This is a genomic window from Aureitalea sp. L0-47 (assembly GCF_026126405.1).
Lineage (GTDB): Bacteria > Bacteroidota > Bacteroidia > Flavobacteriales > Flavobacteriaceae > Pukyongia.
Window position 1 is genome coordinate 57672 of sequence record NZ_JAFMTQ010000013.1, and the last position, 50465, is coordinate 108136.

Here is a 50465-nt window from a genome sequence, read left to right on the forward strand (position 1 = left end):
GGTTCAGGCGGTAGTAGCCGTTGGAGTCACTATCGCCGGATTCTATTTCAACATTTCTTCTACGGAATGGATCGCCCAGACCCTGGCCATAGGATTGGTAATGAGTATAGAAGGGCTGAATACAGCCGCCGAGGAAATTGCCAATTTCGTCCATCCCGACTTCCATGATAAGATAGGTTACATCAAAGATGTGGCCGCGGGCGCTGTTTTCTTTGCAGCAATTGCCGCCCTGGTCATCGCCTGCATAATCTATATCCCGAAATTTTAAAAATCTCCGATTCGTTGGTTTAAAAAATATAGAGTTACTGGTAGATTTTTCTTACGTGTTAGAAAAAATGGGATTCAATGGGAAAAGAACGATCAATCACTTATTACTTATAATTTACTGAGCTAGTATATTCTTCAGGAGAAAAAATTTTAATTAGTTTGGGACGTTGTATATTTGCTGAACGACAACCCAAAGCTTCATGGCGAAGAGAAGAACTTCCAAAACCAAAAAAAAGAAAACCTCACGCAAAAAAGTATCCTTTGCCCTCTCCAAGCAGCAGAAGATTTTGCTGGGGAGTTTTTTGTTTTTCCTGGGCCTCGCGCTATTATTTTCATTCATTTCCTACTTCTTTTCGTGGCAGGCAGACCAAAGTGCCGTTGGTGTGCTGAATGAACGGGAATTGCAAGCAGAGAACTGGCTGAATAAATTTGGAAATAACGTAGCCCATTTCTTTGTCTACAACGGTTTTGGGATCGCTGCCTTTATCATCGGTTTCCTGGTAACACTTACAGGTGTCTATTTCTTTTTCGATTACGCCAAAAAACAGCTACTCCGATTCTGGTTCTGGGGTCTGCTGGTTATGCTCTGGCTCTCAGTTTTCTTCGGATTCTTCGACAAGACCCGAAACCTCTTCAGCGGTGTGATGGGATACGAGATCAATGATTTCCTTCAGGATTATCTCGGACTTATCGGGTCCATTCTCCTTATGGCTTTCCTGGCGATCGTTTACCTGGTTATCCGACTTAAAATGACTCCTGAAAAAGTGGGAGACGCTTTAAAAAGGACTAAGGCAGATATCGCCTCAGATTTCGCCAATGAGACCGATTCCGAAGGACAAGAAGTTGAACAAACCGATTATGAAAAGGCGGTAGTTGAAGAAGTGATCAATACTTCTCCGGAATCAACCATTCAATTGGAAACTGTTGCCGAAGAAGAAGTTATTGAAGAACCCTATCTGAAAACTTCAACCGAAGATAAGCCTCAAACCAAACCTGAAGTGGAAGTTGCCATGGAGGTTGAAGAAGCAGTTGAAGAGGAAACAATGGAGGAAAACCTAAGCAAGAAACTGGTGGAGGATTTTGGGGAGTTCGATCCTACCCTGGAGCTGAGCAATTACAAATACCCAACCATCGAATTACTCAAAGACTACACGGGTGGAAAAGGTATCACCATCAACCAGGAAGAACTGGAAGAGAACAAAAACAGGATCGTCAATACACTTAGTAACTATAAGATCGGCATCGCCAACATAAAAGCCACGGTGGGACCTACAGTTACGCTATACGAGATCGTACCGGAAGCGGGTGTTCGAATATCAAAAATAAAAAACCTCGAGGACGATATCGCCCTTTCACTATCTGCATTAGGTATTCGTATCATTGCCCCCATACCGGGACGAGGTACCATTGGAATCGAAGTTCCGAATAAAAAACCACGCATCGTATCCATGCGCTCCGTGATCGCTTCGCCGAAATTCCAGAACGCCGAAATGGAACTTCCCCTATCCCTGGGTAAGACCATCAGTAACGAAACTTTTGTGGTAGATCTGGCGAAAATGCCTCACTTGCTTATGGCAGGGGCTACAGGACAGGGTAAGTCGGTTGGACTCAACGCCATCCTCACTTCCCTACTCTACAAAAAACACCCGGCCGAAGTAAAATTCGTGCTGGTCGATCCGAAAAAAGTAGAGCTTACGCTCTTCAACAAGATCGAACGACATTATCTCGCCAAGCTCCCCGACTCGGAAGAAGCTATCATCACAGACACTCACAAGGTGATCAACACCCTGAACTCTTTATGTATCGAAATGGACGAGCGATACGATCTGCTTAAAGATGCCCTGTGCCGAAACTTAAAAGAGTACAACGTCAAGTTCAAGCAGCGCAAGCTCAATCCTAACGACGGACATCGTTTCCTTCCCTATATTGTATTGGTGATCGATGAATTTGCCGACCTCATTATGACGGCCGGAAAGGAAGTAGAAACCCCTATCGCCCGACTGGCGCAATTGGCACGTGCCATTGGTATCCACCTTATCATTGCTACCCAAAGGCCTTCTGTAAATGTAATCACAGGATTGATCAAGGCGAATTTCCCCGCCAGGGTCGCTTTCAGGGTAACGAGTAAGATCGATTCGCGAACTATACTGGATAGCGCCGGTGCAGATCAGCTCATCGGACGAGGAGACATGCTGTACACACAAGGAAATGATCTTACACGTTTGCAGTGTGCCTTTGTAGATACACCGGAAGTAGCTGATATTGTAGACTACATTGGATCCCAGAAGGCGTATGCAAGTGCTCATATGTTACCTGAGTACGTTGGTGAAGAGGGTGGCACAAATCTTGATATTGATATAGAAGAACGGGACAAGTTATTCCGTGAAGCTGCCGAAGTTTTGGTCATCGCACAGCAGGGATCTGCATCCTTGTTACAACGAAAACTAAAATTAGGCTATAACCGTGCCGGCCGAATTATCGATCAGTTAGAAGCTGCTGGCATCGTTGGTCCTTTTGAAGGAAGCAAAGCACGGCAGGTACTTGTACCAACCATAGACGCATTGAATCAATTACTCGATAACGAAAGTAACGAACCTATATGATGAAAAAGCTGGCTTTAATATTTGTAATGGCACTTGGCGTATACACAGTGCAGGCGCAGAGCGCGAAAAGTTTGCTGAACGAAGTTTCTTCCAAGGTGAAGAGCTATAACAATATCTCGATCGACTTCAAGTATAACTTGAACAATACAAAAGAGAATGTGAACCAGGATACTCGAGGAGATGTGATCCTCCAGGGTGATAGGTACTTGTTGAATATGATGGGAACCACCCGCATGTTTGATGGCAAGACTATTTATTCAATAATTCCGGAAGACGAAGAAGTCACTATTTCTTCCTATGATGCCGGGGATGATAAAGAGATCACACCTTCAAAAATGCTCACCTTTTACGAAAAGGGATATACCTACAAAATGGATATCACGCAAAATGTGAAAGGGCGAAAGGTCCAGTATGTGCGACTCATCCCTATCGACAGCCGTGCGGAGATCAAGGATATACTTTTGGGGATCGACGTTCAGACTAAGCATATATACAAACTGATCCAGACGGATTCGAATGGCACCAAGTACACCATCACTGTTAATTCTTTTAAAACCAATCAGCCGTTATCCAAAACTCTTTTTACCTTTGATGAGGCTAAGTACAAAAGGGACGGCTACTACATCAATAAGTTGGACTAACAACGATTGAAAATACTGGATCGCTACATATTGATCTCCTTTTTGAAGACGTTTTTTAGCGTCTTCATTATTTTAATGTTCATTTTCGTTCTACAGACCATTTGGCTGTACATTTCAGAACTGGCAGGGAAAGACCTTGATGTATGGGTGGTTCTGAAATTTCTCTGGTATGTCTCACCAAGACTTATACCCCTGGTACTTCCTCTAACCATCCTGGTTGCATCCTTGATGGTTTTCGGGAACCTTTCTGAAAAATACGAGTTCGCAGCCATGAAATCCACAGGGATCTCATTGCAGCGAGCCATGCGAAGCCTCACCATATTCATCCTACTATTGGCTGTAACCGCTTTTTTCTTCGCCAACAATGTAATTCCCTATTCTGAATACAAATGGCAGAACCTGCGAAGAAACATCGCACAGGTTAGCCCGTCCATGGTGATCGCCGAAGGACAGTTTAGTCAGATAGGTGATGACTACAGCATCAAGGTAGCCGAAAAAAGTGGAGACCGGGATCAATACCTGAAAGACATCATCATTCACAAGAAAACCCCATCACGTCCCAATGGGAATTATACTGTAATGATCGCCGATAACGGAGAACTTGCGAGCTCTTTGAACAGCAACACGCTTTCACTTATTCTGAATGATGGCTACTACTACGAGGAGATCCAATCCAAGGATCCCAAGAAACAGCGTACAGAACCTTTTGTGAAGAGTTATTTCGAACAGTTTACCATCAATATCGACCTCACCGAATTCAACAACACCGACGTTGACAAAGAGAACGAACTGAGCAATCACAATATGTACAAGATGAGCGAACTCTTTGTGGAGATCGACTCCTTGTCGGTAAGTTATACAGAAGACGTAAGTACTTTTGCCGATAATATGTACTACCGGAGTGGTATTTCGAATTTCAGTGATGAAAAGGTACGCCAGGTTGAAGGCTCAGATACCCTGGATAAGATCATTGATGCTTATCAGCCACAGCTTCAGATCAATATTGTGAACATGGCGCTGAACAATGTTCGAGGAACAATCCAGTCTACTCGGTCTAAAAAGATCGAGTTCCAGATCAAGACCAAACGACTCAACAAGCACGAGATCGCCTTGCATGAAAAATACGTTTTAGCTTTTGCCTGTATCATTCTATTTTTTGTGGGAGCACCCCTTGGAGCAATTATTCGCAAAGGAGGAATGGGGCTGCCCATGGTAGTGGCAATCCTTTTGTTCCTGACCTATCACTTTATTGGAATATTCGCTAAGAATAGTGCGGAAGATGGAACTATGCATCCCTTTATCGCTTCGTGGTTAAGTACTGCTATTATGCTGCCTCTGGGTGTCTGGCTCACATACAGGGCCACGACAGACCAGGGAATTTTCGACATCGACTCCTTCCTTCAGCGATTCAGAAAATCTCCTGCGTCGGAAGCAGAGATCATTTACGAAAATCTCAACCAGGATATTAGCATTTCAGCAGAAGAAAAAGCACAGCTCGAAAAACTCTCGATAGACCAGCTTAAGGATTCAGTAAAGAACCACAAACAATACGGTTACTCTCATGACTACCGTATCGCAGCATTGAGGTGTTTAGATGCACAAGGCATTAGCCAGGAACATATGCACGTCGCCGGTGATCTTTTCAATAAAAAATATCAAATGGCCGAAAAACTGGTGAAGAAATTCAAAAAGCTTTCCACTTATACTTTCATCTTCTATGCTCTCGTTATAATACTACCAATCATCGTCGCAGTAGCCTTAGTGAATACGAAGGATGAAACTGCAACGGTTATTGTTTCAGGCGTGTCCCTTATCAGTCTGATCTTGTTCTATGTGCTTCTGTTTCGTACTCAAAACACCGTAACACAGCTATCAAAACTTACAAAAGATGAAACTGTATTTGCCGCTGCATGGCTCATAGGAATGCCTTTCTATATTTTCCTTTACTTCTATTACCGTAAGCATATACAACGCAGTATGAAGAACGTCTTTTAATAGCAGCATAAGAAAGTCTGATGCGATGTTCATCTTCAATTAATATGCCTTTCAGTATCTTTGTACCACAAAACGCTCAACAATGATCACTTCGGAAAAACCCGCCCACATTCAGCTCAATACCATAGAGGAAGCCATTGAAGATATCAAGAAGGGTAAGATAATTATCGTAGTGGATGATGAGAACCGAGAGAATGAAGGTGACTTTATCGCGGCGGCCGAAATGGTGACTCCCGAAATGATCAATTTCATGGCACGTCACGGTCGCGGACTCATTTGTGCCCCACTTACCGAAGAGCGCTGCAAGGAACTGGACCTTACCATGATGGTGGAAAACAATACAGTGTTGCACCACACTCAGTTTACGGTTTCTGTAGACCTTATCGGACATGGGTGTACAACGGGTATTTCCGTTCACGATCGGGCCAAAACCATGAAGGCCCTCGTTAGTGAAGACACCAAACCCAGTGACCTGGGTCGTCCGGGACATATTTTCCCACTACGTGCTAAAAAAGGCGGCGTACTGAGAAGAACCGGGCATACGGAAGCTGCTATTGACTTCGCACGACTGGCTGGTTTAAATCCGGCTGGAATTCTCGTAGAGATACTGAACGAAGATGGTACTATGGCGAGGTTACCTCAATTGGCCGAAGTTGCTAAGAAATTCGACCTGAAACTGGTTTCCATAGAAGATTTGGTCGCTTATAGGATGGAGCACGATTCCCTGATTGAAAAAATGGAGGATTTTGCCATTAATACCAAATTTGGAAGCTACCGTTTGCGAGCCTATAAACAAACCACCAACGATCAGGTGCATATCGCAGTTTCCAAAGGAGAGTGGCAAAAAGATGAGCCTGTTCTGGTTCGTGTGAATTCCACATTGGTTAACAACGATATACTGGGAACGCTTACCAATGATGCCGACAAGAAACTGGACGACATGTTCCGGGTGATCAATAAGGAAGGTAAAGGTGCCGTGGTGTTTATCAACCAGCAGGCACAATCCCTGAATTTACTGAATAGATTGTCTGAGCTCAAAGAACTCCAGACCGAAGATAGTGTAGCTAAAGCACCGGGTATCAAAATGGATAATCGGGACTTTGGTATAGGCGCACAAATCCTTCACGACCTCGGAATTTCCAAGATCAAGTTGATCTCCAATAGCGTACAGACCAAGCGTGTTGGAATGATCGGTTATGGATTGGAGATAATCGATTATGTAGAGTACTAGATGCTGGATAGTGCTTCCTTCATAGAAGCAGCTCTTTTCTGAACTTCCTCTTCACTCCACCCTACTTTCACAAGACAGGATATAGTGCGACTCATCCAGTGATCGCTTTGTGAGAAATCTGTAGTATTGAGATCCTGCATCTGCTCTTTTATTTCCGCAGGCAGACTTCCCATAGACTTCAATTCCCGCAGATGTTCCCAACCATTGATATAGTGCCAGTTATTGGTAAACCAGTAAAAACTTCCATCCACTCCGGCTTCCAGCAACGCTTTGTGTGCCTTTTGTGCGGTCTCACCATCGGGCAGGAAGAAATTAAGGAAGGAATAGTTCTCCACACCTGTTTCCGGTACTCTTCTGAAGGTAACTCCCTCAACGCCTGAGATGGCATTTCGCATGATGGTATAATGCTTCTTCTGAATATCCAGTATGGTATCGATCTTGCCTAATTGGGCCACGCCCACAGCCGCATTCAATTCCGAAATTCTGAAGTTGTATCCCAAATGTGGATGAGTTTCCGCCCCTCGATCGTTACCATCGTGATCATGGCCATGATCCTGGTACTGATCCGCATTTGTGATGTAATGTTCGAAGTTACTAATAACAGCTCCGCCTTCGCCACAGGTAATGGTCTTTACAAAGTCGAAAGAGAAACAGCCCAGGTCACCATAGCTTCCAAGGGGTTTTCCTTCGAAAGTCCCACCAATAGCCTGGCAGGCGTCTTCGAGAAGTAACAAATTATATTTTTCGCAGATATTTTTCAACGCTTTGAGATCGGCCATAGATCCACACATATGGACCGGCATTATGCAACGTGTTCGTGGCGTGATAGCAGCCTCAACTGCCGCTGGGTCGAGCGTTAGGGTATCGTCTATATCAACAAGCACAGGAACCGCGCCCAGCATCATGATCGATTCAAAACTAGCCACAAAGGTAAAGGTAGGCATGATCACCTCATCACCTGCTCCTATTCCCGCCGATGCGAGCGCAACTGTAAGTGCGGAAGTACCGCTGGAGACTAGCTGACAATGATTCACCTGCATGCGTTCGGCGAAGGCCTCTTCGAATTCTTTGGCCTTCCAGTGACCATTTCGCATGGCATCGAAGCCGTAGCGCATTAAGATTCCTGATTCTAGAACATCATTTACCTGTTTGCGCTCTTCGGCGCCAAAAACTTCAAATCCTGGCATAGTTGAATTGTTATCAATTTAAAGATGGATGGCAAAGGTAAGGGTTGCGCAGTTAAATTGAAATAACAACCTCTTCAACTCCTCTTCTCACCTTTTTCATCCCTGCGAACATGTCGTCTTCTGCACGATAGCCAACAGGCATTACCAATACCGACCGTAGTCCTTTTTCCTTTAGCTGAAGTAATTCATCGTATTTTTCAGGTTCGAAACCTTCCATGGGGCAGGCGTCTATGCCTTCCACCGCGCAAACCGTAAGCAGATTTCCCATCGCCAGGTAGGCTTGTTTGGTCATCCAGTTTCGGATCTCATCCTGATCTTTCTTGGAAAATGAATCAATAAGGAAATCCTCATAATCGTTAAGAATCTCTCTGTCCGTATTCCTGGTTGCCTCTACCCTGTTGAAGTGTGCCTTGATATATTCCGAAGAAATAGTAGACTCAATACAAAAAACCAGCAAATGGGAGGCATCCTTTACCTGTGCCTGGTTCATACTGGCCGGGACCAGTGTTTCCTTGATCTCCTGGTCACCTATTACAAGCATTTTAAGCGGTTGTAAACCGTAGGAAGTAGCTGTAAGGTTAAAGGCTTCCTTTAAGATATTCACTTGCGCCTCTGAAAGTTTTTTATTGGAGTCGAATTTCTTCGTGGCGTATCGCCATTGGAGTTTCTCTATAATTTTTGAATTCATCGTCTATATTCTTTAAGATGCAAAAATAAGTAGTTATGCATCTATTCATATGTTAACGGAATTGCAATTTCTTACTTTACAATAGCCATTCACTATTCAGGATTAGTTAATTCACTATGCAAAACTAATTACGCTTCTTCTGTAGTAGACTTTTCATCCTTCGGCTTATCGGGTCGTATTAAGCTTACAATAATAACAGCCAGACAACTCACAGGTGTTCCGATCAATGTAGGATCAATGGCCGTTTCAAAAAGATAACATACAAACCAGCAGACTCCTCCACATATAATAGCAGCCCATGCACCTGATAGGGATGTTCTTTTCCAAAATAGTCCGAAGGTCAATGGTGCAAATACACAAACCATTATAAGACTTAACGAAGCGATGACCAAGGCTACAATATCGGCATCGCTCATGGCGAAATAGCAGGAAACTCCGGCAACAAGTACTACGCTCATTCTAGTCCATAGTAGTAACCTTGCATCGGTTAAATGAGGAAAGTAGGGACGGATAAGATTTTCCCCTATAACCGTAGCTGGAGCAAGCATTGCCCCACTGGAGGTACTGAGGATGGCCGATATGAGCGCTCCGTAAAACAGAATTTGTATCGGCATACTTGAGATCTGGTCGACCATATAGGGAATGAGGTTCTGTCCATCACCTTCGGCAAGCAAATGTGGATAAAGGTGGTCTGCTCCTAACCCGAGTAGTAAGGGAATGATTGGTATCATTAGTAACAATAGTCCTGCAAAGAAAATACCTTGGACCGCAGATCGTGTCGATTTTGCCGAAAAAACTCTTTGATATATTTCCTGTACCGGAATGGCCCCAATTGTAAAGGCAGCAAATGCCGCCAGGTATTCATTCCAACTATCGAAGTCATTTTTGGGAAACGGAGAGAAAAAGGAATCCGGTTTGTTTTCGAATAATGGCGCAATTCCATCGGTCTTATCAAGCATGGTGAAGAGTAAGATTATGAGACCAACAATGATTATGATCCCCTGTAACATATCGGTATAAGACACCGCCCACATCCCACCTACGTAGGTATAAATGATAACAATGCCTGCGCCAAGGAGAATCCCATAATCTAAAGGAATTCCCAGGATCGACTGAAACAGATAGGCAAGGGCGACAAATTGTGCGGCGATCCAGTGAGGGTACGAGAACACCATTATAATAGAAACGACCATGTCCATTTTCTTACCAAAACGGATCTGGAAGAAATCACCTATGGTGACGATATTCATTTCGTAGAGCTTTTTAGCGTAAAAAGAGCCTACAACCACCAGACAGATAAAACTAGTAAGAGTGAGAGTTATAAAAGATGAAAAACCATCTTCAGCAATGTATCCGGGATTCCCCATGATAGAGCTGGATCCAAACCAGGTGGCAAATAGCGTGAAGCCTACGAGAAACGTACCTAATCCACGGCCTGCAAGTGTAAAGTCAGTAGATGTCTTTATACGGCGGGAAACCCAAAAACCAATAATTAGGGTAAGAGCGAGATAGCCCAGTATAAAAAATGCGAGCATATGCTCTAAGTTGGTTGGTTAGTGTTTCTAAATATAAGGAAATTAATTAGTGGTTCACTCAATTGGTCGATGATCAATGGAAAGACTAGTCAAAACTAATCCGATCCCTAATAGTCCCATCTTCTCGATGAATAATAACATCTGCCTTGCGTTTCCTGGCGATGCTCTTCGCTTTCCTAATGGCTGTAACCTGCTTTCTGTGCTTGGAAGTGATGCGCTTATTGCCTTCCCTTCGAACCGCCCAACCGTCCTTATAAGGCACGACGTGCTGATGCCAGGTTCTGGGTCGAGAGCTTTTTCGAGAGCTCTCAAAGATGGCCTTCACGATCTCAAGCAGGCTGCGTAGAATAGATTTTGCTTTAGACATTCTTAATTTGTAAGCTATGAAGATATGATTTTTTTAGGGCGCCTCCCCCTTCGCTAAGGCTACGGAGGACCGCGCTCTTCGCTGTATCCCTGGAGTTGTATTCTCAACTCCCGGGGATGCCGCTGCGATCGCTGGCGTATTAATTCTGTAACAGATAATTCTCCTATTGGACAATTACCTTAAAGGTCTTCTTTTTGAATAGCCTGTCAGTAACCGTTACCAGGTAGATACCCGCCTGAAAATTCGTAAATTCAAGTCTGACCATAGAATTTCCACTGTTGGTAACGCTATTCACCCTCTTCCCGGTAAGGCCGTATATATCAATGAACATCACATTTTCAGTATTGATTATATGGCAATAGTCATGTGAATCGGAATTGATGACCTGGACTTCGGACAGATCATCCCGAAATTCATCAATTTCCAGTATAATTGAGGGTTCACAAACATCTATGGAATCTAAATTTGAATAGAACAGTTCACCATTTTTGAAAAAACAGCTAAGATGGCCTACTTCATTAATATCCGGTAAACCGCTAGGTGCTGTAATTGTCGACAAAGAACCAGCTCCTTCAACCCAAACGGCATTGTTGGTACTAACCGTATTTGACGGCGTCGGTGATAGATAAAAATGGTTGTAATCATTACCGTCAAACAAAGGCCTTGGCACAATCGAATCGAGACGATAATATCCGGCATCTTCAACGAACGGGGTAATGGGATTCTTCATATCAATGGAATCGCCTACATCCATTGAGAAATCATACAACAAAAATTCCTCGTTGGAATAGTTTAAGATCCTCAGGTATATTTTTTTGTCCTGAAGGTCTTCTCGCAGTAAGAATGTGCGAGAAATATAGTGATACCCGTCTAAGATCTTGTATTCTGTATTATTTACAACGGTATCACCATCTGTATAGTATAGATCGGTTAGGCACCCAAAAAAGCAGGTGGTGAATTTCCATTCGTTATAATTATCAAGCAGAGGCGTATAGCTTTGCGCACATACCAATTGGCTTAAAGAAAATAGAATTATGAATATCGATCTTTTCATTCCGGCGTATTAATTTTGCTTTAAATTATTAAATTTTAGCATCAATATAAAATCACAATCGAATTGCCACGAGACTCTATCATGCTATAAGCTACATTAATCGTTGAAAATTTAACCTTTAGCTTATTCACAACGAATAAATGCGAATATCGTTCTTTCAACCAATAATCGGTATTATGCCAGGTGTAAAAATGAAAAGTAATAAATGTGATAGGGACAATTGAATGCCATCCTAAATGATTTAATAATCTTTTATATTTGCTTTTACAGATTAAAAAAGGCTTGTATATTTGCAGCCGCATCGGAGGAATGGCAGAGTGGTCGAATGCGGCAGTCTTGAAAACTGTTGAGGGTCACACCTCCGGGGGTTCGAATCCCTCTTCCTCCGCAAAAGGAAACCCGCAACCTAGGTTGCGGGTTTTGTATTTTACGAAATGAGTCAAACTTGTTTGAGCGTAATGGAGTAAAATTCAAAATCCAACAAACAAAGTTTGTTGAGGGTTTTATGATTGTACTGGTATCCCTTTTTGGGATCATGAAATAATCCCTCTTCCTCCGCAAAAGGAAACCCGCAACTTAGGTTGCGGGTTTTTTGTTTTCAGAAACGAACCAAGTTTACTTGAGTGAAGTTGAAGAAAACATAAAACCTAAACAAGTGAAGCTTATTTAGGTTTCTATGCTTGCCCAGGATTGCCTACATGGGATCACAAGCGACTCTGATCACCGAAGTTTTAACGAAGGTGATAGCGAGTAATCCTTGAGACTCCGCAAAAACCCTTGTAAATATTTGATTTACAGGGTTTTATTTTTAGTTGACAGTATCGTTGACAGAGCTATCGTATTTAAACTACGTTTGTCGCACCAAGAATATTATTGGTCATGGTTCTCATGGCCATTAGTATGCTCGACCTCCTTTAAGCCCATACCGCATACCGGACACTTTGTATCTTTATCAGAATATGTTTTTTCGCCCTCACATTTCATAGGGCATTGGTATTCGGCTACCGCTACTTCTTCTGAATTTTCAACTTTCTTGTTTTCATTTTTACAGCTTATAACTGTAAAGGCAGCTATTAACGCTAACCCTAACATTAGTTTTTTCATCTTTAAATTATTTATAGTTACTACTCGATTACTTGTTTTACTTCTCCACAGGTTAGCATTGCTTCGCCAAAATATGGATTGATTACTTTTTCTTCTTTGCTCAACCAATATGCACCTTTATTGTTATCTGCCATCGGACAATATTCAACAAAGACTTTTTCATTAACACCAAACAGTTGAACAGCATTGATTAGGTTTGATGATAAATGTTTGAAATGGTCTCTCTGTACTTTTATAACTGACGTATTAGAAATAGAAGTCGCTGACGATTTGAGTTCTTTTTCTAATGACATCCAATGGCTATGAGCCATATTATCTGACAAAAGCTTCATATCTATTTTATTCAAATTGTTTAGTAAACTTGTTGCGATTTCAGATGTGCTTTTTGAATCTTCTTTAACTAAAGCATCTTTTAAACCGATATAATCGTTGAAAACAGCTTTTAATTGCTCCTGGAAATTTTCCGGAACAACAATTCTTTCATTCTGATCGGTGGAGTCACTTTGTTTTATCGATGTATTCTTGTCTATTCCTAAATGGCCTTCGTGACCTGTTGAAATTTTGCCGCCTTCTTTATTCATCATTGACTTTTTACCCTTTAATTGAGCTGCTGCATCTACCGTAAATGTTCCATTGGTTACAATTTCATTTCCAACAAATAAGCCCTCTAAAACTTCATATTCATTCCCAATTAGATTGCCTATTTTAACTTCACGCATTTCAAAAACTGGTTGGTCTGGAATTATTTTCAAATAGACCACAGAACGCTCACCCGTCCATAAAACAGCAGATTCAGGAATGGTTAATACTTCGTCATTGTTAGTTGTACTGCCTTCAACATTAGCGGTTACAAACATTCCTGGTTTAAATACATCATCCTTATTGTTTAGAACTACACGCAAGGTTACCGTTCTTGTATTCGTGTTTAAAACTGGGTTTATAAAATCGACTGTGCCGTTAAACTCTTTGTTAGGATAGGCATTGGTTGTAATCATCACATCTTGTCCTTTTCTAAAGTGGTCAATCTGATTTTCATAGACATCAAAATTTCCCCAAACTGTGGCGAGATTAGCAATTTTCAATAGGGGTTGACCTTGTTTGATATAATCGCCTTGCTCTACCAGTTTTTCTGTGACTGTTCCCGAAACGGTTGCATATACAGGAAAGTTTTCTTTCACTTTTCCAGTTTCTTCAATCTGATTGATTTGATTTTCTGTTAGCTTCCATAATTTCAATTTACTGCGAACCGCTTTGTACAAAGCAGGTTGCGATTCTTTTAAAGATGCTGCCGTAATCAATTCTTGCTGTGCCGCATAGAGCTCTGGAGAATAAATGGTTGCTAATAGCTGACCTTTTCCAACTTCTTCCCCTGTAAAACTCACATTCAAACGTTCAATTCTACCCGAAAAGTAACTTACCTGTACTGCATTGGCTTCTTCGTTTTCAGCAATTAAACCAGACAGTTTTATGGTATTGCCTTCTACATTGCCTTTACCCACAACGGTTGTTTGGATATTGGCTAAAGCCATTGCGTTATCTGTGAGCTTGAATTGGTCTGCCAATAAGCCATCACTTCCACCTTCAGCAGGAATTAAATCCATCCCACAAATCGGACAATCGCCTGGTTCTGGTTGCATAATTTGAGGATGCATTGAACAGGTCCACATTTGAGTGGTTTCCACTATCTCGTCATGATCATGTTCTGTTTCCTTATTTGACGAATAACCAAACAAAACCCAGCCTAATAATAGACCAATTGTGAGCAAGCCGATGTAAATTATATACTTTTTCATTTTTCTATATTTCAATTGTTCTTAATCGTAATGCGTTACCTATAACCGAAACAGAGCTAAAACTCATTGCTAACGCTGCTATCATTGGCGAGAGTAATATTCCAAAAAATGGGAACAATACACCTGCTGCAATAGGCACACCCAACGTGTTGTAGATAAGTGCAAAAAATAGGTTTTGCTTGATGTTTTTCATTACTGAATCACTTAAATTCCTTGCTTTTACAATACCTTGTAGATCGCCTTTAACCAATGTAATCATTGCACTTTCAATTGCTACATCTGTTCCTGTTCCCATAGCAATACCAACATCGCTTTTAGCTAAAGCTGGCGCATCGTTAATACCATCACCTGCCATAGCAACCACTTTTCCATTTTCTTGTAGTTTCTCTACTTCTTTGAGTTTGTCCTCGGGTAGCATACTGGCTTTGAAATCTGCCAGATTTAATTCTGATGCGACTGCTTGGGCTGTATCGTGATTATCACCTGTAAGCATTATTACATTGATACCTTTATCTTGAAGAACTTTTATAGCCTTGGTACTTGTTTTCTTTATCTTGTCGCCAATAACCACATAGCCAACAACAACATTATCTAATGCTAAATAAGAAACCGTTTTACCCTGTTTTTGGTAGGTTATCGCTTCCTCTTTCATTTTAGATGTAATGTCTGCTTTGGTGTAATCCATCATTTTAGGATTACCCAATGCTACATTTTTGCCATCTATTTTCGCTTCAACCCCTTTTCCAGTAACAGCACTAAAATTTTCGGACTTAAGTATTTCAGCTTTATGCTCTTTTCCATATTTAACGGTAGCTTCAGCTAAAGGATGTTCGCTATTTGTATTTAATGAAACGATGTATTGTAGCAACTCTTTTTCGCTTAAAACCTCATTAAAAGCGCCTACGGTTTCAACTGTTGGTTTTCCTTCGGTAATTGTACCAGTTTTGTCAACTATGAGTACATCTACTTTATTCATTTTTTCAAGTGCTTCGGCATTTTTAATCAACACACCATTTTGAGCACCTTTACCCACACCAACCATTACAGACATTGGTGTTGCTAAACCTAATGCACAAGGACACGCAATAATTAAAACTGCAATGGCATTGACCAACGCAAAGACGTAAGCAGGTTCTGGTCCCCAAATTGACCATACAATGAAGGTTATGACCGATATGATAACTACAATTGGTACAAAGTAACCCGAAACTTTATCGGCTAAATTTTGAATAGGTGCACGACTTCTACTGGCATCATTCACCATATGAATAATTTGAGATAGCAAGGTGTCACTTCCTACCTTTTCCGCTTTCATTAAAAAGGATTGATTCCCATTGATTGTTCCGCTACTTACTTTATCATTTTCAGCTTTGTTTACTGGAATAGGCTCACCTGTAATCATTGATTCGTCAATACTAGTATTGCCTTTTGTAATCACACCATCTACAGGAATTTTATCTCCTGGTTTTACTTTAATAATATCATTAAGTTCAATCTCGTCAATACTGACTTCAATTTCCTCACCATCTACAATTTTTAAAGCTTTATTTGGTGCTAATTTCAACAGTTCCTTAACTGCCGAATTTGTTTTACTATGTGCACGAGCTTCTAACAGTTGACCTAAAAGCACCAATGTCAAAATAACCGTTGCTGCTTCAAAATATACGTGAACAGCACCTGATTCCGTTTTGAATTGTTCAGGGAATACATCTGGAAATAACAATCCCACGACACTAAACAACCAAGCTACCCCTGCACCAATACCAATAAGCGTAAACATATTGAGATTCCACGTTTTAATGCTTCTATATGCACGTTCAAAAAACATCCAAGTGGCATAAAATACTACTGGAATAGACAACGCAAACTGAATCCAGTTCCAATATTGCTGTTTCATTATGTCGTATAACGGATTGTTATGAACCATTTCACTCATTGCGATTAAGAAAATTGGCAAGGTAAATGCTGTGGCAACCCAAAACTTTTTTAATAGCTTTTTATAGGTTTTTTCTTCTGCTGAAAGGTCAGGTTGCATTGGCACTAAATCCATTCCACAAATTGGACACGAACCTGCTTCGTCTTTGATTATTTCTGGATGCATAGGACACGTCCATTGTTCTGTTGAAGAAGTTGATAGATTTTGTTCTTCGACCAAATCCATTCCGCAAACAGGACAGTCACCAGGTTGGTCATAGGTTTTATCATCTTCACAATGCATAGGACAATAAAATGTCCCAGTACCCCTCCCTTTGGATTGAATATCATTTTTATCTTCTGAATGATAATGCTCACCCGGTTTATGAATGCTGTATCTGCCACCATCATTTTTCAATACGTCTTGAAATGTTTCTATCTCAATATGTGAATCCGTTTCTATTTGAGCTTCAGCCTTTTGTAAATCGACGATTACCTTAGAAACACCTTTAACCTTTGAAAGTGATTCCTCAATATGATTTCGGCATCCGTTGCAAGTCATTCCGTGAATGTGATAGGTATGTTTCATCATTGGTGTGTTAAATAATTGACTATTGTGGTTTGCATATAGTAATTCTTCACTGACTCAATCTGATTCATTTGGAACTTCAATTGCAATTCTTGAATGTCCAATACATCATTGAAATCAATCGTTCCTGTTTCATAACTTTTAATTAAGATTTGTTCAGCATCTTTGGCCTGCCTTAAGTTTTTGGTTTGAGTCACATTGCTTATTCTTGCTGAATGACGATCATATACAGCCTTATCCAAAAGAATTTCCAAGCGATTAAGACGTTCTTGCTTTTGAGATTGAATTTCCTGTTGTTGCAACTCATTTTGCCTGGAACGGGAATTATACTTTTTATTAAAAATTGGAATCGAAACCGAAAGCATTGGCATCAAAATATCCTTGCCATTATCGATAAAACTCATATCCGGACGCCTGTCAACATTGACATAATCTATTCCGAAACCAATCATTGGACTGCTTTCTTTTTGGTTTAATAATTCGGATTGTTCTACTGATTGGTAGAGTTTGTCGAATTTAAGCAGTTCGGGATGCAATGTTAAATTTCCAGAATTGAGTTCAATATCTTCTGGAGGGATCACTAATTCATCAACCACATTAACTGGAATATCATTTGCCCTGTTTAATAGATTATTGAACTTGGTTTGTTCCGCTAAAAATTGTTGCTGTAACACCTGTTTCAGTTGTTGTATTTCGTTCTGTCGCATTTGCAACCGTAATACATCCACTGCAGAAGCTTTTCCTACCTCAACTGAAGTTAGTGCCAAGGTTTCATAAGTGTTAAGTAACCTGATGTTTTCAGTTAATACCTCTTGCTTGGCCTTGTTCGCATATAAGTTGTAATACGATTGTGATACAGATGCTATTAATTTTCGCTTTGCGATAACAATGTCTTCGTATTCAGCATCTGCTAATGAACTCACATAATTTTCTCTCGCAGTAATGGTCCCAAACCACGGTAACATTTGTTTAGCCGAAACCTTAAAGCGTTGTGCGCCTGTTCGGGTTTCTGGTTCACTTACAAAATAGCCAACACCTAATTCGGTATTAGCTAGGGTATTTACCTCATTAACCTTTTCCGAAGCTATTTTATATTGTAACTCGAATTTTTGAATTTCCGGGTTTTTCTCGATGGCTTCATTTATGAACTCTTCCAAACGCTGAGCACTTAGGTTTAGACCAAAGAGTAAAGAACAAAGAATGAAGACTATTTTTTTATGTGATTTTATGAATTTCATTTGGCTGTTCTTTTAAGTTGAACTTCTGCTTTCCAACTGTACAATACTGGTACAACAAATAGGGTAATCAATGCTATGAGCATCCCACCAAAACTTGGTATTGCCATAGGAATCATAATATCACTTCCTCGTCCAGTTGAGGTTAATACTGGCAGTAATGCCAATATGGTAGTAGCTGTCGTCATTAAACAAGGTCTGATACGCTTTTCACCTGCTTCAACAACTGATGATCTAACCTGTTTTTTGTTCTCCGGTGCATTTCTGTCAAATGTTTGCGTTAAATAGGTTGCCATTACTACGCCATCATCGGTGGCAATTCCGAAAAGGGCAATAAACCCAACCCAAACCGCTACACTTAAATTTATCGGGTGCATTTGGAACAAATCGCGCAAATTTTCACCAAAGAAATTGAAGTTTAGAAACCATCCTTGACCATAGAGCCATATCATTAGAAAACCACCTGCAAATGCTACTGCAATGCCAGTGAATACCATTAGTGATGTGCCAACCGAACGGAACTGGAAATACAGAATCAAAAAGATTATTAGCAGTGCCAATGGCACAACAACCGATAAGGTTTTCTCTGCTCTCAATTGATTTTCATATGTTCCCGTGAATTGATAGTTAATGCCTTTTGGTACTATTAATTCGCCACTATCTATCTTTTGTTGAATTAAGGTTTGTGCATTTTCAACCACATTTACTTCCGCAAATCCATCCATTTTATCAAATAACACATAACCAACTAAAAATGTGTCTTCGCTCTTGATCACTTGTGGACCTTGTTCGTATCGTATTGTTGCTAATTCGCTTAAAGGAATTGGACTGCCTTTTTCGACTGGCACATAGATTTGTTTTAAATCGGTCGGGTTAGCTCGTAATTCCCTGGGGTAGCGCACACGAACACCATATCGTTCGCGACCTTCAACGGTTTGGGTTAATACCATTCCACCTACGGCGACCTTTAATACGTTCTGTACGTCATTAATGGATATACCATAACGTGCTATTTTCTCTCTATTAATATCAATTAGCAGGTAAGGCTTACCAACAATCCGATCTGCGAATACCGCCTCTTGTTTGACTCCTTCAGCCTGTTTTAAGATGTTTTCTAATTGGACACCAAATGCCTCTATTTTTTTTAAATCCTGACCTTTAACTTTGATTCCCATAGGTGCTCGCATTCCTGTTTGAAGCATCACCAATCGGGTTTCAATGGGTTGTAGTTTTGGTGCTGAGGTGACGCCTGGAAGTTTAGTGACTTTTACGATTGCGTTCCATATATCGTCTGGTGACTGTATTTCTGGTCGCCAATTACGGTAGAACTTACCATTGTTATCTTCGATCAATTGAAACCTTTTTACCGTGTTTAAAGTGACATTTTCAGAATTATTTGGGTTTGCAATAAAACGACCATCTTTCAACTCAAATAAACCATCATCATTCACTTTAAAGCGTTGACGCTGACCGTTTTCATTCAGCATATACTCTGGTTTGTACTGAATTACATTTTCATACATTGATAATGGTGCCGGATCTAAAGCTGATTCTGTTCGACCTGCTTTACCTACCACTGTTTCAATCTCTGGAATACTGGCTACTGCCATATCCAATTGCTGTAAAACACGTTTATTTTCTTCTATGCCAGAATGTGGCATTGAGGTTGGCATTAGTAAAAAAGAGCCTTCATTTAATGATGGCATAAACTCTTTACCGGTGTTTTTCATAATGAAAAAACCTGCAATTACAATCGCAGTTGGGACAGACAAAAAGAGCAACTTGTTATCTAAACACCACTTTAAAATTCGTGTGTAGTATTTGATGAATAATGAGAAAATGCCTAATAAGCCAAAGCAAATAATACTAACAAAAATGAGATTCCAGAAAATGCTTTTATCAACGCCTAATGGTCTCCAATATTGAGCTAACAGGAATACTATTGCTGATGCGGAAATAATGATATTAGTAAGGTTTGATTCCTTTTCGGTTATCTTTTCTTGTAGATTAAGTAGTGCTGTAATTCCAAAAGCTATCAATATCAATCCTAACCAATACCCATAGACTATGACAACCATACCTAACGCAATTAAAACGCTATTTAAACCATATTTAAAATTGGATTTAATGCTCTTCTTTCTGAATAAAAATGCTGCAAACGGTGGAATAAAGAACAACGCTACTATGATTGATGCTGTAAGCGCAAATGTTTTGGTAAATGCTAATGGCCTGAATAGTTTTCCTTCTGCTCCAATCATTGTAAATACAGGAATAAAACTGATGATCGTTGTCATTACTGCGGTAACGATTGCACCAGACACTTCGGTCGTGGCGTAATAAACTACTTTATTTATTGGAAGTCCATTATTGTTTTCGTCTAAATGCCTGATAATATTTTCTGAAAGAATAACACCAACATCGACCATTGTACCAATGGCGATCGCAATTCCTGATAAAGCGACAATATTTGCATCCACTCCAAAGAGTTTCATTGCAATAAAGACCATTAAAACTGCTACGGGTAATAAGCCTGAGATTAATACTGAAGCCCGAAGATTAAATACCATAATGATAATGACCAGAATGGTGATTAGTATTTCTAAAGTCAATGCTTCGTTAAGAGTGCCTAATGTTTCCTGTATAAGTTCTGTTCTGTCATAGAATGGTACTATGGTTAATTGCGACGTTCTTCCGTCTGCCAAAACTTTTGAAGGTAGTCCTGTACTTAATTCGTTGATTTTCTCTTTTACATTATTAATAACTTCCATTGGGTTTGCACCATAACGCGCAACTACCACAGCTCCGACAACTTCTGCACCTTCTTTATCCAATATTCCTCTTCTGGTTGCCGGACCCAATGAGACTTTTCCAATATCTTTTATCCTAATAGCTGTAAACTCCTCGGAGGCCACCACGGCATTTTCTATGTCTGCAATAGACTTCACATAACCCAGGCCACGTACCAAATATTCAGCTTGGTTGATCTCCAGTGTTTGTGCCCCAATATCTTTATTACTTTCCTTAACCGCTTTTACAACATGATGTAAACCAATATTATACTGACGCAATAATTCCGGATTAACATCAACTTGATATTCCTGAACATACCCGCCAATAGAAGCTACCTCGGATACACCACTCGCTGACGATAGTGCATATTTTACATAGTAGTCCTGGATGCTCCGCAGTTCCTGTAAATCCCAGCCACCGGTAACATTTCCGTTTTCATCACGGCCTTCCAGTGTATACCAAAATATTTGACCTAATCCCGTTGCATCCGGACCCAAGGCAGGATTCACCCCTTCGGGTAACAATCCACTTGGTAAAGAGTTGAGTTTTTCGAGAATACGACTTCGACTCCAATAGAACTCTATGTCTTCTTCAAAAATGATGTAGATACTTGAAAAGCCAAACATCGAAGAACTACGAATGGTTTTTACTCCTGGTATTCCTAAAAGCGATGTGGTTAATGGATAGGTAATTTGATCCTCAATATCCTGTGGTGAACGACCATCCCATTTTGTAAATACGATTTGTTGATTCTCGCCAATATCGGGAATGGCGTCTACTGCCACTGGGTCATTTGGTAGAAATCCAATGTCCCAGTTAAAAGGAGCATTTATTGTTCCCCAACCTACAAAAAGGACAAGCAGTAATAGAGCTACGAGTTTATTTTCTATTAAAAATTTGATGCTTTTATTTAGCATTGACTTTGATAATTAAGCAATTAGACTTTGGTGTTAGGAAAACACCGAATACTACAAATTATCCTTACGACAGAAAGTCAAAGGATAAAACAGTCTATTGTTTAAAATCAAATTAAATAGGTCTCGTCAATCTTGTAGATTTGCCTTATAACGAGTGGTGGCCTGTATTCTTCGTAAGAACTTACGTTTTGATCTAAACCTTCAAAAAGGTTGATGTAGGAATAAGCGAAGGAAGCTATAAATACTTGTTGCTCAAATGAAATTTTATCAATTTGTAATTCATCTTGACCTTCAACAACTAACTGCTTATCATCACAACAGTTCTTTTTTGTGATTGCACAGCCCTCTGTTGAGGGTTTGTCCATTTCCATACCACAACCTTTGGTTTTTTGGAAAATGGCCGTTTCAACCAATGAATCGCCACAATAGTGCATGTTCACAGTAAATGACATTGTAGAAAATAAGACTACAAATGCCAGTAACAAAGACAACATTTTGTGGAATACCTGCTTCATTCTAAAATCAAAGGTAGAAAATTTTAACTATTCGTGATTTTGTTTAACAGAAGTTTAATGGCTCAATTAGAGAATAAAAGGATCAAATTCCACTTTCTCCTCTAATGAATTGCATTTTGATATAAGTTAAAAATAAAATCCCACAGAGTTTTCTTGAACTGGATTTTTCGATTTATGGTGTCGATCTCAACATTTTAGTACCACTTAAAATAATCGACGGCAAGTTTTAATGTTTTTTTTCACTTAATTCACATTTTCAGTTTAATTACTTCTTAAGTTCACGCTAGAATAGAACGACAATTAATGCATTAAACAACACCAATCTATTGAGCAATAAGATTTCTCGAACTCACCCCGAACAGAATTATTATTAGAAATCGGTGTAACGAATTGAAAATTTTTAGGTCATTTGTTCATCAATCAACAACTAATCCATGAGAATCTGCGTATTCCTATCTTTTGCATTATTTATCACCTTCCACCTCTCAGCACAAGAAAAAAAATCACTTCAAATTGAAAGAACAGACTCCTCACCGAAAATTGACGGGGTGTTTGATGAACCTATTTGGGCAACGGCTCAGGAGGCTGTGGAATTCACGCAATTCAGACCAGATGTAGGTGTTAAAGATACCGAAGCCAATAAAACCGTAGTGAAAATGACTTTTGACGATCAGGCGATATATGTTGCCGCCTATCTCTATGATGATCCATCTTTAATTGCCAAACAACTTTCAAGTCGTGATAATTTTGGACAATCAGATTTCTTCGGATTTGTAGTTAACCCAAATAACGATGCCCAAAACGATACAGAATTTTTCGTTTTTGCTTCCGGAACTCAAGCCGATGCCATTGCTAACCCTAATATTGGTGAAGATTTTGGTTGGAACGCTGTTTGGAGTAGTGCGGTAAAAATAAATGATGACGGATGGACTGTAGAGATGAAAATCCCATACAGATGTTTGCGTTTCGACAATAAGAATCTGGAAACCTGGGGGGTTCAATTTCACAGACGCTTCAGAAGAGATGAGTCTCAATATACCTGGAATCCAATTGACATTACAAAAGGAAACATTGGTTTATATCATGGTGAGTTAAAGGGTTTGTCCAATCTTGAACCACCGGTTCGACTTGCCTTCTACCCTTTTGTCTCTACAGTACAGAGGAGCTTCGATGGAGACCATGAATCTAATTTTAACGCCGGGCTCGATGTGAAGTATGGGCTGACTGAAAACTTTACATTGGACGCCACCCTTATACCGGATTTTAGTCAGGCCAGATTCGATAACGTAACTCTAAACCTGGGTCCTTTCGAACAAACCTTCTCCGAGCAACGACAATTCTTTACCGAAGGAGTAGACCTTTTCAATAAAGGAAACCTGTTCTTCTCCAGAAGAATCGGTGGCCCTCCCAGTACAAGCCCCGAATTAGGAGAGAACGAAGAGGTTCTTGAATCACCAGCAACCGTTAAAGTCATTAATGCTGTAAAAGTATCCGGACGAACCAAAAAAGGGCTTGGTATCGGACTGTTCAATTCGATCACCGAAAGTACCAATGCCACAGTACGAAATACCATAACAGGCACTACCAGAGAAGTAGAAGTTGAACCTTTTACCAATTACAATATCGTGGTAGTTGATCAACAGTTTAACGGAAACTCGTCCATAGGTCTGATCAACACTAACGTGTTCAGAACTGGTTCTTTTAGAGATGCCAACGTAACCGGGCTTGTCTCAAATATCAGTAATAAGCGTAATACCTATAACATTAGAGCCGAGGCAAAAATGAGCAATGTGAATATGGAAAGTGGAAACGAGACGGGTTTTAGTTCCTACTTTTTAATTCGGAAGGCACACGGAAATTTTCGATATAGCTTTGATCATAGCTTTGCGGATACTAAGTACGATATTAATGACCTGGGGCTACAGTTTCGAAATAATTTCAACAACTTCGGGATAGATGCCAGCTATCGAATATTTGAGCCAACCGAAAAATGGAATAGATATAGCATAGGAACTTACGTGAACTATACCAATTTGGCCAGTCCCAGTACTTTTACTGGATTTGGTTTCGGGTTCTAGGCCAATGGTACCACTAAGAAACTTCTTAGTATTGGAGCCAATATTAACTTGAGACCCGGAAAGCAGTACGATTATTTTGAACCCCGCAAAGAAGGAAGTTTCTTCATTGAGAAAAACAACGTGAATGTCAATAGTTGGTTCAATACGAACAGCAACAAAAGACTGTCTCTTAATGGTTACACCGGTATTGAGACTTTTGTAGACGAGACTCGAGATTATGTTAATTTTTGGTTTGGATTTAGGCCGCGATTTCGAATGAATGATAAATTCTCCCTTTCCTATGGTTTTGATCGTGAATATTATTCAGGGGACCGAGGTTATACCACACAGGTAGATGATGACGTTATCTTTGGGGATAGAAAAAGGGTGGAAATAACCAATTCCTTTAATACCAGCTATAATTTTAATCCATATAACACACTTGCACTAACTTTCAGAAACTTTTGGGCTACAGTGGAATACGACCAACAATTATTTTCTCTTCAGGATGATGGATATGTAACTAACACTACAGGATACACTACTGAAAATATTCCGGATAATCCAGATATCAATTTTAGTACATGGAATTTTGATTTGAGTTACTCATGGCAATTTGCTCCTGGAAGCTTTTTAACCGCACTATATCGAAATCAGTTATTCAACATGGATAATGCTGCACGTGATTCTTATTTCGACAGTATTGGGACACTTTTTGAGCAACCCATCACTCATGTATTTTCTGTTAAACTCCAGTATTTTTTGGATTACAATCAAATTCCGGCGCTTTTTAAAGGAAAAAACAAAAGGGCTTCAAATATCCAATGACTTCGTATCGCACATCTTTGTGATCGAATAACCTGATCGATCCCTCTATCCAGACTTTGAATTAAGGTGATGACATCCACAGTAAATAATCTTTGGTCTGTAATTAGACCTTCGAGGTAGGGTATAACTTACAGAAACTGTTTATACACTATAATCGGTCTAATAATATTGTTAAGACTAAGATATTCATATGACGAATATCATTCTCTTAATCGAAGTAAATCTTAATTTCACTTCTTATATATTAGACAAGCCTAAAAATTCGTTAACTAAAGGATTATATATATTGTTACTTTGTTTTTGTCCCAAATCTAACACAGTATTATTTGACTAAAACCACACATAAGATATACATTAGTTCGATGGTTTCGATTATAGTAATCGCAACCATATATCTCGCCTATACGGGCTATTCGTACTATAATACGGTGCTGGAAGAACGTTTCTATCACCCGAAGCACGATTGGTTTAAACCAAGTGGTGCTTATGGCCATGGTCTTGGGATCATTGGCACGTTAATGATACTATTTGGAGTAAGTATCTATATTGCCAGGAAGCGCTATAATTTCCTTGGTAAGTTCATCCGACTAAAATACTTGCTTGAGTTTCACATTTTCCTTTGTACCCTGGGACCCATCATGGTATTGTTCCATACGGCTTTCAAATTTGGCGGCATAGTTTCAGTAGCATTCTGGAGTATGGTAGCGGTTGTTCTCAGTGGAGTGATTGGCCGATTTATCTATATTCAAATTCCAAGAACCATAGAAGGAAGAGAGCTCAGTCTGCAAGAGGTAAAGTCAATGAAAACTGACCTTTCAAATGTATTAAGTGAAAAGTTCAGGTTAGACCTTCCAACTGTTCAATTTTTAATACGATTCACTAAAAACAATGAGAAAGACCAAAATAAAGTCTCCTTGTCCGAACTAAAAAAAGCACTTAAACATAGTAATCTAACCAAGACTGAAAGGGGTTCCATTCTGAAATTATTAAAGAACGAACGGACCCTCAGCAGGAGAATCGGAAGGTTACAAACCATGCAAAAGCTTTTCAAATACTGGCATGTGGCGCATTTACCCTTTGCATTGGTTATGCTGATAATCGTAATTATCCACGTTGCTGTTACCCTGGCATTTGGTTATAAATGGATTTTTTAATGGAAGTACTTATCGAAAATATTATTGCTTATACTGCCGTATTCCTCTTGTGTGCGATCGTGGTCCTATTATACCTTCGGAAACTGAAGAAGAACACCATGGAAACGGTGAAAAAAGTAGAGATCGCCAAAGAAGAAGGCCTCTTCGAACCCGTTTCCTTACATCCGCATATCAATTTGAACACCTGTATTGGTAGCGCCGCCTGTGTTTCAGAATGTCCTGAAAAAGATATCATCGGAATAGCGAACGGCAAAGCAACGCTCATAAATTCTTCAAATTGTGTGGGTCATGGAGCCTGCTTCCACGCCTGTCCTGTTGAGGCTATATCACTGCGCATGGGAACAGAGTCAAGAGGAGTAGATCTTCCTCATGTGAATCAGAACTTCGAAACCAATATTCGAGGAATATATATCGCCGGTGAACTTGGTGGCATGGGACTTATTCGGAACAGCGTTGAACAAGGACAGCAAGCAATTGATAGTATTGTTAAAAGCAAGAAGCCAAATCCGGATGGGGTTATAGATGTTTTAATTATTGGTGCCGGACCTGCGGGTATCTCCGCAACCCTGGCATGTAAGAAACACAACTTGACCAGTCTGACACTAGAACAAGATTCTCTCGGAGGCACAGTGTACACGTTCCCGAGGTCTAAGATTGTCATGACATCACCCATGAACCTTCCCCTTCACGGAAAAGTCAAGCTCTATGATACTTCTAAGGATGAATTACTTCAACTATGGAACGATGTGATCTCGCAACATGACATTGATATCCGCGAACAAACCAAAGTAGATGATATAATTCCTTTGGCCGATGACACCTTCAAAATAGTAACCAACACCAATGAAGAATTCATCTCCAATAATGTGCTAATTGCCATTGGTAGACGTGGAAGTCCGAGGAAACTCAATATACCGGGAGAGGAATCTCAAAAAGTTGCTTACAGGCTTCTTGAACCCGAGCGAATCTCTGAAAAGGAAATTATAGTCGTGGGTGGTGGAGACTCGGCAATTGAAGCTTCCCTCCTACTTATGGAGAATAACAAAGTGAGACAACTTGTAAGGACCGAGACCCTTACCAGATGTAAACCAAAGAATCGTGAGAAAATTACTAACGCCGCTGCGGAAGGTAAGGTAAACCTCATGTTCTCCACTAACCTTATTTCGATAAGTGAATCTCATTGCCTTATTAAAACCGATGGAAATGATGAAGCCACTGAAGTACCTAACGACATGGTATACATATTTGCCGGAGGTATACTGCCAACCGCCTTTCTGGAGAAGCCCGGAATAAAAATTACGAAGCGATTTGGATACATTATGAAAAAACATGGTTAACTTTAGGTAGGGTAAACCAAAAGTTAACTGTTAATAATAAAAGAAGGGACCTTAAACGACGTCGGTTCTTTTAACAACCAAACTGAAAATAGAAGATATATGGTTTGAAAAACCGATTTTTCCATATAACATTTCTATTCATGCTCGCTGTACCTTTTGGGTACGGACAGATATCTCCTGGGGATCTAACAAATGCTCACTCGGATTTGGAAGGCATGAGCAATTGCACACTCTGCCATGATATCGGGAAAAAGGTCTCCAACAGCAAGTGTCTCGATTGTCACAAGGAGATCCAGTCTTTATTGACGAATAACCAGGGATATCACGCGAGCAGCGCGGTTAAAAACAAGGATTGTTTCGAATGCCATAGCGAACATCACGGGCGAAAATTCGATATGGTTCGTTTCGATGAAAAAAACTTTGATCACAACCTAACCGGTTACGCACTTGAAGGTAAACATGAAGAGGTAGATTGCCGTAAATGCCATATGCCGGACAATATCGCAAATAGCGATATCAGAAAAAGGAAAAATACATTTCTGGGACTCGATAACGAATGTCTGTCCTGTCATGATGATTTCCACCAGGGAACACTCCCTAACGATTGTCTAAGCTGTCATAATATGGATGCTTTCAAACCAGTAGTCAACTTCAACCACGCTGAAACGGACTATCCCTTAAAGGGAGAACACGTCAATCTGGATTGTATTGAATGTCACAAAATGACTACCAGGAACGGCGTCCAATTTCAGGAATTTGCTGATATCCCTTTCTCAGATTGTAAATCATGCCACGACGACCCGCACAATAACCAATTGGCAGGGCAATGTAAACAATGTCATACTGAAACATCTTTCTCGAGATTTGTTGGCACTGGTAGATTTAATCACAATGTTACCGGATTCGACCTTAACGGGAAGCATCGCACCGTGGATTGCTTTAGCTGTCACGATAGAAGTAGTAACCCCTTAGTTGTTTTTCAGGATAATATTGATATTTCTGAAGATAATTGCGTTTCCTGTCATGAGGATCAGCATGAGGGAAAATACGGCACAGATTGTGTAAAATGCCACCAGGAAACCAGTTTCCTGGCGCTGAGAGATATGGATTTCTTTGATCACACAGTTACAGATTATCCATTGGAAGGTATGCACCTCGAAGTAGATTGCAGGGAATGTCACGTCGAGCGATTTACCACACCAATCGATTTTTCAGCATGTAACAGTTGTCATGCCGATTATCATCAGGGCGAATTCATGGAAAACGGAATTAACCCGGATTGTATCGAGTGCCATACCCTGGAAAAGGGATTCGACTATAGCCTTTATACCTTGGAACAGCATCAAACATCCTCTTTTCCATTAGAAGGTGCACATATCGCTACACCTTGCTTTGCGTGTCATATAAGCGAAGAGGACGACCGCTGGACCTTTGCGGATCTCGGCTCAAGCTGTGTGGACTGCCATTTAGATATTCATGAAGATTTCATTAGTACTTCATTCTACCCACAGCAGGATTGTACGGCTTGTCACAGCAATGAGGCCTGGGATGTCGTAAATTTTGACCACAACCTAACTAACTGGCCCCTTGATGGACGACATTTGGAGATAGATTGCAGGGAGTGTCATTTTGAAATTTCAGAAAATAAAACCCTTGTAAATCAGAAATTTACTAACTTAGATAATCAATGTGCATCATGTCACGAGAATGTGCACGATGATGTTTTTGCCATTGATGGTGTCACCGATTGTAATCGTTGTCATGTAACGGACAGCTGGTATCCGAAAAAATTCAACCACAATTCAACAGCCTTCCCACTGGAAGGACGCCACGCTGAAATTAGCTGTGCTGCATGTCACGAAATTACCGATGAGGACGGAACGAAAACCGTTCTATATAAACTAAACAAACTGGAATGTACCGATTGTCATTTGCAATAGGACTGATCCTTTCTTTCGGATCAATATTCGGACAGTCCCCTCACGGAGAGGAACTGAAGATCGATTGTGGTCAGTGCCACAATCCAAGTGGATGGACCATCGATTATAACACTATTCAGTTTGATCACAACGATACCGATTTCACCCTGGAAGGATCTCATGAAGTGACCGATTGTAAAGCGTGCCATACAGATCTGACTTTCAGTAACGTTCAATCCGACTGTATTTCATGTCACCTGGATGTCCACAATCAGAGCGTTGGAAACGACTGTATGCGTTGCCACAATTCCGATAGCTGGTTGGTTTTCAATATTCCTGAATTGCACGAACAAAATGGTTTTCCATTGATCGGTGTACATAATAACCTGGGATGCATAGAATGTCACGGAGAAAATGCTACTACACTTTCCTTTACTCCTATCGGGAATGAGTGTATCCAATGTCACAGGGACGACTACCTGTCCACAACTAATCCTAACCACCCGCTTTCCGGTTTTTCTACAGACTGCCTTGAGTGCCATAGTCCGTTGGGATTTGGCTGGGATTCTCAAGGGATCAATCACGATTTCTTCCCACTTACGGGAGGTCACGACATTCAGGATTGTAGTGCCTGCCACGATGTAACTAATTTTTCAAATATTTCATCCGATTGTTTCGCCTGTCATTCCGACGATTTTGCCGCTACCACGAATCCAAATCATTCATCGGCTGGATTCCCAACGGATTGCGTCCAGTGTCATACAGCGGATCCGGGATGGATGCCTGCGACGATCAATCACGATTTCTTCCCTTTAACCCTGGGTCATAATATCCAGGACTGCAACGCTTGCCATATAAACGGAAATTTCAACAATACACCAACTGACTGCTTTGCCTGTCACTCCGACGACTATGCGGCCACAAACAATCCTAACCACCAGGCCGCCGGTTTCCCAACAGATTGTGCTGCCTGCCATTCCACCAATCCAGGGTGGATGCCTGCCGTGCTCGATCACAGCTTTTTCCCTCTTACGTTGGGACATGATATTCAGGATTGCACACAATGTCATATAAATAACAACTATACCAATACACCTACCGATTGTGTGGAGTGCCACTTAAGCGACTATAACGCGACCACAGATCCAAATCACTCGGCTGCTCAGTTTCCCACGGATTGTGCCTCATGCCATACCACCAACCCCGGATGGATGCCTGCTACCTTTAATCACGATGGTATGTATTTCCCAATATACAGCGGTGCTCACGAAGGCGAATGGAACCAGTGCATCGACTGTCATATTAACGCTAACAACTATTCAATATTCACCTGTACCACCTGTCATGAAAAGATCGATATGAATGATGAGCACGAAGGGGTCTCAGGTTATGTATATGAAAGTAATGCATGCTTTGCATGCCACCCTAACCCATAATAAGAAGATAAATTTTTCCTGATGTCCCTAAAAGATGCTTGCATATTGACAGCATTGTTCTTTTGTTCAATTATTTATTCGCAGGACAGAACACTAAGCGGTACCGTTTCTTTTGTAACGTCGAATAACGTGTATGTGAAGTTCAATAGTACAGAAGATATCGAAATAGGTAAAGTGCTTTCGTTTAATGGTAACGACTGCCTGAAAGTAACCGACAAGTCTTCTACATCGGTAGTTTGTACCGTGTTAAATGATTGCGTTATTTCCAACGGAGATACAGTGAGTTATTCAATTGTGACGTCTGCGGAAACAACTCAACCCACTACAATTACGGAGCCATTGGAGGAAGAATTACCTCCTGAAACGAATATACCGGTTGATTTAGGGGAAAAAACTTCTCTGTACAAGGAAAATATTCGCGGAAGGGTATCGCTGTCTAGTTACAATACCTTTTCAGACGTTCGAGATGATCGCAGTATTTTCAGGACACGATTCTCTTTAGATGCAAATCATATCGGAGATTCGAAAGTATCCGTGCAATCCTATCTGGTTTACCGAAATTTCAATACCGCTACAGATGACTACGAAGGCAGAACCGGTATATTCAATGTTTATAACCTCAACGTCCGTTATGATGCCACACCAGATCTTTCTATCACTGCGGGCCGAAAAATCAATCCTAAGGCCAGTAGTATTGGAGCTGTAGACGGGTTGCAGGTTGAGAAATACTTCGGAAATTTCTATGTGGGTGGTATGGGAGGATTCAGGCCCGATTTTGAAAATTTCGGATTCAATGCCGATCTGCTGCAGTACGGAGGATATGTCGGTATTGGAACCAACTCCAAAGATTTTTTCAGTGAAACGACTCTGGGAGCTATGGAACAGACCAACGCCGGCGCAACCGACCGAAGGTATATTTTCTTTCAACACATGAGTACCATCGCTTCGGATCTTACCCTCTTCAGCAGTGCAGAGCTCGATATTTTTGGTAATAACGGGAACAGTACACGTTTAACAAATTTGTATATGTCTGCACGATATCGCTTTACCCGAGCCGTAAATGCTATGATCTCATATGATTCCAGGAAAGCGATCATCTATTATGAAACTTTTCAAACGGATATTGAGCGTTTGTTGGATGATGATCTGGCCCGACAAGGTCTAAGATTCAGATTCAATGTTAGACCCACAAAACAACTTTGGATGGGCATAAGTTATAGTAGGCGATTCCGAAGTGATAATGAAAATAAATCCGATAATATTTACGGCTATGCAACCCTGTCTAAAATACCCGGGATTGGCGGTAGATTCAACGTATCTTATAACATGAATTCCTCAAACTACCTGAAAAGCAACATCTATTCAGTGCGGTATAGCAGGGAATTCTTTAAAAACAAGTTTAATACCGATGTGTATTTCAGAAGAGCAGAATATACATATGAGAATAATCTCAGCGACTTGTCGTTGAACTTCTATGGAGCTACCTTATCCTATCGCATCTCTCGAACCTGGATACTTAGTGTATCTGGTGAATATTCACAAAGTGACCCGGAAAATAGTATTAGGTTCTATACCCGGTTGACAAAACGATTTTACAGTAAAAAGAAAAAATAACTATGAAAAATAATATGATCTATACAGTGGGAGCAGTCCTACTGATTTTAACCTCATGTAACAATAGCCCGAAGGTAATTACTGCGAAAAGCTCGAATGAGGGTAGTAATCCCACTCCCAGTGGAATTTTTTCCGAAACGACCGATAATAGCCCCGAACAGTCGGAAAACCGGGGTTCGTTTACTGAAGATTTGCACAAAGTCATGGTGAAAGAGGTGTTACCGGCTACAAAATACACATACCTGAAGGTAACCGAAGGCGGGGAAGACTACTGGATCGCTATTAGAAAACAGGCGGTGAGCGTTGGCAGCACATATTTCTACCGTAACGGATTATTAAAGACCAATTTCGAAAGTAAGGAGTACAATCGAGTTTTCGATAGGATCTTCCTTGTTTCCAGCCTGGTTCCTGAAAATCACGGTAACAATGCAGGTTCATTGACAGCCGACTTTACTTCTGAAGAAAATGTGACCCAACAGAAACAGGATATACCAACTCATACCGATGAAGTGATCCAGCATAAAGGATCGGTAAAGATCGCCGAAATTGTCGCTAATCCTTCATCTTATGAAGGAAAGACAGTCCAAATAACGGGAAAGTGTGTTAAAATAAATCCGAATATCATGCAGCGTAACTGGATTCATCTTCAGGACGGAAGTAAGGATGACTTTGATCTTGTAGTGACTTCAAACACTTTCGTACCCGAAGGAAAAGTGGTCACTATCAAGGCAAAGGTAGTTTTGAACAAGGATTTCGGTGCTGGTTATCGCTATGATCTGATACTCGAAGAGGGAGTAGTGATCGAATAGATCTGAATTAATAATTCATCGAGATAGGACTTCGGTCGTCCAACTGAAGCGTAACTAGAGAACAAACTATTATTTTCAGAAAAAATAAAATAAGCGCAAGAGCTGATCACTTGCGCTTATTTACTATTGAACTAATAACTTCTTTACTATTGATCGATCATCCAGTTGTATGTGTATAAAATACATACCACTGTCAAAATGTGAAACGTCCAATACTACTTTTTCTTTTCCATTATAAGAAGGTTCGTAAATTTCATTTATTAACTGACCAAGACTGTTGAAAATCCCTATTTTGAAATAGCCGATTGATTCAGATCCTAGTTCAATTGTAACAAATTCAGAACTCGGGTTTGGATATATGGATACCATTCCCAACTGGGTTTCTGTTAATCCTAAAATTGTTCCGGAATAAATGTATGCGGATCCAGAGTTATTTCCATTATCATCATCATCTCTGGCACCGACAACAGCAAAGTTTCCATCGATTGCAACAGAACATCCATAAAGGTCCAAAGCTGCACCATCGCTGGCGATAAGCTTGTTTATCTCAGTACCAGTTACTGCATTGTAAAAATATACCGAACCTGAATTGAAGCCGTTTTCATCATCCTGGTGTGCTCCAATAAAAACCGTCCCATTATCAAGTGATATTGAAATTCCGAAGTTATCTCGATCTTGGCCATCATCGGGTATAATTTCTGAAACTTGGGTTCCGGTAGAAACATCAAATAAATAAGCAGCTCCCGAGTGGTCTCCAAAGATACTCCTCTGCGGTGCTCCTACCGCAACCAAGCCGTCATCGATGTCAATGCAATCAGCGAAAAATCCACCCAGATCTCCATTCACGTTCAGATTATCCGGCTGAAGTACATTAAGCTGATTTCCATTAGATACATCGAACAAATATGCCTTTGCAAAGGTGTAGCCTTGTCCAAGAACAAAGAATGTCCTTGCTCCCACGGCCACAACTCCACTATCCATGGCTACAGACACACCAAAAGTCTGAAAGTCGTTTCCGGTATCCGGTAATAATTTCTCAAGCTGATTTCCAGTTGATGCGTCAAATAAGTAGGCCGCACCAGAAGCATCACCAAATTCGTCGGCTCGCCAGGCTCCAACAGCAACAACACCATCGTCTATAGTGATGGAGTTTCCAAACTCGTCTTCAGCGGCACCGTCATTGGGAAGGATTTTGAAAAGCTCCATACCCGTAGCTGCATCGAATAGATATGCGGCCCCGGCGTTTGTACCATTCTCACTGTCTCCTTTTGCTCCTACCGCTACAACGCCATTTTGAATAGCGATGGAAAAACCAAACTCTGCGTTGGCTGCTCCATCGGACGGAAGAAGCTTAAAAATCTGAACCCCAGTGGCTGCATCAAAAAGGTATGCAGCACCGGAGTTGGAGCCATTGTCATCGTCGAATGGCGTTCCAACGGCAACAATGCCATCGTCGAGAGCAATAGAATAGCTGAACTCATCATCGGCCGAACCATCGTTGGCTGTTATTTTAAAGTCTTCATTGGTCACATCAGCCCAGGTGAAATTTTCTTGTCCGTAAAGATCATTTACACACAATTGGCCTGTAAACAAAACAACCAATGTTAGTATGTTTATATTTTTCATGGCAATTGATATTTAGTGATTTTCTTATTTCTTTCCCGAATACCTAATTTCCTGGTATTCTCGACTGCTCTTTATTTATTCAATGTTGTTCCTGACCTTTTAATGGGCAGGTCCTAATTCCAAGCGGTGCGTAAAGTGGGCAAAAGCTTATTAAACTCGTTAATACAAATACTCCTGCCAGTACCAAAAGTACTATCCCTAGTGTTCCGGAAATTGTTCCTGTGAAATAAAGAACTGCGACGATTGCAGCGATTATTACTCTAATAATTCGATCTGCTGTACCCATGTTTTTTTTCATGATATAAGTTTTTAAGTTTCGATTTATATCAAATATATGTGAAGTAAAATCTTCTTGCAGTGACTACAGTCACAGCTCACTGATAATCTTTATTTCTCCCGAATTTTGAACAACAATACCCTCTATTTCAAGTTTTTTCATGATCCTTGAAATTACTTCTCTGGCTGTTCCCAGTTCATTCGCCAGTTGGCCGTGACTTATCTTAATTGAATCGCCATTGGCTATTTCGATTTTTCTTTTCAGATGGTCGAACAATCGTTTGTCCATTTTGTCTAGTAGCAAGTGACTAATGGTATCTAGTAGCTCAGTGTACCTCAAATTGAATTGGTTGTAAAACAATTCATTGAATTCGGGGTATTCTTTTAGCCATTTCGGTAGAAGTGACACAGGGATCAATAGGATCTTAGAATCTTCTTCGGTTTCTGCAAATACTCTACTCGGTGTGTTCTTCAGTGCTGCATAGAACGACATTACACAGCTCTGTGCTGGTTCGATATAGTACAGCAACAATTCCCTTTCATCGAATCTTGAATAGACCTTTACAAATCCCTCAACTACTATCGGCAATACTTTAACATATTGATCCTCTCTTAAAATTTCAGTTCCTTTAGGAATTGTTTTTATACTTGATTCAGCGAGGATTGTATCCAGCAAGTCAGGTTTTAAAAAGGATAATATGCTTTTGTCAAAGTCCACTTTAGTGATGTTGTTTGATGTAGTTAACAAAGATTAAATAAGTCAGGATATCTCCTTAAACGTTCGTTTCCTCAGGTATGCAAGGAAACTGATCAGGATCACACAACTCACTACGATGTACACCCACTGTGGAATTGGCACGGGATCACCGGTTGCGTATGAATGCAATCCTGAAAGGTAATAGTTCACGCCGTAATATGTCATAATCACCGAAGCCAGTCCGAAAATAGTTGCCAGGTTGAAAGCATAGGTCCCTCTTAATTTAGGTATTAACCTCATGTGCAGGATAAAGGCATAAACAAGTATGGTCACCAGCGCCCAGGTTTCCTTGGCATCCCAGCCCCAGTATCGGCCCCAGGATTCATTCGCCCAAACACCTCCTAAATAAGTACCGACACTCATCATAAAAAGCCCTCCTATTAACGTTAATTCGCTGATGTAGGACATCTCTGTTACAATGCGTTTCACACGAAGTTTATTCTTCTCTGTGAGGAAGATCATAAGTATCAGGTTGATCAAACCAATGATAGCTCCCAGCATCAGGAAACCATAACTACCTGCCTCCAATGAAACGTGAATGGTGAGCCAATAGGATCGTAATACAGGAACTAGGGGTGTTATTTCAGGATCGAGAAAACTTAAGGTAGATACGAATAGGATGGTACCGGCGAGTACCATGGTCGCGGCTAATCCACCGAAGGATTTCCGTGTAAATAACAGCCCTGCCAAAGTTGAGGTCCAGGCAATATAGATCATGGATTCGTAGCCATTGCTCCAGGGAGCTCTTCCGGATACATACCAGCGCATTCCTAGTCCAAGGGTATGTAACACAAAACCGAGTAATATTATGGAGAACAGCACCCAATATACCTTCCTTAGCCTAAGGTTTGGTTTAAAAACCGAAAGGAACAAGAAGAATAACAACAGCACTCCCAGGATCATATATAATCCGGCCAGGCGAGTAAACACATTCATGTTATTCAGCCGAATCTCGGTATTGATCTTTCCTTCGGAAGGAACAACCGCCGCGCCCTGTTGCTGTTGGAACGTCTTCAATTCGTCCAGTAGATGTCCGGCATGCTGAAAGTTTCGCGAAGTCGTCGCCTGTTTCAAAGCAGTTCCGTAAGCATTAAAGAATCGCTCCGCCACAGAGCTATGATCATGGCCATCGTCCTGTGGATGGTTATGACCACCAAATGCTTGCCATGTGTTGTTCGGGTCGTTAGGAACGGGGACAATTTTCAGTAAACTCCCTGAGAACAGCATACTAACGATATTAAGCCGCTCGTCAATTTTAATGAGCTCCTTCGCATAGACTCCTCGGTCCACAGGATCGAGGCCATAAACGCGTCTCACTTCATCTCTTAGTTTGTATTCTCCTTTTTCGGTGAAAAAATCCTTATAGGAAGCGTAAGAATCACTCGCTCCTATTAATTTCAAGACGTCGGAATGCTTTCCTAGCTTGATCATCTTAACGTCATACCAGTCCTGCTTATTCACGAACATTCCCAGTATTACCTGGTCTGCTGTAAGACCTTCCCAACTCTCCTTACGTGCAATCTTTCTCATTACCTCCCTGGAAAGGGTGTGCATGGGTTTCATGCGCCCTTTGAAATCCTGCACCACCAATTTACTGAAGGCTTCGGCATGTTCTTCTGATACGGCCCGTTGCTTGTATTCCTGAGCATAGGTGGTAGTCGCTAGTGAAATGAATAAAATAGCTATGAAAGTTCCACTTTTAGCTCTTAGTTTTTTAATTTTTTGAAGTACTGCGTAAAACCTTGTTTTCTTGCTGAAAAATGTTAGGATCATCCCAAGAGTGAGCAAGGCATAACCTATGTAGGAAACCAAGGTACCCCAGAAATCGTGATTCACACTTAGATAAGTTCCCTTTTCATCACGGTCGAATGAGGACTGAAAAAATCGATATCCTCGATAATTCAGGATGTTATTCATGAAAATACGGTAATTCAAATTTACGTTTTCGGCAGGATCCAGCAGAGTAACCTCGCTTGCATAGGAAGAAGCACTATTGGTGCCCGGATAGCGTTCCATGATAAAATCGTTCAATCGAATACTAAAAGGCACTTCTTTTAGTTTTGAACCGTAAGAAATTTCCAGGTCCATTTCATCAAATCGAAGAAAAGCCGGATTTCCGGTTCGGCCCTTATTTCCATATACATAAGTGGTCTTTGTATTTTCACCCACAGTCACGTCCATCTTAAGAGCAACTATACTCTCGTTTTTTACTTTGGGGTCGTCACTTGTGATCACTATTGCTGCTTCCGGTTCGAATTCAGAAAAAACGAAGTTATTCTGGCCATCGGAATAGAGAGATCTGAGAACTAAGGCCTTGAACTCACCATCAAATTGTATCGTATCTTTGGTTTGGGTAGCCATGACGGTTTGAGTAAGCATTCGATGGTAATTGAGACGCAATTCATCATTTTCATAAACGATATTCACAGCTCCGGCTATGGGTTGCTTTTTGAAGTTGAATATCATTGATCCTATTCGCCTTGAAGTTCCCTCTTCGATCAAATATTCTTCTCTACCGTTGGACCCACCGATAACTACCTTAATTACAGCCGTGCCGCTCAGCGGTTGAGGAACTAATTGTTGTTTCGGATTAGGGATGAAATCCGTGAGACGAACTTTTACTAAGGCTCCATCAACTAGATAGGATTCGTTAAAAGTATTCGATCCAAGGCTAGCAAATAGTACCGGCTCATCAAAGGAATAATCGATACCTTCTTTCTGAACATTGAACATGAGGTAGGGTTCGAACGACAAAAACTCAGAAGTTTGATCATTCTCCCGAATGTGCATAACACCTTCAAAACTGAAATATCGAGTAATTGCAGCACCGAGTATAATTATCAGGATGGCTCCATGGAACATCAGTAGTGCCCATTTTTTCATTTGAACCATTCGGTACACATAAATGTTATATAAAATGGTACATGCGAATAGCAATAACAACAATTCGAACCACCATGCCTTGTACACAAGTTTTTGTGCAGCACTTGTTCCAAAGTCATTTTCAATAAAGGTTGCTGCACCAATGGCGCCTGCAAAAAGTATGAAATACAAGCCTGCAGCCCTTGTATTAACTAAATAGGTTAGAACTTTTCGAATCTTGGAAATAATGATGTTCGTGTTCATAGCGAATTACTCAAAAATAGCTGAAATAATCATTGATTCCCAATAAGATGATCCCGGAGCGGTTGATCATTTTAAACATTTATATATATAGGGTATAACAGTAAATTCAATAAATACCCTACCCGCTTCTCCATGAAATCATAGATTTTAACAACCTACTCGAAATCCAAGATAGTATATTCTAAGTATCGAACTACCTTGTTCATACTAAAATCCGTATATCATGAAAAGAATAATCCCACTCCTGATTCTTACATTAGTTTGTCTAAATGTGAGTGCCCAAAATCAAAAACTTCTCGTAAAAGGCCTTATGGCGACCAACCAGACCGCCACCATGAACGTGGAAAGTGCCGCTTTTAAATCGGTGCTCATCAATCCTAATGGTAATCCCACCGCAAACAACACAACCTATAAGTACTACTTCAAACGCCGAATGGACAATCGTTCTCCTAAGATCGCACAAGGTGCTAAAACCGGTCGTGTCTACTCTCAGGCGCAGGTATGGACCAAGGATCACGCTGGAAAAGTTGTGAAATACAAACTGCAGAATGCATTTATTTCAATGTATGCGGAACATTACGAGAACGGAAAGCCTCCTATGGAGACCTTTGTGGTCACCTATCAGAACAGAACAAAAATTTAGGGCTAGCGCTTTACGAACTTCTTAGAAGCAACTCTCTGATTGTCCTTGTATATATTCAGAATGTAAACTCCTGCGGTTAATCCGCGGACACTAATTTCTGAATTTTGACCGCTATACCGATTCTCTAATAGCTGCTTTCCCTGGATATCTGTGATTTGAACCTGGTAGTTAGAAAGATTCAAACCATCCAGCCGGATCACATCTGTTGCCGGATTGGGATATAAACTGAATTGTAGCGCTTCGGAATCGCCTACAGAAAGTGGTGCCGGCGGTAGGGGGATCATAGCGCCTCCTGCAGGTGAGATTGCGTAGAGTCCGAAGGCTGGCCCGTTCGAATTCATGGAAGGTTCAAAAAAGCCGGAAGCGATCACTGTAACGGCTACCCCTTGAACACCTAATGACTCGAGGGCAGCGATATAAGCCGCAATTCCCTGACTCCCATCGGCCGTTCGAATTTGAAATGTATAATTGTCTTCGGGTAGTTCCAGATAACCATCGTATTCGGAATAGGAAATATCGTCAACCACCTGACCTAATCCAACTTCAGTCTCATACACATCAACAGTAGGTGCATCGGTTGAGCCGTGATGTACCAGGAGATCAACTTCTAACGGATTGTTCGCCACTTCCCTACCCATATCGTACACATACAGATCAAAAGGTGGTGCCGGATCATACCCGGTTGGACTCACGATCCCTTCAGCAATCATGATATAAGTCTCCCCTTCTTCAAGGGTATAGGTTTCGGTGAAAAAGGCATCAAGCGCACTCATGCTATCGCCGGGAGCCACGGCCAGAACCAGCGGAACGCCCGCAGGAAGGTCGGTAAATGGAGACGACGTTCGGAAATTTACATCTGGTAGCGTCAACATACCATTCAAATAAACGTCTACGGTGGATGTAAGAGCATCTGCCGAATTGTGCACTACCTGTACACGTGCCACCTGGGCCTGAATACCAAGGCCAAGCAATATCGAAATTAGAAATAGGAATTGTTTTTTCATAGTGTACTTTTTTTGGACGTATAGTCGATCGTAAAGTTATAGATTTCAGAAGGAAACAAAAAAAGCCGCCCGACAAGTCGGACGGTTTATCTCGTTCTATTTCAGTAATACATTAATAGAATGTCACAGACCCATCACTGATATCGTACATACCTCCAACGATGTTGATCTCACCATTTTCCTCCATTTCTTTCAGAACAGGACTCCAGTTACGAATATTATCCATGGTCATTTCTACATTCGCCTTGGCAACATTATTTACAAATTCTATGTTTCCAGAATTTCTCAGGCTATCATCTGCCGGCTCCGGAACAGCGAGTACGGCAGGTTCCAGTTTATTGATCAGCTTGGTAAGATTCCCGAGACGCGCATGGTCGCAGGCTCCTTTTACTGCTCCGCAGGCAGTATGTCCAAGAACAACTACCAATTTGGTCCCGGCTAATTTGCAGGCAAACTCCATGCTTCCTAGAATATCATCGTTCACGAAGTTTCCGGCAATGCGGATGCTGAATACGTCTCCTATACCCTGATCGAAGACCAATTCCGCAGATACCCTGGAATCGATACAGTGTAAAACTGTAGCAAATGGGTATTGACCGGTTGATGTATCGCTTACCTGTTCACCGAGATTACGATGTACCATGTTGTTATTTACAAAACGAGCATTCCCGTCCTTCAACGCCTGAAGTGCCGTTTGTGGCGTCATCGCCGCTTGTGTTTCTTTTGTTTGTGCTTTCATAAAATTCGGTTATAGTGTGTTAGTTAATAGACTCACGCCAACAAAAGGGACGATGGAAGTTGGTTAATGACTCCATTCATATTCGCAGGAGAAGCATTCCGGCTTCTTCTAGTCACATAATCGCGATCTAAGAACAGTAAATTTACATTATTTCTAAGAACATATTTCGATAAGTTCTTAACGGCATTATCGCCTGGTTCAAAAGCATATTCCACTGTCTTAAAAGGCATGGTACTGGATGATTGGGTATCACTTGACTTGTTAACAATCCTAAAAGACTTCACAGGTTGTGACGAGATTTTAAGGAGGTCTTCCACAATACCTTTAGGTGCATCAGAACCTGAAGCAGAGAGCAGTCCCAAAGAGAGTTGTTCATTAAGCTCCAAAACCTGATCCGTGGCAGAAATCAAAACAGGTCCATTGAATTCATTTACCACAAATTGGGTAAGTCGATCACCTTCCCATGGAAGTACTTTTTTAGGCCTTTTTCCAAGGATTACAAGGTCAGGATTCAATTCATTCAGATACTTTCCTATATGGTTTTTCACATTTCCGATAGCGATCTTGCTCCGAATTTTAGTATCCGTGGATTTCTGGAATGGCTCCAATAGTTCTCGCATTTTCCCATCTATTTTCATATGGGTATCCGTAAGGGTTTTTATAGCGGATATATGATTTTCGTTTTGAACTGCGTCTGTCGCTTTCTTAACGTATAAAAAGGTCAATACTGCGTTCAAACTATTCGCAACATTGATAGAGTTCCGTACTATATTGAGTTGTGGTTTATCTAGATTGATTAGAACCACTATATTATTTTTTTTCATGATTGTTATTTTTTTTTTGGCCAATTATGCCGTTTTCGGTAATAATTTGAAATATTCTATGAAACTAGGAGGATTTTCAACAGTACCTCCTTCGGAAATAATCTTGATATCGATATTTCGCTCCTTTGCCTTGTAAGCAAAATCTTCCAGGATTTCGATGATGTCATTATCCAGGTATCGTGTCTGGCGAACATCCAACTCTAGATATGTATCCCTGGGAAGGCTATCCAGTTCCTTTAAAATGGCTCCCTTATTAAAAAAGGTCACCTCTTCGGCCAGGGTCATTTTGATTTTATGCTTCCCGTTACTTTTATCTTGAATATGCAGGAAGTGAGAGTTTTGATAACTCTTAAACAAGATTACGATAATACCAACACCCAATCCAAGACCAATACCAACCAACAGATCAGTAAAAATAATACCTCCCACAGTCACTGTAAATGGCAGAAACTGTTTCCAGCCCATTTGGTACATCTTCTTAAAGAGTGATGGCTTAGCCAGTTTATATCCTACAACTAAGAGTATGGCAGCTAAAACAGATAATGGAATCTTATTTAATAATGTTGGGATAAGTATTACTGAAATCAACAGGAAGAAACCGTGAATGATGGCAGATGCTTTCGACTTTCCACCCGATTGAATATTGGCGGAACTACGAACAATTACCTGTGTGATTGGCAGTCCACCGATGAGTCCCGAAAGAATGTTACCGGTTCCCTGCGCTAAAAGTTCTCGGTTGGTAGGAGTAACTCGTTTTTCCGGGTCCAGTTTATCGGTAGCTTCTACACAGAGCAGGGTTTCCAGACTGGCCACCAAGGCAATAGTAAAAGCAGTAACCCAGATTTCCGGGTTGGTGATAGCCGCAAAATTCGGGAAGGTGAATTGTGCTAAGAAGGAACTCGCGTCTTCAGGCGCCGGAACAGTTACCAGGTTCTCGCTTGCGATAGCCATGCTGGTTCCATCGGTTAAACTAAAAAATACAATTCCGAAGATAACCGCTACCAGCGGCCCCTGGATCAACTTGAATATCTTGGACTTTTTTGCCAACACCTTCTCCCAAAGGATCAGGATTCCCAATCCAACTACCGCAACAATGGTGGAGCCAAGACTAATGGCATTCATGGTTTTAAAGATTTCGGAGAAGGTAGTTTCTCCATCTACCTGGAAGAATGCGAAGTCACCTTCGGGATCTGCATCGTAACCAAAAAAGTGCGGGATTTGTTTCAGAATAATAATGATCCCGATACCTGTTAGCATTCCTTTAATTACTGAAGAAGGGAAATAGTACCCAATTACTCCAGCTTTCAGAATACCAAAAACAATTTGAATAATTCCTCCAAGTACAACAGCTAGTAGAAAGTTTTCGAAACCACCCAGGGCGCCAATGGCAGTAAGTACAATGGCAGCTAATCCTGCGGCCGGACCACTTACACCAATGGCTGAACCACTAAGAGATCCTACAACGATCCCCCCAACAATTCCGGCGATGAGTCCTGAAAATAGCGGAGCTCCACTCGCCAGTGCGATACCCAGACATAGTGGTAAAGCAACGAAGAATACGACTATACTCGACGGTAAGTCGCTTTTAAGATTTTTGAACATAGTATATTGATTTTCACTCAGTTGTTAACCGAGTAATGTTTGTTTTGTTTTTGCGTTGAATGGAAAATCAACTATGTTCAGGAGGGGGAAGGATAATTTCGGGATGAAACTGATTGGAACCATCCAGGTAATGAGATGCCCTGGCCATTAGTATTCCAATCAATGTATTCTCATGTACTTGCAAGTCCTGGAAATATACCTGCTTCTCTTCCAGTTCGGAAGTGTTTTGCTGCTTTTTGTTCTCTTTATTCTCTTCTTCGTTGATCTCTATGATAGCTATCTGACTGATGTCGTCCACGACCAAAGGAATAATGGCCGGAGCTAACAGAGAAAAGATCACCGTTATCATTAGAAAATATTGTAAAAAGCTCTTTATCATAGTAACACTCACAAATATTAAAAATATTACTATGAATAAAAAGGGGTTTAACAATTAATTAGTCTGGTTAAACAAAAAGGCGTTTAATGACGCCTTTTTGTTTAAAATTACTTGACTAATTTGTGGGTGTTGTCTTCACATTATTTACCGGAATACCGGGAAAGTTAAACGGAAGATTTACCCCAAAATACCAGTATGGGGCATCGATGGTTACATTATATCCATAGCCAACACTAATAATATCTCGTATTGCAGTGGCGATTATACCCACACCAAATTCCGGAGTACCATCGGTATCCAGATCGGGGGAAGCAAAATTAATCCCAAGTCCGAAGTCGACAATATTGTTGTAGGTCATTGACTTTCTAGATCCGAACTTAAAAAGCAAGGATGCCCCCGGAGCAAAATAAAATTTACGTTCAGGTTCAAAATCAAGACTGCTCTCGTTGGGATTCATCAATAGCATACCAACAGCTACTTCCGATCGTATACCGATAAGTTGCATGGTGAGTAAATGCTCTTCCAGAGTAATTATTTGTTCCGGCATACCATCTTCAGAAGCAGGAAAACGAAGAACCACTTCGATCAAGAGTTGATCGCCATTCGACCTGTTACCCGTCCCCTTAAGATTGATAAAACCCTTCTGGGGAAGCGTAGTTGCCGTGAATTTGAGTACTTCCTTACCAATTTCTTTGTTCTTTATGAAATTAGACTGTCGTTTAACAATTAAAGACAGCGCTTTGGTCAGATTGTCGTAATCATCTTTCAAGGCGCTGTAACAGCCCGTAAAACTTGTTACTAGCGTATCTGCCTTAGTTTGAAGTGTTGCGATCGATGCAGCAGTTCTCTTGAATGAATCGAAAGAAATGGAAATACTTTCGAATTCCTGTTTTAGGTTCTTGAGCGCATCCGCTGCCTGGAATACTGTATCTACATCCCAGGAATCAAAGTTCTTATTAAACAGGTCGATCAGCACCTGAAGACTACCGAGGTCTTTGTAAATTTTGGACGAAATGTTTTTTAGATCCGTTGTAAAGGGGCCCGCCAGTTGTGGATCCTGCAGCATATCGTTAAGATTGTCTTTAACCTCACCAATACAATCAAGGTTCGGGAAGTTAGCTTTAAAAAGCTGTTTTAACTCATCGAATAAAGTTGCATTGCTTTTATTTAATTCTTCCGCCTTTGCTCTCAGATCTTCCAGCTTTTTCTTTTGTTCTTCTGAAAGAGTCGTCACCCAACGATCAATAGTTACATAATCGCGTTCGGTGTAGGTGTCGAAGTTCTTAACATGCACTCTATCACCACCTGAAGGGTCCTTTTTGAACGCCAGCAAACTCACTGAATATGCTTGAGGTTTCGAAGTGTTGAGATCTTCTACCAGTTTATCCAGATCATTATTTAAATTTTGAATGATATATGCCTCCGCAGGGAGATCCTGACTTCCTGTAATGCCGTATACATTGTCATACTCCGCATACAAGGCATTCACTTGTGCCCTTAGCTCGCTATTCTGACCTACCAGCATAAGGAATCTATCTATTTGAAAGAAAAATGTTTGCTGCTGGTCCCTGGAAGGCATACTTGATTGGAGAATATTGATAATGGATTCCTGGTTTTCCAGGGCCTTTTGCAAAGCGTCTATCTTGCTTTCAAGCTCCACCTGTGTTTTCAATTGAGGATACTGAAGTTCTATCGCCTTGAGCACTTCCCGTTTGTTAACATCCACCTCTAATGAGGAATTGATGTCTACAATCTTGGGGCCACTCATTTCAACAGTGCGTGTCTTTCCATTATCCGCTTTCTCTTGAATGGTCACGATCTGGGCAAACCCTGAAATGCCAAGGAAGCAAACCAGTACTATTGTGATTAATTTTCTCATAGCTTACAATCAGGTATTTGGATTATTTGTAAAGGCGATATCATCAGACTGCGCCTTGAAGAAGGACTGCTGAAGGCTCACATAGTCCAGCACACCATTTTTTTGTATTACCCCGTCTGCCAGGTCCTGGATTGGAGACAAACTGAAACATTTGATGTCATCGTAGTCCATGTCCTTAGTATTGGGTGATTCGGCTAGTTTTTGCTCTAAAGTACCTCTAAGTACTTCGTAATCCCTTACCCACAAAACCCAGCGCTCCATATTGAAGTAGATCTTGTGAGCCAAACTGTCTGCAGTGGGCATAGCGGTTCTTATGGTGTCTGTATCACCGATTATTATCATGAGAACCAGCATTTCCTTTTCAATGAAAGATTGGAAAAGCTGTTTAGCAAGATTCGGATCGTCAGTCGGAATAATTGTTGTTCGTTTTAAATTCATCGCATTAGTTTTATGATTTAAAGATACTAAAGCGTTACACCATTTAAGTGCCTGGTAACGGGTATACTGGAAATTTCAGGGAAAATCCTGTATTCTGAAAAGGGATAATACTCTAGGCCGGATGAGGCTTTATTTTCACAAAATTTTTACAATCTACCGTCGTCATTACTGTATCTTTAGCCGCAATTACATAACTTTTAACCTGATGAAACAACTATTTATACTCGCGCTTTCTGTATTAACTATCTCATGCAATTCCGCGCAAACCAATGTTAGCACAACTGTGATGAGTAAGGTCGATTACGCGAGTACTATCACAGCCGAAGACCTTAAAACACATTTGTACACTTTTGCTTCAGATCAAATGGAAGGTCGAATGACCGGTACCGATGGTCAGAAACTGGCCGCCGAATATCTTCGGAATTTTTACATGGACCAGGGAATTCCTTCACCGATCGAAGAGAATAACTACTATCAGAATATCCCCGCGAGTTATCTGGGAAGACGCGTTACCAATGATTCTGAAAATATCGTTGCCTACATAAAAGGTTCAGAAAAACCAGAAGAGGTGATCGTGCTTTCGGCCCATTACGATCACGTTGGAAAACGAGACAACGGAGATATTTACAATGGTGCAGATGATGATGGAAGCGGGACCGTAGCCATGCTCGAAATTGCCGAGGCTTTTCAGAAGGCGGTTAAGGATGGAAACGGACCAAAACGTTCTATTCTCTTTCTCCATGTTACTGGAGAAGAGATCGGACTTTACGGTTCGAAATACTATACTGAAAATCCTTTGTTTCCTTTGGAAAATACCCTGTGCAATCTAAATACCGATATGATAGGCCGTATCGACCCGGATAAGGCTGGAGGTGAAGATTATATATACTTAATTGGGAGTGACAAATTAAGTCAGGAGTTGCACGACCTTTCGGAAGCTGTTAATGAAAAATATGTAAATCTTGAATTGGACTATAAGTTCAACGACGATAACGATCCTAATAGATTCTACTATCGAAGTGACCATTACAACTTTGCCAAGAAGAATATTCCAGTTATTTTTTACTTCAACGGTGTTCACGAGGACTATCACCAGCCTACCGACACACCTGATAAGATCGAATATGAACTAATGAGTAAAAGAGCAAGATTGATCTTTCACACAGCCTGGGAAGTGGCCAACAGGGAGGAAAGAATTATTGCGGATAAGCTTAAATAACATGAAGAAAGAATTCTTAAAAGCCGAATGTTTATTCATTCGGCTTTTTTTGTCCGTACATCCTGGTAATTATAAAAGAATGAGCAAACGTAATAGCGCCTAGAAATGCGAAGAACAGCGGCATGATGATCTCCTGATTATCTTTGAAAATATAGAATAACATTAACATTGATCCTACGGAAATCGCCCAAATGATCGAGGAAGACTTGAGATATAGTTTAAAACTGGGGAGACTAACCTCTCCATATAAATATTTTAGTTGCCCGAATATTGAAGGAATACTGTGCCAGTATATGAAATAGATCGCAAAGGCCCAGATAAGATCAGCATACCTAAATACTATCCCGAAAACCAATAATAGGAAGCATTCGAAAGCTACCCTTCCGTAATCAATTTGTTTTTTAACAAGAAGATAGAACACAGCAATAACCGTAAGGACTAGCGAACTTAAGAGACCATAAACAAACCAGGATTCAGGTATGATTTGTCCGCTAAGAGAGCTGATGATTTCCTGAGTAGCACCCATATTCGTATAAAAAAGCAAAAACAAAATTAACAGGCCGTATCCCGCGAAGAACAGACCCCGAAATCCTTTTGGTTGCAACGTTTCTAAACTTTCCCAATGCTGTTCGCCAAAATGATAAGCGCTAAAGAGGATAAAGCCTGCCAGTGCCAGTTCGGGTAACCAGTAAAAGAAGGCACCAGCGATAAGAACTACTAGGATGTAAGAGCCTAATACTATTATTAATCTCCTTAATCCCGAGACAGATCGCAACTTGCTCATAATCGCCAAGTCATTGCTCCCGTGAAGAATTCCTACAGAAAAAATAAGAAAGAAGGCAACTAATTCCTGCTCCGACCCCGAGAAGTAATTCGTGAGCCATAAACTGAAAAGCGTTATAAAAACTGCTACTTTCTTAAAATTCATAAAGCAAAACTAAAATGTTAGCAAATATTTAAGGGAATGATTGGGAATCTTTTAACACCTTTCTGTTTAACTTTGATTGAAATTAATTAAACAAAATTTATATGGAAACGTTTTCAAACTTTATTTCACTCGTACCCAAGCTTGCGCCGGACGACTATGTAGGTTTTACATTTTTCGTTGGTTGTATGGCTATGATGGCAGCTTCTGCCTTCTTTTTTCTGTCTATGAATAGTTTCGATAGGAAGTGGAGAACTTCTATCCTAGTTTCAGGACTTATTACGTTTATTGCCGCAGTTCACTACTGGTATATGCGAGATTATTGGGCAACCAATGCAGAATCACCAACCTTTTTCCGCTACGTAGATTGGATTCTTACCGTGCCACTTATGTGCGTTGAGTTCTATCTTATATTAAAAGTAGCTGGAGCTAAAAAATCTTTGATGTGGAAACTCATCTTTCTTTCAGTAGTAATGCTAGTAACAGGATACTTAGGTGAAGGAGTAGATCGAGACAATGCCTGGTTATGGGGTCTTATATCCGGTATTGCCTACTTTGTAATTGTATACGAAATCTGGTTAGGCGGCGCTGCGAAGCTGGCGAAAGCAGCTGGTGGATCGGTTCAAAGTGCTCACAAAATCCTATGCTGGTTCGTACTAGTGGGATGGGCTATTTATCCAATTGGATATATGGCTGGAACTCCAGGATGGTACGAAGGTATCTTCGGCGGACTTAGCATGGATGTCTTCTACAACATAGCAGATGCCATTAATAAGATTGGATTTGGTCTGGTTATTTATAACCTGGCCGTTCAACAAACTTCCACCCAGGAAGCATAAATAGTTGTTGTTGTTTAAAACCCCTTCGCGGAGGGGTTTTCGTTATTTATTAGTTAATCCTAACAAAAAATCAGGTAAATTATCAAGAATTTACTATTTTGCGTTGCTACAGTCGTGTGATCATTAACGGCATTCGTACCTCTAACCGCTTAGATCACAGCTGAATTACAATATTGAAAATTGACAGTTCACATGAGCTGATCAGGAAACATAATTTAGAGGTTATGTATTCTATAAGCCCCTTTTCGGAGGGGCTTTTTTATTGAGCCCGTTCTCTTTCGTCTTTCTTGTTTTCTGAAAATGCTTGTCACTCTGAACTCGATTCAGGGTCTCGGGATTACTCGCTATCACCTTCGTTAAAACTTCGGTGATCAGAGACGCTCGTGATCCGGACCGAGCGTAAAAAAAGTGTCCGGTGGACACTTTTAGCGAAGGGGCCAGCTGGCGTGGTGGCTATTCCTTAATATACCGCTGCAGATACTATGGCTTCAATGTGCTTTTCATTCCTTGTCACACTGAACTCGATTCAGGGTCTCGGGATTACTCGCTATCACCTTCGTTAAAACTTCGGTGATCAGAGACGCTCGTGATCCCGGACCAAGCGTAAAAA

General features: G+C 40.8%; 37 protein-coding genes, 1 tRNA gene and 1 pseudogene (1 of these 39 only partly in view). 16 read left to right on the forward strand and 23 right to left on the reverse strand.

Annotated features, from left to right (window positions below; all coding sequences use genetic code 11):
- The 5 genes from J1N09_RS12235 to ribB all read left to right on the forward strand — a co-directional run.
- Window positions 1-268, forward strand: the 3' portion of a protein-coding gene (locus J1N09_RS12235; RefSeq protein WP_265200522.1) for a diacylglycerol kinase. 92 nt of this gene lie to the left of the window's left edge; only the last 268 of its 360 coding nucleotides appear in the window; its start codon lies beyond the left edge, outside the window; it ends in the stop codon at window positions 266-268.
- A 199-nt stretch (window positions 269-467) separates the two neighbouring features.
- On the forward strand, window positions 468-2870 hold the full coding sequence (locus J1N09_RS12240) for an FtsK/SpoIIIE family DNA translocase (RefSeq protein WP_265200523.1): 2403 nt from the start codon (window positions 468-470) through the stop codon (window positions 2868-2870).
- Window positions 2870-3511: a LolA family protein gene (locus J1N09_RS12245; protein ID WP_265200557.1), complete on the forward strand. Its 642-nt coding sequence runs from the start codon at window positions 2870-2872 to the stop codon at window positions 3509-3511. The genes J1N09_RS12240 and J1N09_RS12245 overlap by 1 nt, the downstream gene beginning before the upstream one ends.
- Before the next feature lie 75 nt (window positions 3512-3586).
- Window positions 3587-5506 (forward strand): LptF/LptG family permease, encoded by a 1920-nt coding sequence (locus tag J1N09_RS12250; RefSeq protein WP_414826850.1) that lies wholly within the window; start codon window positions 3587-3589, stop codon window positions 5504-5506.
- Window positions 5507-5588: 82 nt separating this feature from the next.
- Window positions 5589-6737: a 3,4-dihydroxy-2-butanone-4-phosphate synthase gene (gene ribB / locus J1N09_RS12255; protein ID WP_265200524.1), complete on the forward strand. Its 1149-nt coding sequence runs from the start codon at window positions 5589-5591 to the stop codon at window positions 6735-6737.
- Here ribB and J1N09_RS12260 read toward each other — a convergent pair.
- The 5 genes from J1N09_RS12260 to J1N09_RS12280 form a co-directional block, all read right to left on the reverse strand.
- Window positions 6734-7924, reverse strand: coding sequence for a DegT/DnrJ/EryC1/StrS family aminotransferase (locus J1N09_RS12260; protein WP_265200525.1), 1191 nt, complete (start codon window positions 7922-7924; stop codon window positions 6734-6736). The two genes, ribB and J1N09_RS12260, sit on opposite strands and share 4 nt — an antisense overlap.
- Before the next feature lie 52 nt (window positions 7925-7976).
- Window positions 7977-8612 carry an NAD(P)H-dependent oxidoreductase gene (locus J1N09_RS12265; RefSeq protein WP_265200526.1) on the reverse strand — a complete coding sequence of 212 codons (636 nt, stop codon included), beginning with the start codon at window positions 8610-8612 and terminating at the stop codon, window positions 7977-7979.
- A 128-nt stretch (window positions 8613-8740) separates the two neighbouring features.
- Window positions 8741-10147 (reverse strand): sodium:solute symporter family protein, encoded by a 1407-nt coding sequence (locus tag J1N09_RS12270; RefSeq protein WP_265200527.1) that lies wholly within the window; start codon window positions 10145-10147, stop codon window positions 8741-8743.
- 85 nt (window positions 10148-10232) lie between these two features.
- Window positions 10233-10514, reverse strand: a complete 282-nt coding sequence (locus J1N09_RS12275; protein ID WP_265200528.1) for a DUF2188 domain-containing protein — start codon at window positions 10512-10514, stop codon at window positions 10233-10235.
- A 163-nt stretch (window positions 10515-10677) separates the two neighbouring features.
- Window positions 10678-11568 (reverse strand): T9SS type A sorting domain-containing protein, encoded by an 891-nt coding sequence (locus J1N09_RS12280; RefSeq protein ID WP_265200529.1) that lies wholly within the window; start codon window positions 11566-11568, stop codon window positions 10678-10680.
- A 303-nt stretch (window positions 11569-11871) separates the two neighbouring features.
- Here J1N09_RS12280 and J1N09_RS12285 point away from each other — a divergent pair.
- Window positions 11872-11956: transfer RNA gene (locus tag J1N09_RS12285), tRNA-Ser, on the forward strand.
- Between the two features lie 482 nt (window positions 11957-12438).
- Here the strand turns inward: J1N09_RS12285 and J1N09_RS12290 are convergent.
- From J1N09_RS12290 to J1N09_RS12315, 6 genes are all read right to left on the reverse strand, one after another.
- The gene (locus J1N09_RS12290; protein WP_265200530.1) at window positions 12439-12672 is read right to left on the reverse strand and encodes a heavy metal-binding domain-containing protein; all 234 of its coding nucleotides are present in this window, start codon (window positions 12670-12672) and stop codon (window positions 12439-12441) included.
- Window positions 12673-12692: 20 nt separating this feature from the next.
- Window positions 12693-14465 carry an efflux RND transporter periplasmic adaptor subunit gene (locus tag J1N09_RS12295; protein ID WP_265200531.1) on the reverse strand — a complete coding sequence of 591 codons (1773 nt, stop codon included), beginning with the start codon at window positions 14463-14465 and terminating at the stop codon, window positions 12693-12695.
- 4 nt (window positions 14466-14469) lie between these two features.
- Complete coding sequence (locus J1N09_RS12300) at window positions 14470-16968, reverse strand: heavy metal translocating P-type ATPase (protein WP_265200558.1); 2499 nt, start codon at window positions 16966-16968, stop codon at window positions 14470-14472.
- Window positions 16968-18206, reverse strand: a complete 1239-nt coding sequence (locus J1N09_RS12305) for a TolC family protein (RefSeq protein WP_265200532.1) — start codon at window positions 18204-18206, stop codon at window positions 16968-16970. The genes J1N09_RS12300 and J1N09_RS12305 overlap by 1 nt, the downstream gene beginning before the upstream one ends.
- A complete protein-coding gene (locus tag J1N09_RS12310; RefSeq protein ID WP_265200533.1) occupies window positions 18203-21910 on the reverse strand; it encodes an efflux RND transporter permease subunit in 3708 nt (1235 codons plus the stop codon). Before J1N09_RS12310 ends, J1N09_RS12305 begins: the two co-directional genes overlap by 4 nt.
- Window positions 21911-22017: 107 nt before the next feature.
- The gene (locus tag J1N09_RS12315) at window positions 22018-22425 is read right to left on the reverse strand and encodes an HYC_CC_PP family protein (RefSeq protein ID WP_265200534.1); all 408 of its coding nucleotides are present in this window, start codon (window positions 22423-22425) and stop codon (window positions 22018-22020) included.
- A 434-nt stretch (window positions 22426-22859) separates the two neighbouring features.
- Between J1N09_RS12315 and J1N09_RS12320 the strand changes: the two are divergent.
- The 7 genes and pseudogenes from J1N09_RS12320 to J1N09_RS12350 all read left to right on the forward strand — a co-directional run bounded on the left by J1N09_RS12320 (window position 22860) and on the right by J1N09_RS12350 (window position 33579).
- Window positions 22860-25310, forward strand: a pseudogene (locus tag J1N09_RS12320) (DUF5916 domain-containing protein).
- 362 nt (window positions 25311-25672) lie between these two features.
- Window positions 25673-26464 (forward strand): hypothetical protein, encoded by a 792-nt coding sequence (locus J1N09_RS12325; RefSeq protein WP_265200535.1) that lies wholly within the window; start codon window positions 25673-25675, stop codon window positions 26462-26464.
- A complete protein-coding gene (locus J1N09_RS12330; protein ID WP_265200536.1) occupies window positions 26464-27801 on the forward strand; it encodes an NAD(P)-binding domain-containing protein in 1338 nt (445 codons plus the stop codon). The genes J1N09_RS12325 and J1N09_RS12330 overlap by 1 nt, the downstream gene beginning before the upstream one ends.
- A 140-nt stretch (window positions 27802-27941) precedes the next feature.
- Complete coding sequence (locus tag J1N09_RS12335) at window positions 27942-29741, forward strand: hypothetical protein (protein ID WP_265200537.1); 1800 nt, start codon at window positions 27942-27944, stop codon at window positions 29739-29741.
- Entirely contained in the window at window positions 29717-31156 is a 1440-nt protein-coding gene (locus tag J1N09_RS12340; RefSeq protein WP_265200538.1) for a multiheme c-type cytochrome, read from the forward strand. The genes J1N09_RS12335 and J1N09_RS12340 overlap by 25 nt, the downstream gene beginning before the upstream one ends.
- A 21-nt stretch (window positions 31157-31177) precedes the next feature.
- On the forward strand, window positions 31178-32770 hold the full coding sequence (locus tag J1N09_RS12345; RefSeq protein ID WP_265200539.1) for a hypothetical protein: 1593 nt from the start codon (window positions 31178-31180) through the stop codon (window positions 32768-32770).
- Window positions 32771-32772: 2 nt separating this feature from the next.
- A complete protein-coding gene (locus J1N09_RS12350) occupies window positions 32773-33579 on the forward strand; it encodes a GW dipeptide domain-containing protein (protein ID WP_265200540.1) in 807 nt (268 codons plus the stop codon).
- A 123-nt stretch (window positions 33580-33702) separates the two neighbouring features.
- Here J1N09_RS12350 and J1N09_RS12355 read toward each other — a convergent pair whose 3' ends face one another.
- From J1N09_RS12355 to ccsA, 4 genes are all read right to left on the reverse strand, one after another.
- On the reverse strand, window positions 33703-35205 hold the full coding sequence (locus J1N09_RS12355; protein WP_265200541.1) for a T9SS type A sorting domain-containing protein: 1503 nt from the start codon (window positions 35203-35205) through the stop codon (window positions 33703-33705).
- A 79-nt stretch (window positions 35206-35284) separates the two neighbouring features.
- Window positions 35285-35503, reverse strand: a complete 219-nt coding sequence (locus J1N09_RS12360; protein ID WP_265200542.1) for a DUF2892 domain-containing protein — start codon at window positions 35501-35503, stop codon at window positions 35285-35287.
- A 69-nt stretch (window positions 35504-35572) separates the two neighbouring features.
- Window positions 35573-36157 (reverse strand): Crp/Fnr family transcriptional regulator, encoded by a 585-nt coding sequence (locus J1N09_RS12365; protein WP_265200543.1) that lies wholly within the window; start codon window positions 36155-36157, stop codon window positions 35573-35575.
- An 84-nt stretch (window positions 36158-36241) separates the two neighbouring features.
- Complete coding sequence (gene ccsA / locus J1N09_RS12370; protein ID WP_265200544.1) at window positions 36242-39364, reverse strand: cytochrome c biogenesis protein; 3123 nt, start codon at window positions 39362-39364, stop codon at window positions 36242-36244.
- Between the two features lie 223 nt (window positions 39365-39587).
- Between ccsA and J1N09_RS12375 the strand changes: the two genes are divergently transcribed.
- Complete coding sequence (locus tag J1N09_RS12375; protein WP_265200545.1) at window positions 39588-40007, forward strand: hypothetical protein; 420 nt, start codon at window positions 39588-39590, stop codon at window positions 40005-40007.
- A gap of 2 nt (window positions 40008-40009) precedes the next feature.
- Here J1N09_RS12375 and J1N09_RS12380 read toward each other — a convergent pair whose 3' ends face one another.
- The 7 genes from J1N09_RS12380 to J1N09_RS12410 form a co-directional block, all read right to left on the reverse strand.
- Window positions 40010-41011: a DUF4397 domain-containing protein gene (locus J1N09_RS12380; protein ID WP_265200546.1), complete on the reverse strand. Its 1002-nt coding sequence runs from the start codon at window positions 41009-41011 to the stop codon at window positions 40010-40012.
- 112 nt (window positions 41012-41123) lie between these two features.
- Window positions 41124-41750: a carbonic anhydrase family protein gene (locus J1N09_RS12385; RefSeq protein WP_265200547.1), complete on the reverse strand. Its 627-nt coding sequence runs from the start codon at window positions 41748-41750 to the stop codon at window positions 41124-41126.
- 32 nt (window positions 41751-41782) lie between these two features.
- A complete protein-coding gene (locus tag J1N09_RS12390) occupies window positions 41783-42574 on the reverse strand; it encodes a universal stress protein (protein ID WP_265200548.1) in 792 nt (263 codons plus the stop codon).
- Window positions 42575-42598: 24 nt separating this feature from the next.
- Window positions 42599-44176, reverse strand: coding sequence for a SulP family inorganic anion transporter (locus J1N09_RS12395; RefSeq protein ID WP_265200549.1), 1578 nt, complete (start codon window positions 44174-44176; stop codon window positions 42599-42601).
- Between the two features lie 67 nt (window positions 44177-44243).
- Window positions 44244-44525: a hypothetical protein gene (locus J1N09_RS12400; protein WP_265200550.1), complete on the reverse strand. Its 282-nt coding sequence runs from the start codon at window positions 44523-44525 to the stop codon at window positions 44244-44246.
- Window positions 44526-44670: 145 nt separating this feature from the next.
- Complete coding sequence (locus J1N09_RS12405; protein ID WP_265200551.1) at window positions 44671-46434, reverse strand: hypothetical protein; 1764 nt, start codon at window positions 46432-46434, stop codon at window positions 44671-44673.
- A 9-nt stretch (window positions 46435-46443) separates the two neighbouring features.
- Window positions 46444-46872, reverse strand: coding sequence for a hypothetical protein (locus J1N09_RS12410; RefSeq protein ID WP_265200552.1), 429 nt, complete (start codon window positions 46870-46872; stop codon window positions 46444-46446).
- 205 nt (window positions 46873-47077) lie between these two features.
- On the opposite strand from J1N09_RS12410, the gene J1N09_RS12415 reads away from it, so the two are divergent.
- The gene (locus J1N09_RS12415) at window positions 47078-48091 is read left to right on the forward strand and encodes a M28 family metallopeptidase (protein WP_265200553.1); all 1014 of its coding nucleotides are present in this window, start codon (window positions 47078-47080) and stop codon (window positions 48089-48091) included.
- A 31-nt stretch (window positions 48092-48122) separates the two neighbouring features.
- Here the strand turns inward: J1N09_RS12415 and J1N09_RS12420 are convergent, their stop codons facing one another.
- Window positions 48123-49019, reverse strand: coding sequence for a Brp/Blh family beta-carotene 15,15'-dioxygenase (locus J1N09_RS12420; RefSeq protein WP_265200554.1), 897 nt, complete (start codon window positions 49017-49019; stop codon window positions 48123-48125).
- Window positions 49020-49120: 101 nt separating this feature from the next.
- Here J1N09_RS12420 and J1N09_RS12425 point away from each other — a divergent pair, with 101 nt between their 5' ends.
- Window positions 49121-49855 (forward strand): bacteriorhodopsin-like, encoded by a 735-nt coding sequence (locus tag J1N09_RS12425; protein WP_265200555.1) that lies wholly within the window; start codon window positions 49121-49123, stop codon window positions 49853-49855.
- Window positions 49856-50465: the final 610 nt, after the last annotated feature.

What these genes read in the sequence shown, in the direction of transcription:
- J1N09_RS12260 (WP_265200525.1), bottom strand. Translation starts at nt 7,924, where the DNA reads ATGCCAGGATTTGAAGTTTTTGGCGCCGAAGAGCGCAAACAGGTAAAT.
- J1N09_RS12330 (WP_265200536.1), top strand. Translation starts at nt 26,464, where the DNA reads ATGGAAGTACTTATCGAAAATATTATTGCTTATACTGCCGTATTCCTC.
- J1N09_RS12270 (WP_265200527.1), bottom strand. Translation starts at nt 10,147, where the DNA reads ATGCTCGCATTTTTTATACTGGGCTATCTCGCTCTTACCCTAATTATT.
- J1N09_RS12385 (WP_265200547.1), bottom strand. Translation starts at nt 41,750, where the DNA reads ATGAAAGCACAAACAAAAGAAACACAAGCGGCGATGACGCCACAAACG.
- J1N09_RS12280 (WP_265200529.1), bottom strand. Translation starts at nt 11,568, where the DNA reads ATGAAAAGATCGATATTCATAATTCTATTTTCTTTAAGCCAATTGGTA.
- J1N09_RS12310 (WP_265200533.1), bottom strand. Translation starts at nt 21,910, where the DNA reads ATGCTAAATAAAAGCATCAAATTTTTAATAGAAAATAAACTCGTAGCT.
- J1N09_RS12345 (WP_265200539.1), top strand. Translation starts at nt 31,178, where the DNA reads ATGTCCCTAAAAGATGCTTGCATATTGACAGCATTGTTCTTTTGTTCA.
- J1N09_RS12410 (WP_265200552.1), bottom strand. Translation starts at nt 46,872, where the DNA reads ATGAATTTAAAACGAACAACAATTATTCCGACTGACGATCCGAATCTT.
- J1N09_RS12240 (WP_265200523.1), top strand. Translation starts at nt 468, where the DNA reads ATGGCGAAGAGAAGAACTTCCAAAACCAAAAAAAAGAAAACCTCACGC.
- J1N09_RS12290 (WP_265200530.1), bottom strand. Translation starts at nt 12,672, where the DNA reads ATGAAAAAACTAATGTTAGGGTTAGCGTTAATAGCTGCCTTTACAGTT.
- J1N09_RS12405 (WP_265200551.1), bottom strand. Translation starts at nt 46,434, where the DNA reads ATGAGAAAATTAATCACAATAGTACTGGTTTGCTTCCTTGGCATTTCA.
- ribB (WP_265200524.1), top strand. Translation starts at nt 5,589, where the DNA reads ATGATCACTTCGGAAAAACCCGCCCACATTCAGCTCAATACCATAGAG.
- J1N09_RS12375 (WP_265200545.1), top strand. Translation starts at nt 39,588, where the DNA reads ATGAAAAGAATAATCCCACTCCTGATTCTTACATTAGTTTGTCTAAAT.
- ccsA (WP_265200544.1), bottom strand. Translation starts at nt 39,364, where the DNA reads ATGAACACGAACATCATTATTTCCAAGATTCGAAAAGTTCTAACCTAT.
- J1N09_RS12325 (WP_265200535.1), top strand. Translation starts at nt 25,673, where the DNA reads ATGGTTTCGATTATAGTAATCGCAACCATATATCTCGCCTATACGGGC.
- J1N09_RS12425 (WP_265200555.1), top strand. Translation starts at nt 49,121, where the DNA reads ATGGAAACGTTTTCAAACTTTATTTCACTCGTACCCAAGCTTGCGCCG.
- J1N09_RS12275 (WP_265200528.1), bottom strand. Translation starts at nt 10,514, where the DNA reads ATGTCTAAAGCAAAATCTATTCTACGCAGCCTGCTTGAGATCGTGAAG.
- J1N09_RS12340 (WP_265200538.1), top strand. Translation starts at nt 29,717, where the DNA reads ATGTACCGATTGTCATTTGCAATAGGACTGATCCTTTCTTTCGGATCA.
- J1N09_RS12360 (WP_265200542.1), bottom strand. Translation starts at nt 35,503, where the DNA reads ATGAAAAAAAACATGGGTACAGCAGATCGAATTATTAGAGTAATAATC.
- J1N09_RS12380 (WP_265200546.1), bottom strand. Translation starts at nt 41,011, where the DNA reads ATGAAAAAACAATTCCTATTTCTAATTTCGATATTGCTTGGCCTTGGT.
- J1N09_RS12395 (WP_265200549.1), bottom strand. Translation starts at nt 44,176, where the DNA reads ATGTTCAAAAATCTTAAAAGCGACTTACCGTCGAGTATAGTCGTATTC.
- J1N09_RS12400 (WP_265200550.1), bottom strand. Translation starts at nt 44,525, where the DNA reads ATGATAACGGTGATCTTTTCTCTGTTAGCTCCGGCCATTATTCCTTTG.
- J1N09_RS12250 (WP_414826850.1), top strand. Translation starts at nt 3,587, where the DNA reads ATGTTCATTTTCGTTCTACAGACCATTTGGCTGTACATTTCAGAACTG.
- J1N09_RS12390 (WP_265200548.1), bottom strand. Translation starts at nt 42,574, where the DNA reads ATGAAAAAAAATAATATAGTGGTTCTAATCAATCTAGATAAACCACAA.
- J1N09_RS12335 (WP_265200537.1), top strand. Translation starts at nt 27,942, where the DNA reads ATGCTCGCTGTACCTTTTGGGTACGGACAGATATCTCCTGGGGATCTA.
- J1N09_RS12295 (WP_265200531.1), bottom strand. Translation starts at nt 14,465, where the DNA reads ATGAAAAAGTATATAATTTACATCGGCTTGCTCACAATTGGTCTATTA.
- J1N09_RS12415 (WP_265200553.1), top strand. Translation starts at nt 47,078, where the DNA reads ATGAAACAACTATTTATACTCGCGCTTTCTGTATTAACTATCTCATGC.
- J1N09_RS12355 (WP_265200541.1), bottom strand. Translation starts at nt 35,205, where the DNA reads ATGAAAAATATAAACATACTAACATTGGTTGTTTTGTTTACAGGCCAA.
- J1N09_RS12315 (WP_265200534.1), bottom strand. Translation starts at nt 22,425, where the DNA reads ATGAAGCAGGTATTCCACAAAATGTTGTCTTTGTTACTGGCATTTGTA.
- J1N09_RS12245 (WP_265200557.1), top strand. Translation starts at nt 2,870, where the DNA reads ATGAAAAAGCTGGCTTTAATATTTGTAATGGCACTTGGCGTATACACA.
- J1N09_RS12300 (WP_265200558.1), bottom strand. Translation starts at nt 16,968, where the DNA reads ATGAAACATACCTATCACATTCACGGAATGACTTGCAACGGATGCCGA.
- J1N09_RS12420 (WP_265200554.1), bottom strand. Translation starts at nt 49,019, where the DNA reads ATGAATTTTAAGAAAGTAGCAGTTTTTATAACGCTTTTCAGTTTATGG.
- J1N09_RS12305 (WP_265200532.1), bottom strand. Translation starts at nt 18,206, where the DNA reads ATGAAATTCATAAAATCACATAAAAAAATAGTCTTCATTCTTTGTTCT.
- J1N09_RS12265 (WP_265200526.1), bottom strand. Translation starts at nt 8,612, where the DNA reads ATGAATTCAAAAATTATAGAGAAACTCCAATGGCGATACGCCACGAAG.
- J1N09_RS12350 (WP_265200540.1), top strand. Translation starts at nt 32,773, where the DNA reads ATGAAAAATAATATGATCTATACAGTGGGAGCAGTCCTACTGATTTTA.